We start from the raw sequence: 56,060 nt of genomic DNA, 5'->3' as shown, positions 1-56,060 counted from the left end.
CGATGATCGCGATGTCATGCATGTTCGTCCTCTCGTGTGGCGCGCGTCGTCGCGCGCCGCTTGCTCGTGGGGCGGCAGCGCTCAGGCGCCGCCGCCGATCGGGTCGATCGCGTCGGCAGTGCCGAACCGGTCGGCGAGGAACTGCCGGGTCGACTGCCACGCGCGCTCGGAGGCGCGCGCGCTGTAGGCGACGCCCGGCGGCATCCCGGGCAGGTCCGATCTCGGGTTGGTGAACGCGTGCTGGACGCCGCCGTAGAGGTCGAGCTCCCAGTGGATGCCTGCGGCGGTCAGGTCCGCCTCGAGCGCGGCGCGCTGCTGCGCGGTCGCCATGGGGTCGTCGGCGCCGGTGCAGACCAGCACGCCGATGCCGCTCGTGGGTGCCGACCAGTCCCGGTCGAGCAGGTCGAGGCCGCCGTGGATGCTCACGGCACCGACCACGTCGCCGCCGGTGCGCACGTGCTCGAGCGCGCCGGCTCCGCCGAAGCAGTAGCCGAGCGAGACGAGCCGCGAGCCGTCGACCTCCGGCTGCTCGGCGGCGGCGCGGTGCGCGGCTGCGACCCGGCCCATCCACTCGCCGCGGTCGCGCACCATGGCGCCGATGTCCGGGCCGCCCGCCGGCGTGTGCCGACCGCCCCAGACGTCGGCCGCGAACACCGCGACTCCGAGCTCCGCGTGACGGCGCGCCTGCGCGACGGTGTCGGCGCCGAGGCCGAACGCGTCGTGCAGCAGCACGACCGTCGGCAGCGACGCGGCGCCCTCCGGGGCGATGAGCATGCCGAGCATCTCGGTGCCGCCGTGCGTGTAGGCGACGTCTCGAGCGATCAGTGGTCGCATCGGGCACCTCCCGCGGGGCAGGAGGTGCCAGGACGGCTCACGCGGAGTGGGCCTGCTTGAACCAGTCCGTCACGAAGTTCAGGAAGATCTTGACCCGCTCCGGGGTGCTGTCGCCCGGGGCGTGCACCGCGTACAGCGAGCGCGACGGGGGCGGCCGCTCCGGCAGCACTTCGACCACCTCGGCCGCGCGCGGCGACGAGGTCACGAGCGTGCGCGGCACGTGGCCGATCCCGCAACCCAGCTCGATCATCTGCTCGATGATCGAGTACGCGTTCGCGGTGACCGCGGGATCCTGCACCCGCAGCCTCGTCGCATCCGCGCCCTGGCCCAGGTGCCACACCGGGTCGCCCGTGTGGGTCAGCAGGTCGTGGTCGCTCAGGTCGACCGGCGCCGCCGGCGAGCCGCGCCGCGCGAGGTACGCCTGCGAGGCCGCGAGCATGAACGGCAGCTCGGTGATGCGCCGCACCTTGACGCGGGAGTCGGCCGGGTGCCGCGCGTGGAACGCGATGTCGAACCCCTGGTCCAGGAAGTCGTGCAGCCGGTCCGAGACCCCGCCCAGCTGCAGCTTCACCCGGATGCCGGGGTGCTCGTGCCGGAAGGCGCCGATCGCGAGCCCCAGCTCCTGCAGGCCGATCCACTTCGGGCTGATGATCGACAGCCGGCCCTCGGCCGAGCGCTTCGTCTGCGACAGGCCGGCGTCCTGCTCCTCGATCTCGGCAAGGATCCGCTCGGCGAACTCCGCGTACTGCGCCCCGTCGCTGGTCAGCGTCACCGAGCGTGCGGTGCGGTTCACGAGCCGCACTCCCAGCTGCTGCTCGAGATCGGCCACGTGCCGCGAGACGAGCGACGGCGAGATGTTGAGCTCCGCTGCCGCTGCGCTGAACGACGGCGCGTGCGCCACCGAGACGAGCGTGCGCATGACGGCGAACCGATCCACGATCACACCCCTTCGAGTCGGTGGCGGCCGGCCGGGCCGAGGCGGCGTCGACGCACCGCTTCGAAGCGTACCCGCGCATGCTGCCCCTCCCTCGTCGAGCGTGACCGGAGCCGAGATGGCGGCCGGATGCCTTGGCAGGCTAACCGCGAGGGGGTCGCCGGGAGCCCTCGATCGGTGCAACCTCACCGTGCACGCACCGCACCGACATCCGCTCATCTCCGGCCCTACTGTGACGAGCATGACGGTCGTCGACATCAACATCCACCACCTGCCGGAGGACCTCTTCTCGAACGAGAAGATCCTGAACGGGTTCCTCAACAGCGCTCCGCGCGGCTTCGGCGAGATCGCCACCGTGAAGACGATGGAGTCCGGCAAGCGGCAGCTCATCCTCGAGAAGCCCAAGGGGTTCCAGAACCTCAACTACGTCGAGGGCGACTACTCCGCCGAGGCGAAGCTCGCGGCGATGGACGAGGCCGGCGTCGACTACGGCATCATGCGCGTGCCGGTGTGGCAGGAGTGGCTCGACCTCGAGACCTGCAGGGCCGTGAACGACAACGCGGCGGAGATCGTCGAGCGGTCCGGCGGCCGGCTCTTCTCGACCGCGTGCGTGCCGCCGTGGGGCGGCAAGGAGAACATCGACGAGCTCAAGCGCACCCTCGACAACGGCGCGGTCGGCGTGCAGCTCGCGTGCCACTACGGGCAGCTCTACCTCGACGACGAGGCGTTCCAGCCCTACCTCGAGGTGCTGAACGAGCTCAACGTGCCGGTCATCGTGCACCACACCCCGCTGCCCGTCGAGTGGAAGTCGGTGGTCGACTACACCAACCTGCGTCGCGAGTACGGCCGCATCGTCGACCAGGCGACCGCGGTGGGCCGCGAGCTCTTCTCGGGCATGTTCGACCGGTTCCCGAACCTCCGCTTCATCCACACGATGCTCGGCGGCAACTGGTTCGCGAACACCGCGCTGCTGACGCCGCATGCCCCCAGCAAGCCGGAGGCGATGCAGCGCCTCGACGCGACCGGCGGCGACAAGATCCAGCAGTACCTGCGCGAGAACATCTTCTTCGACCTCACGCATCCGCACTCGTGGGGCAAGACGCAGATCGAGGCGGCGCTGAAGATCAACGGCGCCGACCACTACATGTTCGGCTCGTCGTTCCCGGTCTTCTACAGCTGGATGAGCCAGGGCGTCGAGTTCATGAACCACGAGGTCGAGATCTCGGATGCTGACCGCGAGGCCGTCATGTCGGGGAACGCGAAGCGCATGTTCAACCTCCCCATCTGACCCGGCGGCGGGCGTCGGCGAGATCGCGGTGTTGCCGACTGCCCATTTCGCTGTACAGTGTGCCAACTGAACTGACGAGGCGAATACCTTTCCCCGCCTCACCATTCATCCGCGGCTCCCGCCGCACCCGCACGGTCGCGCAACGACGCGCAGACAGGAGCAAGGCCCATGGCCGACACCTCGACGACGACGGCTCCCGCCGTGCCGCAGCCCGCGGCGCAGCGCAGGCCAGTGCGCTTCCGCGAGCTCTCATCGCGGCTCTCGGTGATCGGCGTGTGGATCCTCATGGCGGCCCTGTTCGCCGCGCTCATCCCGCAGACGTTCCTCACCGCTGGCTCGTTCCGCACGATCTTCGGCGGCCAGACGGCCCTCGTCTTCCTCGCGGCCGCGCTGCTCGTGACGCTCATCGTCGGCGAGTTCGTCGACATGTCGATCGCCGCGAACTTCGGCCTCGCCGCGATCCTCGTGCCGGTGCTGCACGTCACCCATCACTGGGACGTCTGGCTCGCGGCGCTCGCGGCGATCGTGGTCGCGACCCTCGTCGGGCTCGTCAACGGCCTGCTGGTGGTCAAGGTGGGGGTCAACACCATCGTCGTGACGCTCGGCATGGGCACGTTCCTGCTCGGCATCGCACTCCTCGCGAGCAACCTCCAGCCCGTCAGCGGCCTGCCCGCCTGGTTCGGCCAGCTCGTGCTCGTCAACGTCCTCGGCCTGCCGGTGAGCTTCTACCTCGGACTGCTCCTCATGCTCGGGTTCGCCTACGTGCTCGCGTTCACGCCGCTGGGCCGCAACATGCGGTTCGTCGGCGAGAACCGCGAGGTGAGCCGGCTCGCGGGCGTGCGCGTGACGCGCATCCGCCTGGGGGCGTTCATCACCGCCGGGCTCATCGCAGGGCTGGGCGGGGTCATCACGTCGGCCGCGACCGGCGGCTTCGACCCGAACGTCGCGAACGTGTACCTGCTGCCCATGTTCGCCGCGGCGTTCCTCGGCACCGCGATCCTGCAGCCGGGCCGGTTCAATCCGCTCGGCACGCTCGTCGCGGTCTACTTCCTCGCCACCGGCGTGCTCGGCCTGCAGCTGCTGGGCGCGGCCTCGTGGGTCTCGAGCGTCTTCTACGGCGGTGTCCTCGTCATCGCGGTCACCATCTCCACTGTCCTCAACCGGGCCCGCTGAGCCTCCCCAGGGCTCATCCATCGCGGGTCTTCCTCTCCACGCAACGACGCCAAGGAGTCAACCGATGCACACCACCACCCGAGCGCGCCGAGCGCGTGCCCTCACCGCGGTCGGCGCAGCCGCCGTGCTCGCGCTGAGCGCGTGCTCTGCCGCGGCGCCCGCCGAGACGACCGAGCCGACCGCCGCCGAGACCGGGGCACCGGAGGCTCCCGAGACGGAGGCGCCCGGAGCCGACCTCGACGCCGCGCTCGCCGAGCTGCTCGAGCCGCGCGACGAGTACCCCGTGCCGGATTCGCCCGCCGGTGACGTCGCGTCGCTCGCCGGCTCGACGGTCTACTACGTGCCGCTCACGCAGCAGGCGCCGCAGTTCGCCGTCACCGGCGTGGCCGTCACCGAGGCGTTCGCCGCGGTCGACGTCGAGGTGCAGATCTGCAACGGCAACGCGACGCCGACCGACGTGAGCGCGTGCATCACGCAGGCGACGCAGGCCGGCGCGAGCGCGATCATCACCGACGCGGTGCCCTACGGCATGGCGGCGAACGCGCTCGACGCGGCCCAGGCCGCGGGCATCCCGGTCGTGCAGAACAACAACGCCGCGACGCCCGAGCACCCGGCCTCCGACACGCTGCTGTACTCGCCGGACGGCTCGGCCGAGCAGGTCATCGCGCAGATGCAGTGGGTCGCCTCGGACTCCGACGGCGCCGGCACGGTGCTCATCAACAAGGCGGCCGACGGTGCGTCGGTGCCGGTCACGACCGCGGCGCTCGCCGAGGCCGAGGCCGAGTGCCCCGAGTGCACGGTGGTCGTGAACGAGGTGACGAGCGCGAACTTCGGGCTCATCGCGCCGTCGACGAGCTCAGCGCTGCTGCGCGAGCCGGACGTCGAGTACGTCCTCGCCCAGTACGCGATCCACCTGCAGCCCACGCAGGGCGGTGTCGAGCAGGCCGGCCGCGCTGCCGACACGAAGGGCATCACGGGCGCGTCGCAGCTCGGCGCGCTCCAGCAGCTCGCGTCCGAGAACTTCCTCTACGCCGCGACCGGACAGGCCTCGGTCTTCCAGGGCTGGGTCTCTGCCGACCTCGCGATGCGCGCGGTGCTCGGCTCCGAAGTGCCGGAGTACGAGATCCCGATCCGCCTCTTCACGCGCGAGACGATCGGCGACGTGAACCTCTCGCCCGAGGCCGAGGCGTCGGGCGAGTGGTTCGGCCCGGCGACGTTCCGCGAGGCGTTCCTCGCCAACTGGGGCGCCGAGTGACCATTGCCCACTGGCCGGAGCCGCGGGCGGTCTCGCCCGCGGCTCCGGTCCCGCGCCTCGCCGTCGACTCGCTGTCGATGACGTTCGGCAGCACCCGCGTGCTGCACGATGTGCACCTGCAGGTGCAGCCGGGCGAGATCCACGGCCTCGTCGGGCAGAACGGCTCCGGCAAGTCGACGCTCGCGAAGGTGCTCACGGGCCTGAACCGGCCCGACCCGGGCACGACCGTCGCGATCGACGGCGTCGAGCTGCCGCTGCCCATCCGCCCGCATCAGGCGCGCGACTACGGCATGTCGGTCGTGCACCAGAACCTCGGGCTCATCCCCGGCATGACGGTCATCGAGAACATGCGGATGGGCCGGCTCGAGGGGTCGCGCGTGCTGCGGCGCATCGACTGGGAGAAGGAGCGCGCCGAGGCGACGGCGGCGTTCGAGCGCATCGGACGGCTCGTGCCGCTCGACTCGCGGGTCGGCTCGCTCGGCGAGGAGGATCGCACCGCCGTCGCGATCGCGCGCGTGCTGCAGGATGCGACCCCGGGCTCGGGCCTCATCATCTTCGACGAGTCGACACGGGCGCTCGGCCGCCGCGCGCTCGAGAGCTTCTATCGCGACCTCGACGACATCGTGGCGACCGGCACCTCCGTGCTGCTCATCACCCACCGCCTCGAGGAGGTCGTCGACGGCGCAGACAGCGTGACGGTGCTGCGCGACGGCCGCATCGTCGAGTCGGGTCGCCGGGTGGAGGGCATGACGGAGCAGGAGCTCACCGCGCTCATCCTCGGCCGCGACATCATCGACCTGGGGGAGCGGCTCGTGCACGCGCGCGACCCGCGCACGCCCGTCATGCAAGTCGAGGGCCTCACCGGCCTGCGCATCCACGACCTGACGATCGACGTGCACCAGGGCGAGATCCTCGGCCTCACGGGACTCGGCGGCTCCGCCTACGACGACGTGCCGTACCTGCTGAGCGGCGTCGCGCCGGCGCTGCAGGGCACGATCGAGCTGCCCGACGAGACGATCGAGCTCGCCGGCCTCAGCCCCGCCGACGCGATCGAGCACCGCATCGCGATCGTCCCGGAGGGCCGCGAGCACGCGGGACTCGCCATGGGCATGACGGTGAGCGAGAACACCGCCTTCCCGCACAGCGCCCGCCGCCGCGGCGGGCTGCGGCCGCTGCGCCGCGCTGCCGAGCGCGCGCTCGCCGAGGAGTGGATCGAGCGGCTCGACGTGCGCCCACCGCGCGCCGACGCCGTCGTGGGCACGTTCAGCGGCGGCAACGCGCAGAAGGTGTTCATCGCCAAGTGGCTCGCGACCGACCCGAAGGTGCTGCTGCTGCACGAGCCGACCCAGGCGGTCGACGTCGGTGCGCGGCAGACGATCGTCGAGGCCGTCCGCGAGTCGGCCAAGGAGCGCTTCGTCATCGTCGCGGGCAGCGACGAGAACGAGCTCGCGCTGCTGTGCGACCGGGTGCTCGTGTTCGTCGACGGCCGGCTCGACCAGGAGCTCACCGGCGAGCTCACACCCGACCGGATCGTGCAGGCGATCTACTCGGGGAGCGCGCGGGCGAAGCTCCGCCAGCGGACCGAGACCGGCACGCTCATCATGAACACCCCGGAGCTCGAGGCCGCGCTCGCGGCCGAGCCAGCCCCCAGGACGCCGGAGGACGGATGACCGACCGCGCCGAGGACCGGCTCGACGACTTCTTCTCGACCGCCCGCGTGACGGCGAGCGACGAGGCGATCGAGCTCGGCGACGACTACCGGGCGCACCTCTACCCGCTCGACGACCCGACGCTCGCGCCATGGCGCGGCATGGGCTACCAGCAGTTCGCTGACGCGCGCCGCGACGACCGCTTCCTGCAGCAGCTGCTCGCCGACTGGAACGCGCTGCTCGACGAGCCGTTCCGGGGCGTCACGTCCGACGGGACGGTGCGCGAGGGACTGTACGTCCTGCCCGAGCACGCCGCTGACGACGGCGAGCTCGTCGCGGCGGCCGAGGACGCGTTAGCGGCGCTGTCGGAGGCCGAGCGCGCGACGTTCCGCCTGCCGCTCGACGCCGCCCAGTGGCGCGCGTGGAGCAACCCGGAGTTCGTCTTCCACCGGGTGGGCCTCCGGCTCGAGGACCTCGACGATCCGCAGGTCGATGCGATCATGCGCCTCGTCGAGGCCTCGCTCAGCAGCGGGGGCTTCGCCCGGGTGCGCGAGGCGATGGAGCTCAACGGGCTGCTCGGCGAGATCACCGACCTGCCCTCGATCCTGAACGATCGCTCCTACTGGGTCGCGCTCTACGGCGACCCGGCCGTCGGTGGAGCGTGGGGCTGGCAGCTCTTCGGCCATCACGTCGCCGTCAACTTCGTGACGGTCGCCGGCCGCCACGTGGCCGCGCCCGTCTTCATCGGCGCCGAGCCGGCGCTCGCCCCCGACCAGGGCGTGCAGCTGTTCGCGGCGCGCGAGGAGGTGGCGCTCGGGCTCGCCGGCTCCCTGACCGAGGAGCAGCGCGCATCCGCCGTCGTCTACGAGTCGGTGCTCGACCCCAGGATGCCCGCCGACCGGCTGCATCCGGCCGACGAGCGGCACCTCGCCGGCGCCTTCCGCGACAACCGGCTCATCCCCTACGAGGGCATCTCCGCGTTCGATCTCGACGACGACCAGTGGGCGCTCGTGCGCGAGATCCTCGAGGACTTCCTGCTGCTGCTGCGCGACGACCAGCGCGCGATGACGCTCGCCGACATCGACGAGCATCGCGACGAGACGTGGTTCGCCTGGTACGGCGCGACCGACGGCACGCAGCCGTTCTACATCCGCATCCAGAGCCCGGTGATCGTCGCCGAGCTCGACCATCACGCGGGCGTCTGGCTCAGCAACCGGGTGCCGCAGCGCTTCCACGTGCACACCATCCTGCGGCTGCCGAACGGCAACGACTACGGCCGCGCGTACATCGAGCAGTGGCGCGCGCGGGGCTGAGGCCTGCGGGGAGCGGCCTACGACCAGCCCGGCGTCTCGGCCGGCGCCGGAGCGAGCCAGCGCTGGCGCCTCTCGGGCGGCTCCCACCCCTCGCCCATGTAGATCCGCTCGCGGGAGATGCGATCGCCGGTGAACTCCAGCAGGCCCACACCGAACATCGTCGGGCCGCCGTCGTAGCTCGCTGACAGCTCGACGACCGCCAGGTCTTCGCGCACGGTCACTCGCAGCACTTCGAACGCGACCTCCGCTGGGTAGGCGGCGCGCCACCGAGTGAACGTCTCCCGCCCCTCGAACCGTTCCCCGGACTGCGGGAACTCCAGGACGGCGTCGTCACGGTAGAGCTCGGCCGCGTGGTCGACGTCTCCGCCGGGGGTGTCGAAGTAGAGCCGGAGCTTCGCGAGCATCGCCGCTGGATCGCTCTAGAGGCACCTCCTCGTGCCTGAGAGGCTACGTCCGCGCCGGCGACGCGACAAGGGCAACAGGGGCCGCGACCCGCGCGAGCAGCCGCGCGATGGTCGCGTCCGCCGCGGCGCCGGCCCGCACGAGCACGAGCGCGCGGAGCCCGCGCGGCTGAGGCTCGAGCCGCCGCACCGTCACGTCGAACCGCGCGAGGCTCGACCGGTCCGGGTCGGGCATGATCGAGCGGGCGACGCCCGCCTCGATGAGCGGCACCGCGGTCTGAATCGTCTCCACCGTGCGGATGCCGCTGGGCACGACGCCGTGGAGCGCGAGGGCCGCGTCGACCGCCTCCGGCAGGCTCGGCACGCCGGCCGTCCGTCGGGGGAGCACGAGCTGGGCGCCGGCGAAGGCGCCGAGCGGGAGGGGATCAGGCGCGTCGTGCTCCTCGGGCGGCAGCACTCCGACGAGCGGGATCTCGCCCCAGTCGACGATGTCGAGCTCGCCGCGATGCCGCTCCGCGAACCGCGCGGGATCGGCGACCATGACGGCGGCGACGTCGACCGCGCCCTGCTGCAGCAGGTCGATGGCCGTCCATGGCGGCGGGTCGACGAGCCGCAGCTCGACTTCGGGCGCCTCGCGCGCGTGCTCGCGGACGAGCCCGGGGATGCGGTGCCACATGAGCACCGGCACGGCCGCGATCGTGAGCGTGCCCGTCGTGCCGGCACCGAACCGCCCGAGCTCGCGCACGACGTCGTCGAGGTCGCCAAGGATGCGGGTCGACGCGTCGAGCAGGTAGCGGCCTGCGCTCGTCGGTCGCACGCCGCGCGGCGTGCGCACGAGCAGCTCGACGCCGACGGCGGTCTCGAGCTGGCGGACCGCGACGCTCAGCGTCGGCTGCGACAGCCGCAGCTGCGCCGCGGCGGCCGAGAGCGAACCCGCCTCGACGACGGCGGCGAAGTACCGCAGCAGTCGCAGCTCCATGTGTATGAGCGTATCGGCGCGCATCCGATATAGACAGTCTCTATCGCAGGGCCAGCGGATCGCGGCGTTCCGCTCGCTCGAGAGCACTGCGAGCCTGGACGCATCGAGCGCTCGAGGAGGAGCCCCCATGCTGCCCGTCACGAACTTCGACCCGCCGTTCACCATCACGCGAGCGAGCCACGTCTCGCTCGCCGTCACCGATCTCGAGGCGAGCCGCGACTTCTACCGCGACGTCATCGGGCTCGTCGTGACGGAGGAGTCCGACGACGCCGTCCACCTGCGTGGGCTCGAGGAGGCCGCGCACCACTCGCTCGTGCTCGAGCGCGGCGAGCAGGCGAAGGCGCTGCGAGTCGGTCTGCGCGTGCGCGGCGACGAGGACATCGTCGCCGCCGAGCGCTGGTGCCGCGAGCACGGCGTCGAGCACGAGCGCGTCGAGCGGCCGCACCAGGGCCCGACGCTGCACCTCACCGACGCCGTGGGCACGCGCATGGAGCTGACCTCGTCGATGGAGACGGTGCCGCGCAAGATGCAGGAGTTCCACGAGTTCGTGGCGGGTGCCCCGCAGCGGCTCGATCACTTCCAGGTCGTCACGCACGACGTGCAGTCCGCGACCGACTTCTGGACGAGCCTCGGCATGCGCATGGCCGAGTACACGGCGACCGACGGCACGGATGAGCTGTGGGGCACGTGGATGGAGGTGAAGGGCAACACGCATGACCTCGTGTTCACGAACGGCCGGGGCCCGCGCCTGCACCACTTCGCCTACACGGTGCCGGACGCCACGGCGCTGCTGCACGCGGCCGACGTCGCGGGCAGCCTCGGCTTCGGCGACGAGATCGACCGCGGACCCGGTCGCCACGGGATCTCGAACGCGCTGTTCCTCTATCTGCGCGACCCGGATCAGCACCGCATCGAGCTGTTCACGACCCACTACCAGTTCATCGATCTCGAGGAGGAGCCGATCCGCTGGGACATCAGCAACCCGCGTCGCTCGCAGCTGTGGGGCATGCCCGCTTCGCGCCGCTGGTTCTTCGAGGCGAGCGAGTTCCCCAGCCAGCCGGTGCACGAGCCGCTGCTGCAGGCGACGCCCGCGACGCTGGAGGACGTGCTGAGCCTGCATTGAGCAGGATGCGTGCGCGCAGGGCCCTCGGCGGGTAGCGTTCCGCTCGACGCCAGGAGGACGACGATGACCGAGCTCACCGAGACCAGCGCGGGCGACCGCATCGGATTCGACCGGTACGGTCCGGCGTCGAGCCTGGTGCCCGGCGTCGTCTTCATCGCGGGAGCCGGACCGTCGCGGGCGACGGATGCGACGACCACCGAGACGGCGCGGCTCGTGGGGGAGCGAGGCGTGCGGGCGGTCGTCTACGACCGCTTGGGGCGCGGCGACAGTCAGGCGGAGGGCGACCTCACGCTCGAGCGCGAGCTCGCCGCTGTCGCGGCGGCGATCGATGCGGTCGGCGGCAGCGCGATGCTCGTCGGCCACTCGTCGGGCTGCTCCATCGCGCTCGCAGCCGTCGATGCCGGCCTGCCCGTCACGGCACTCGCGCTGTGGGAGGCGCCGTTCTGGCAGTTCGAGGGCGGCGCCGCCGCGTTCGAGCGCGACTTCCTGCGCCACCTCGACGCCGGCGACCTCGAGGCGGCGCAGGTCGAGTACATGCGCGACATGCCGCCCGAGTTCCTCGAGCAGGCGCGCGCGATGCCGGAGTGGCCGCAGATCGCGGCAGGCAGCCGCACCTACCGGGCCGACGCGCGATCGCTCGCGTGGATGGAGGAGGTCGAGCCTGCTGCCCGCTGCGGCGGCATCACGATGCCGGTGCTCACGATGGTGGGTGCCCAGACCTTCCCGGGCATGACGGAGACGGCCGAGCGGCTCGCGGCGGCGATCCCGGGTGCGACGTTCCGCGTCATGCCCGGCGCTTGGCACGACTGGGAGCCCGCGCCGATGGCCGACGCCCTCGTGACGCTCGCGGCCACCGCCTAGCGTCGCTTCGCCCGCCCGCGCGGCAGCAGCTCGACGGTCGGCAGCCGCGGGCTCGGCAGCGTCGTACCCGAGCCGTCGTCGACGAAGCCGAACCGGGGGCGGGCGTCCTCCGACGCATCCCGCTCCGCCATCCACGCGTCGCGGGCGCGCTCGACCGCGGCGTGGTCGCGCCCGACGAAGTTCCAGAACATGACGAACTGCTCGGGGTGCGGCACGCCGCCCAGCAGGATCGCGATGCCGTCGGCGCGCTCCGCCGAGACGATCGCGGATGCGCGGCCGGGCTCGAGCACGCCGATCTCGCCGACGCCGATGGGCACGTCGTCCAGCGCGATGCCGGGTCCGAGCGCGAGCACGCCGTGCTCGAAGGCCGGCTCGAGCTCCAGCTCCATCTCGGAGCCGCCGGGGATGCGGAGCTCGGCGCCGAGCAGCGGCGAGAAGGTCGGTGCGGCGCTCGCGGCGCCCGCGTATGAGCCGACGAACACGCGCACGACGCCGCCGCCGGGCAGCGCGACGGAGGGAACCGCGTCGATGCCGGCGAACGACGGCTCGATGTCGTGACGGTCGAGCGGCAGGGCCGTCCACAGCTGCACGCCGTGCAGCACGGCGGTGTCGGGCGTCGAGTACTCGCTGTGCGAGATGCCGCGCCCGGCGGTCATGACGTTGACGCCGCCGGGCCGCACGGTGTGCCGCGCGCCGGTCGAGTCGGTGTGCGCCACGGCGCCCTCGACGAGCCACGAGACCGTCTGCAGTCCCGTGTGCGGGTGCGGCGGCACATCCATGCCGGGTCCGCCCTGCATCGGCGTCGGGCCGAACGAGTCGGCGAAGCACCACGCACCGATCATGTGGCGGTGCTTGTTGGGCAGGCTGCGCAGCACCGGCATCGCCCGCGGGCCGCCGAGCGGCACCTCGCGCGGCAGCAGCAGCTCGACGCCGGCCGCGTGCGCCGCGTCGATGCAGGACCGCTCAGCGCCCTCGACCAGCAGCGCCTCGTCATTGCTCATGCCCCCACGGTACGCCGGGCGCGCCGCGACCGGGCCTGTGCACGAGCCGCGCCGGATGCCACGATGGGGCCCGTCATCGGAGCGGGGAGGCTGCCATGGACTGGCGCGTGAAATCGGTCGAGGCATCGATCGCGGATGCTGGTGACGAGGAGCGCAGCCTCAAGCGCAGCCTCGGCACCTGGGATCTCGCGCTCATGGGCGTCGCGGTCGCGGTCGGAGCCGGCATCTTCTCGGTCGGCGCGCAAGCCGCGGCGAACTTCGCGGGTCCGAGCGTCATCCTCTCGTTCGTGCTCGCCGCCATCACGTGCGGCCTCGCCATCATGTGCTACGCCGAGTTCGCGTCGACGGTGCCGGTCGCGGGCAGCGCCTATACGTTCACGTACGCGACGCTCGGCGAGGTGCTCGCGTGGATCATCGCGTGGGACCTGATCCTCGAGATGTTCACGGCCTCGGCGGTGATCGCGAAGTACTGGGGCGTCTACCTCGGCGAGGCGCTGCTGGCGTTCGGGCTGCCGTTCGCGCCGACGATCACCGTCGCGGGGATCGAGGTCAGCTGGCCGGCCTTCCTCATCGTCGCCATCTTCACCGCACTGCTCGTCGCAGGCACGAAGCTCACGGCGCGGGTCGGTGCCGTGTTCACGCTCATCAAGGTCGCGATCGTGCTGTTCGTGATCGTGGTCGGCTTCTTCTTCGTGCGCGTCGCGAACTTCACGCCGTTCATCCCGGAATCGCGTCCCGTCGAGGGCGGCGGGGACGCGTGGACGCAGTCGCTCTTCTCGTGGATGACCGGCGCGCCCCCCGCCCAGTACGGCGTCTTCGGCATGCTGGCGGCGGCCGCGCTCGTGTTCTTCGCGTTCATCGGCTTCGACGTCGTGGCCACGAGCGCCGAGGAGGTGAAGGACCCGCAGCGCACGCTGCCGAAGGGCATCTTCCTCGGGCTCGGCGTCGTCACCGTGCTCTACGTCCTCGTCTCCGTCGTCATGACCGGCATGGTCTCGTACGAGCAGCTCGCGCAGGAGGAGGAGCCGTCGCTCGCGACCGCCTTCCGACTGGTCGGCCAGGACTGGGCGTCGGCGATCATCTCGGTCGGCGCGCTCGCCGGGCTCACGACCGTCATCATGGTGCTGCTGCTGGGGCAGGCGCGCATCGTCTTCGCGCTCAGCCGCGACGGGCTGCTGCCGCGCTGGTTGTCGAAGACGGGCTCGCGCAAGACGCCCGTGCGCATCCAGATCATCGGCGGCGCGGTCGTCGCGCTCGTCGCCGCCTTCTTCGAGGTCGGCCTGCTCGAGGAGATGATCAACATCGGCACCCTGTCGGCGTTCGTGCTCGTCAGCATCGCCGTCGTGGTGCTGCGGCGCACCCGCCCCGACCTGCCGCGCGGCTTCAGCGTGCCGCTGTCGCCGTGGCTGCCGATCCTGTCGGCTGCGCTGTGCCTGTGGCTCATGTTCAACCTGACGACCCTCACCTGGGTGCGGTTCCTGGTCTGGCTCGCGATCGGCATGCTGATCTACCTGCTCTACGGCCGCCGCCACTCGCGTCTGCGTCAGCAGGGCGCGAGCGAGCTGCCCCTCGTCACGCCGCAGGGCGCGTAGGCGATGCTCGTCGAGCATGATCGAGGGATGCTGCGCCTCACGACCGTCATCGGTCGCGCCCTCGGAGCCGGCTTCGCGACGCTCGCGGCCGTGCGTCGCCCGCATCCGATCCACCCGCACGGGGTGCTGCTGCGCGGCACCCTGCGGCGTACGGGCAGCGGGCTGCGCACCGGCATCCGCTGGATCGACGAGCCTGACCCGAAGCCGGTGACCGTGCTGGCTCGCGCCTCGCGCTCGGCCGGTGTGCCGCCGCCGCTGCCCGACGTCATCGGGCTCGCCGTGCGCTTCGAGACCGACGCCGGCACTGCCGATCTGGAGCTCGCCTCGACGGGCGCCGGCTGGCCGTCGCGCTTCTGCCTGCTCGTGCATCGCTCGCCATCGCGTGCGCACCTCAGCTCGATGCTGCCGTATCGGTCGCCGAGCGGGCCGGTGCTCATCGCGGCCCGCACCGTCACGCCCGACGACCTCCCGACGACTCCCGAGGCGCTCGCGGAGCGCCTCGGATCCGAGCCGTGGCGGCTGGTGCTGCTCGTCGCGCGCCCCCGCGGGCGGTGGCATCCGTTCGCCGAGCTCGAGCTGCAGCGCCAGCCGGGACCCCTCGACCCGCTGCTGCGCTTCGACGCCGGGCGGCATCCGCTGCCAGGCGCTCAGCACTACGCGTGGGTGCAGCGGCTGCGGCAGCCGTCGTACGACCGGGTGCAGCGCCGCAGCTGAGGCGGGTTCTCCACAGGCCGTGGATCGTTCGAACACACGTTCGATCCGCCGGGTAGAATCGGAGCCATCGAAGGCCGCCGGTGGGGGTGGCGCTGAGGGGGTTCCGATGGGGGAGCTGGTGCGGGGCAGGTCGCCGGATGCGGCGGCGCTGCGGGCGGCGCTCGATGGCGTGCAGGACGGGATCGAGGCGCTGCTGGCGGGCTTCGAGGGGCTCGGGGATGCGCAGCGCTGGGATGCGCTCGCGGCCGTGGGCGAGCTCGCGAAGTGCGCCGATGGTGCGGCGGTGCGGCTGGCGGGGCTGCTGGAGCAGGCGGCGCCGGCGCTGGACGCGCCGTCGCTGGCGCGCTCGTTCGGGTACCGGAGCACGCCGGACGCGCTGCGCCACGAGCTGGGCGTCACGGCCGGGCGGGCGAAGGCGATCGTGCGGGTGGCGCTGGCGGCGACGCCGCGCTGGTCGCCGTCGGGGCTGCCGTTCGAGCCGCGCTACCCGCACGTCGCCGCGGCGCTCGCCGCGGGGGCGATCGGCCTCGATCAGGCGCGGGTGATCGTCGAGCGGCTCGAGGAGGGCTACCTGCGGGTCGCCGACGACGACCTGCTCGCGGCCGAGGCGTCGCTGGTCGCCGACGCGACCGCGACCCGCCCCGCCGACGACGAGGCGCATGACGACGGCGAGGAGCGTCTGGATGAGCGGCGGGGCTATGACGACACGCCGCCGTCGCCGCCGGAGCTGCTGGCGACGGTCGCGCGGGCGTGGCTGCAGGCGTTCGACCCGGACGGGGCGGAGCCGCGCGAGGAGCAGCAGCTCGCGTCCCGGTCGTTCACGCTCAAGCAGAGCGCCGACGGCATGTTCCGCGGCCGGATCGTCCTGCCGCCCATCGACGGGGCGGCGGTGCACGCGGTGGTGGCCGCGTACCGGTCGCCGCGCACGAGGATCGACGTCGAGGGCGCCCGACCGGTCGACGACGACGACCGCACCGACGAGCAGCGCGCCGCGGACGTGCTCACCGGCCTGTTCGGCGCGCACGCCCGCTCCGGCGACGCGCCGCGGCCGGGGAAGGCGTCGCCGACGCTGCTGGTGGCGGTCACGCTCGCCGACCTCGCCGCGCACGCCGCCGGCCAGCCGGGGGTGTGCGAGATCGTCGAGACGGGCGAGATCGTGCCGGTGCAGCTGGCCGCCCGGATGACGTGCGACGCGTTCATCCAGCCCGCGCTGATCGACGACGACGGCCACGTCCTCAAGCTCGGCCGCCGCAAGCGGCTGTTCAACAGGGCGCAGCGGCTGGCGATCATCCTGCGCGACCAGCACTGCCTCGGTTGCGGCGCACCGGCGTCCTGGAACGACGTGCACCACGTGCGCACCTGGGCCGACGGCGGCGCCACCGACATCGACAACGGCGTGCTCGTCTGCTCCCGCTGCCACCACGAGGTCCACTGCGGCCGCCTGCAGCTCGAACGCGCCGGCACCCGCTGGCGCATCCGACGCGCCCTCTTGCCACCCGTCCGACGCCCCCGCGGCACCCGCCGCACGGACGCCACCGTCAGGATCGGCGCGCTGCAGCGCTGAACCGCGGGATGCGCCGCGGGTCCGATCAGATGCCGAAGAGCTGCTTGCCGAAGACGATGACGATGATGCCCGCGAGCGCGAGCAGCGTGCACAGCGACAGCAGCGCGATCGCCAGGGCGGTCGAGCCGGGGCGCCGGCTCTCGAGCGAGCGGATCGCGAGCCCGTAGACCAGCGGGATGCCTGCGCCGAGCAGCAGCCCGACGCCGAGCACCGAGACGATCGAGACGGCGAGCGCGCCGAGGTCGAAGCCCATCAGTTGTCCTCTCGCGGGGGCTTGGGTCGCTTCTTGCGCTTCCGCGGCTTCGACACGGGCGCGATGCCTGACGCGACAGCGCTGAGCTCCCGGTCGATCTCGCGCTTGCGCTCCGCCTTCGGCTGCTCCCACTCGTCGCCGACGTTGTGGTGGCCGACGTGGCTCGCGCGGGAGCGCAGCCACATGACGGCGCACGCGGCGATCAGCAGCGCCGTCACCACGATCGAGCCGCCGAGGTGCCCGAACAGGTTGGCGATGCCGAAGCAGACGGCGCCGACCGTTCCGGCGGCGGGCAGAGTGATGAGCCACGCGATGAGCATGCGGCGAGCGACCGACCAGCGCACCTTCGCGTCGGTGCGCGCCATGCCGGAGCCGATCACCGATCCCGACGCCACGTGGGTCGTCGACAGCGGCAGGCCGAGGTGGCTGGAGGTGAGGATGATGGATGCGCTCGAGAAGTCCGCCGACATGCCCTGCCGGGGCGAGATGTCGACGATGCCCTTGCCGAGCGTGCGGATGACGCGCCAGCCGCCCATGTACGTGCCGGCGGCGATCGCGACGGCGCAGACGACCCGAACCCACAGCGGCATCTCGGCCTCGGGATCGAGCGTCCCGTGCGCGACGAGGGCGAGGAAGATGACGCCCATCGTCTTCTGCGCGTCGTTCGTGCCATGGGCGAGCGACATGAGCGATGCGGCGCCGATCTGTCCCCAGCGGAAGTCGGTGCGCTCCCGGCGCTCGCTCAGGCTCGCCGTCACGCGCTGCACGAGCCAGGTGCCGCAGAACGCCACGAATCCCGCGATGACCGGCGCGAGGAGCGCGGGGATCAGGATCTTCTGCGTGACGCCGCCCCACAGCACACCCGTCACGCCGAGCGCGGCGATCGTCGCCCCGATGAGGCCACCGAAGAGCGCGTGGCTCGACGACGACGGCAGCCCGAACAGCCAGGTGAGCACGTTCCAGACGATGGCCCCGGTGAGCCCGCAGAGCACGATGAGCATGAGGCTCTCGCCGTCGACGCCCGTCAGGTCGACGATCCCGGAGCCCACGGTGCGCGCCACCTCGATCGAGAGGAACGCGCCGACGAGGTTGAGGATCGCCGAGAGCGCGACCGCCGGTTTCGGCTTGAGCGCGCCGGTGGCGACCGAGGGAGCCATCGCATTCGCGGTGTCGTGGAAGCCGTTCGTGAAGTCGAACGCGAGCGCGACGATCACGACGATCGCGAGGATGGCGGTCTCCTGCATCGCGCCAGTCTCCACTACGCGGGGCCAGCGTCCAAACGGCGCTCTAGCATCGAAGCATGACCTCGCCGCAGCCGCCGTCCTCGCAGCCGCCGGGCTGGTATCCCGACCCGTACTCGGCGACCGACGGCGTCGAGCGCTGGTGGAACGGCATCCAGTGGCTCGCCGAGACGCGTGACCCCGCCGCGCCGCCCGCGTGGGCCCCGTCCCAGGCGCAGGCTCCCGAGCGGACCGAGCCTGAGCTCGCGAGCTGGGGAGCGCGCGTCGCCGCCTACCTGCTCGACGTCATCCCGTTCGTCGTGCTCGTCATGCTCGTGCTCGGTACGTTCGGCTGGTTCGACCTCGTCGGGCGCGCCGCCGAGGGCGACGAGTCGGCGCTCACGGCGCTCGAGGCGATGAGCGCGCCCGGCAGCCCCGCGTCGATCGCGAGCGTGCTGGTCGGCGCGATCGCCTACTTCCTCTACAACGTCGGCTTCCACATGGCGAAGGGCCAGACCCCCGGCAAGATGCTCATGGGCATCCGCGTGCGGATGCGCGACGTCGATCGGCGGCCCGACGCCCGTGCCGCCGTGCTGCGCTGGGTGGTCCAGCAAGGCGGTCCGCAGCTGCTGAGCAGCATCGCGGGGCTGGGCTTCTTCGCCGGCGTCTTCAGCATCGTCGATCACCTCTGGCCGCTGTGGGACCCGCGCAAGCAGTCGCTGCACGACAAGGCGGCACGCACGATCGTCGTCCGCGCGCCCCGTCGTCAGCGCCTCAGCTGAGGCTCAGCCAGTAGAACGACTGCGTGCCGAACGTGAGCGAGAACCGCCCGTCCTCGGCGACGGTCGGGAAGGCGCCGCCGCCGAACAGGTCGTGCAGCCGCGCGCCGGCGAACTGCGGCGCGTCGATCGTCACGTGCACGGGGTTGTGGCTGAACGAGAACACGCACAGCACCCGCTCCGCGCGCGGCCCCGCGTAGCTGCCGTCGCCCTCGTAGGAGCGCACGAACGCCAGCACGGCGTCGTTGTCGCTGTCGAGCACCGTGATGTCGCCGAGCCCGAACACCGGGTGGGCGCGCCGCACGTGCAGCACCGATCGCATCCAGTGCAGCAGGCTCGACGCCTGCGCCATCTGCGACTCCACGTTGACGGCGGCGTAGTGGTAGACGAGCGACTGCACGACGGGCAGGAAGAGCTTGCCGGGGTCGGCGTCCGAGAAGCCCGCGTTGCGGTCGGGCGTCCACTGCATGGGCGTGCGGGATGCGTCGCGGTCGTCGAGCCAGATGTTGTCGCCCATGCCGATCTCGTCGCCGTAGTACAGGAAGGGCGAGCCGGGCAGCGACAGCAGCAGTGCATTGGCGAGCTCGAGCTCCGCACGGGAGTTGTCGAGCAGCGACGCGAGCCGACGACGCACGCCGATGTTGGAGCGCATCCGCGGGTCGTAGGCGTACCAGCCGTACATCGCCTGCCGGTACTCCTCGCTCACCATCTCGAGCGTGAGCTCGTCGTGGTTGCGCAGGAACACGCCCCACGCCGAGCCCGGCGGCACGTCGACCTGCTCGGCCAGGATGCGCTTGAGCTCGACGGCGCTCTGCGCGCGCAGGGAGTAGAAGATGCGCGGCATCGTCGGGAAGTCGAAGGCCATGTGGCACTCGGGCTCCTCGGCGGTGCCGAAGTAGGCGGCGGTCTCGGCCGGCCACTGGTTCGCCTCGGCGATCAGCACCCTGCCGGGGTACTCGTCGTCGACGAGCCGTCGCAGCTGCTTGAGGTACTCGTGCGTGGCGGGCTCCGACTCGCCGTTGCCGCCCTCCGACTCGTAGAGGTAGGGGATCGCGTCGAGCCGGATCGCATCGACGCCGAGGTCAAGCCAGAAGCGCAGCACGCCTTCGATCGCCGCGTGCACAGCCGGGTTCTCGAAGTTGAGGTCGGGCTGGTGCGAGAAGAAGCGGTGCCAGTAGAACTGCCGTCGCACGGCGTCGAAGGCCCAGTTCGACACCTCCGTGTCGACGAAGATGATGCGAGCGTTGGGATAGCCCTCGTCCGTGTCGCGCCACACGTAGAAGTCGCCGAACGGGCCGTCCGGATCCTGCCGCGACGCCAGGAACCACGGGTGCTGATCCGAGGTGTGGTTGATCGGGAGATCGATCATCACGCGCATGTTCCGCGCGTGCGCCTCGGCGACGACGTGGCGGAAGTCGTCGATCGTGCCGTACTCGGCCAGCACCCCCGTGAAGTCCGAGACGTCGTAGCCGCCGTCGCGCAGCGGCGAGCTGTAGAAGGGCGGCACCCAGATGGCGTCGACGCCGAGCCACTGCAGGTAGTCGAGCTTCGAGGTCAGCCCCTGGAGATCGCCGAACCCGTCGCCGTTCGAGTCGAAGAACGAGCGCACCATCACCTCGTAGAACACGCTCTTGCGGTGCCAGTCGCGATCGAGCGCGAGCCCTGGCACGTTCGCGCCGATGATCGGGATGGGCGAGGTGAAGCTGGAGGTGAAGCTCACGGCCGCTCCCGGTCGGGTGGTGCGGTGGACGAGCGGATGACGAGCACCGGCGCGTAGCTCGTGTGGCTCCGGTCGGGCTCGGTATCGGGCTGCCCGTGCGGATGGAGCGCGAGCGCCGACATGATCCACGCGATCACGTCCTCGCCGTGCTGGGCCGGGTCCTGCCGGATCGTGGTGAGGCCGAACGCGGCCGCCATCGGCACGTCGTCGACGCCCACGACGCTGAGCTCCTCGGGCACGCGGATGCCGAGCTGGTGCGCCGCGAGCAGCACGCCGAGCGCGACCTCATCCGTGCCGGCGACGATGCCGGTGGGGCGGTCCGCCCGCGCGAGGATGTCGCGCGCCGCGAGGTGCGCGCCCTCGAGCGTCGTCGGCACCGTCACGACCGGACGCTTCCGCAGGTCGTGCCTGGCAGAGACCCGCTCGAACGCGCGCCTGCGCCGGTCCGACGATGACGCGTCGTACGGCTGCACCTCGGTCTCGCTCGAGATGTGCAGCAGATCGCGATGGCCGAGCCGCACGAGGTGCTCGGCCGCCTGCTCGCCCGCGGCGTCGTCGTCGAGGCAGAACGAGCGCGAGTGCGGCGTCGGCTCGCCCACCGTCGCGACCGGGATGCCGAGCTCCGCGAGCCTCGACAGGTCGCCGCCCACGAGGCTCCAGGTGATGGTGACGAGCCCGTCGACCTCCCCGCGGCTCATGAACCGCTCGAACTTCTCATGGCCGCCGCGCCCGAACGCCCCGAGGTCGTACAGCAGTACATCGTGCTCGTGCGCATCGGCAGCGTGCGCGATGCCGTGCAGCACCGAGCCGAAGTACCAGCGGTCGACGGATGGGGTGAGCACGCCGATCGTGCGGGTCAGGCCCGTCGCGAGGCGTCGCGCGGCGCCTGAGGCGCGGAAGCCGAGATCGCCCGCGGTGCGCTGCACCCTGGCCCTCGTGGCGGGGGAGACACCGTCCGCGCCGGAGAGGGCTCGCGAGGCGGTCGCCTTCGAGACACCGGCGGCGCGCGCGACGTCGTCGAGCCTGGGCATCGCGCCTCCTTGCGCCTCGGCGGGCTTCGACGCCCGGCCATCGATGGAACCGGTTCCGACACTAGCGCCCCGACCGACGGGCGGACCAAGGGTCGCCGCGGTGATCGTGATCGAATCGAAACATTGTCATGTGGGTGGGACCCACGCGCGGTGCGCTAGGTTCGCTCGCAGTGGAACCGGTTCCGGCTCCCAGCACGACGCCGTGCTCCGTCGCGGCTCGTGTCCCCAGGCACTGAGCGTACGAAGGAGTTCACGTGAAGCACGCACGCAGGATCGCGGTGCCGCTCGGCATCGCCGGCGTCACCGCACTCGCCCTCACGGGCTGCGTCGGCGGCGGCAGCACCGCCGATCCGTCCGCCGCACCCGGCGCTTCCGGCGCCGCCTCCGCGGCCGAGGGCTGCGAGGCCTACGCCGACTACGGCACCTTCGAGGGCGCTGAGGTCAACGTCTACGGCACCATCCTCAACGAGGAGCAAGAGCGCCTCAACGAGTCGTGGCTCGAGTTCGAGGACTGCACCGGCATCGACGTCGTCTACGAGGGCTCCGCGGAGTTCGAGGCGCAGATCAACGTGCGCATCCAGGGCGGCAACCCGCCCGACCTCGCGTTCTTCCCGCAGCCGGGCCTGCTCGCGTCGGTGGTCGGCACGGGCGCCGTGCTCGAGGCTCCCGAGTCCGTGGCAGCGAACGCGCAGGAGTACTGGAACGAGACGTTCCAGGGGTTCGGCACCGTGGACGGCACGTTCTACGGCGCCCCCCTCATGTCGTCCGTCAAGGGCTTCGTCTGGTACTCGCCGACGGTCTTCGAGGAGAACGGCTGGGAGATCCCAACCACCCTCGACGAGCTCGACGAGCTGACCGCCACCATCGCCGAGTCGGACGTCACCCCGTGGTGCGTCGGCTTCGGCTCGGGTGAGGCGACCGGCTGGCCCGGCACCGACTGGCTCGAGGACTACGTCCTGCGCCTGCACGGCCCGGAGGTCTACGAGCAGTGGGTCGCGCACGAGATCCCGTTCGACGACCCGCGCATCGTCGAGGCGCTCGACCGGGTCGGCGACCTCATCAAGAACCCGGACTACGTCAACGGCGGCATCGGCGACGTGTCGACGATCGCGACGACGGACTTCGGCGAGGCGGGTCTGCCCGTGCTCGACGGCGAGTGCGCCATGCACCACCAGGCGTCCTTCTACGAGGGCTTCTGGAGCGATGACAACTCGGTCGCGGTGGCCGAGGACGGCGACGTCTGGGCCTTCATCCTGCCCGGCACCGAGCCGGACGCAGCCGCAGTGACCGGCGGCGCCGAGATCGTGGCGGCGTTCAACGACTCCGAGGAGGTCGTCGCGACGCAGACCTACCTGTCGAGCCCCGAGTGGGCCAACAGCCGCGTCTCCCTCGGCGGCGTGCTCTCGGCGAACTCCGAGCTCGACCCGGCGAACGCCTCGAGCGACCTGCTCCGTCAGGCGTACGACATCCTGCAGGACCCGAACACCACGTTCCGGTTCGACGGATCCGACTCCATGCCTGGCGCGGTGGGCTCGGGCACGCTGTGGACGGGCATGGTCGACTGGATCTCCGGTGCCGACTCGCAGTCCGTGCTGTCCGCGGTCGAGCAGAGCTGGCCGCAGTAGTTGGATGACGCGGGTGCGGGGGCCGCTCGCGGCCCCCGCACCCGCATACCCGCCACGCTCGGCGAACGGATGAGGTGACGCATGGACGCGATTGATGTCTTGGGCAAGGTGCTGCAGGTCGTCGTCGGATTGGCCGCTTTCGGGGTCGTGATGGCCCTGCTGCTGGCCTTCCTCGACCGACCGGAGGACAAGCCGCGGCTGACCAGCTGGCGCGAGGCGATCCGATTGGGCCTGCGGCCCCGCGTGATCCTCATCGCGGCCTTCGTCCTCATCGCCGTGCTGGCACGGGTGCTCTACGGCACGGTCTCCTGGATGACGGAGGGCCTGACCAACGCCGCCATCATCCTCGGCGTGGCCGGTGTCGTCGGCGTCGTCCTGCAGTGGCTGCTGGATCGGCTGGTGCTGCAGCGCGCACGGCCCGCCGTGCGAAGCGCGGTCATGCGCATCATCGGCGCGGTGCTCACCGCCGCGGTCGTGCTCATCGCGCAGGCGTCACCGAGCATCCCCGCGCTCGAGTGGGTCACGCCCGCCCTCGTGCTCGCATCGACCATCGTCGGGTGGCCGCTCGTCGGCGCACTCCTCGTGACCGCCGCGATCGCGTTCCTCCCGGACCGCATCCGCCGCAGTGCACGGCTCGTCGCGTGGCTCGTCGCAGCGGCGGCCGTCGTGGTGATCTCCCTGGTCACCGAATCGGTGGAGGGGCAGCAAGTCGCCGTCTGGCCGTGGGCCGCGGCAGCGGGGCTCAGCATCATCGGGCTGCTCGGCTACTTCGCCGATGAGCACGACGACTCGAAGCCCATGCTCGTCTTCCTCATGCCGGCGGCGCTGCTGCTCTCGATCGGCCTCGTCTACCCGGCGATCCGCACGACCCTCCTGGCCTTCACCGACAAGACCGGCTCCTTCAACGGCGTCGACAACTTCGTGTGGATGTTCACGCAGCCAGAGGCGCTCATCACGCTCGCCAACACGGTCGTGTGGGTGATCCTCGTACCGCTGGTGTCGACCGCGATCGGCCTCGCGTACGCCGTCTTCATCGACAAGAGCCGCGGCGAGCGCATCTACAAGGCGCTGCTGTTCATGCCGTTCGCGCTCTCGATGGTGGGCGCGAGCATCATCTGGAAGTTCATGTACACCTACCGCGGCGCCGAGCAGGACCAGATCGGCCTGATCAACCAGATCATCGTCTGGTTCGGCGGGGAGCCGCAGCAGATCCTGCAGAACAGCCCGTGGAACACGCTCGCGCTCATCGTCGTCATGATCTGGATCCAGACCGGATTTGCGATGGTGGTGCTCTCCGCCGCGATCAAGGGCGTGCCGACGGAGCAGCTCGAGGCGGCAGAGATCGACGGGGCCAACCCGTGGCAGCGCTTCACCAACGTCACCGTGCCCGGCATCCGCACCTCGCTCGTGGTGGTCATCACGACCATCTCGATCGCCACCCTCAAGGTCTTCGACATCGTCCGCACCATGACGGCGGGCAACTTCAACACGTCCGTCGTGGCCAACGAGATGTACACGCAGGCGTTCCGCTCGGGCGAGCCCGGGCGAGGCGCGGCGCTCGCGCTCATCCTGTTCATCATGGTGATGCCGATCGTCATCTACAACGTCCGCGTCCTGAACCAGCAGAAGGCGATCCGATGAGCTCTGTGGCATTCACCCCGAACCCCGAGGTCACCCCCGACCGGGTCGCGCCGGCCGTGCAGACGCGAGCCGATCGCGTGAAGCGCCGTCTCACGAGCCCGTGGGCGACGATCGCAGCCCTCCTCATCGCGGTCCTGTGGACGATCCCGACCTTCGGCCTGTTCCTGTCGTCGTTCCGTCCCGCCGACCAGATCCGGACGAGCGGCTGGTGGACCTTCTTCTCCGACCCGCAGCTCACGCTCGACAACTACACCGAAGTGCTCTTCTCCGAGTCGAGCTCGTCTCCGGGGCTCGGCGAGTACTTCATCAACTCGCTCGCGATCGCGATCCCCGGCACGCTCATCCCGCTGGTGCTCGCGTGCCTCGCGGCGTACGCGTTCGCGTGGGTGAAGTTCAAGGGCGCGTCGACCCTCTTCGTGATCGTGTTCGCGCTCCAGATCGTGCCGCTGCAGATGGCGCTCATCCCGCTCCTGCAGCTCTTCGTCACGTTCCTGCAGCCGTTCCAGGACGCGCTGCACGAGGCGGTGCCGTTCATCAGCGACCGGCAGTTCCTGCCCGTCTGGATCGCACACGCGATCTTCGGGCTGCCGCTCGCGATCTTCCTGCTCTACAACTTCATCGCAGCGATCCCCGGTGACGTCGTCGAGGCGGCGCGCGTCGACGGCGCGGGCCACGGCCAGATCTTCTTCCGCATCATCCTGCCGCTCGCGACGCCGGCCATCGCGTCGTTCGCGATCTTCCAGTTCCTCTGGGTGTGGAACGACCTGCTGGTAGCGCTCGTGTTCTCCTCCGGCACGCCGGATACCGCGCCCATCATGCAGCGATTGGCGGAGCTCTCGGGGTCGCGAGGCGAGAACTGGGAGCGGCTCACGGCGGGCGCGTTCATCTCGCTCATCGTGCCGCTGATCGTGTTCTTCGGCCTGCAGCGCTACTTCGTCCGAGGTCTGCTGGCCGGGTCTGCGAAGGGCTGAGCCCCCAGCACTCAGGGTCGAACAGCAAGAGGGAGGGGCGCCGCCCCTCCCTCTTGCTGTTCCGAAATCGTTCGCCTTGGCGTCGCCACGGACCCGTGGCTCTTCGACGTCTACTCGTCCACCGGCTCCACGAGCCGCAGCTGCGCCCGCTGCCGTGGCATCGTCGCGCTCGTCCCCGAGATGGCTGCTTTGACGATCCGCACCGGCTCGCGGACACCGATCGGCTCGACAGCCGCCAGGTGACGCTCGGCTCGCTCGACGTGTGCGCTCCGCGGCCGGATGTCGAGCGCGCGGTGCGCGACGACGGCGCTCGCGGCGCTCGCCGCGTGCGGGCTGCAGGCTCCGGGGAGCGGGATGGGCGCTGCGACGTCCTCGATGCCGTAGCCCGCGTACGCGGCCGGCAACCGCCCGTCGAACGCCTCGGCCGCGGCGAGCAGCTGCTCGGCGAGCGATCGGGCCTCGTCCTCGTAGCCCGCGCGGAGCAGGCCCTCGATCGCGACGGCCGTCTCGTGCGGATGGATGGCACCGCCGCGGTCGAGCATCGGCCAGTAGCAGGCGTCGTCGGCCGCGAGGGAGCGGAGCCCGAAGCCCGAGGCGATCCGCTCGTCGAGCAGCAGCTCGACGACGAGCGCCTCCTCCTCCTCGTCGAGGATCCTGGTGCCGAGCAGGTGCGCGAGGTCGGCGCCGATCCGGTCGAGCGGTGCGCCGTGGCGGTCGAGCGCCGTGCCGGGCTGCCGCGATGCGCCCTCGCCGCTCCAGAAGGCGGCGCGGAAGCGGGTGCGCAGTCGAGCTGCCCACGCGCGCCACTCGTCGCCGTCGTCGCCGAGCGCGTCCAGCAGGTCCGCGGCTCCGACGGCGGCCCGGCACGCGGTCGCCTGCACCGCGGCGCTCACGTCGCCCGCGTCGGGGTCGACGAGGAATCCGTCACCGGTGTGCTCGGCCAGCCAGCCGAGCGCCGCGTGCAGCGCCATGCGCAGCTCCCGAGCGGTCTCCGTCGGCATGCCAGCGACCCACGTGTCGTGCAGCAGCACGATCCAGAGCGGCGTGGCGTCGATGGATGCGTGGAAGAAGGCGGCCGGCGCCTCCCCGTCTTGGCGGAGCTCGTGCGGGATGCGCCCGGGCTCCTCGCCCGTGACGGGGTCGTGGAGCACTCCCTGCCGGGTCGCGAGGGTGCGGAGCGTGCCCTCGGCGATCGCTGCGCCGAGCGGCAGCGTGAGCCGTGCGGCGACGAGCGCCTCGCGAGCGAGCAGCGACATCTGCCACGGAGCCGCCGCGGCGGGGAAGGGTCCATGCCCCACGTCGAGCGAGAGGGCCTCGAGATCGGCGACCGCGCGCACGGCCCACCGGTCGAGCGCGGGCCGACCGGTGGTGCGGAGCTCGGGGAAGGATGCGGTGAGCGGGCTGTGCGCAGCCAGTTGTGGGTCGTCGATCTCGACGTCGAGCGCGAGCGTCGCCCAGTCGCCCGGCGGCACCACGACGCTGCGGGACGCGATGACGCGATGCCCGTCGATGTCGATCGCGCCGCGCGTGGTCGAGCAGCGCAGCGTCCTGTGACCGTCGGTCGCGACCGCCGCGCCGTCCTGGATGCGCACCTCGATCGGCATCGCCGCGGGGCGTCCGGCGCGGACCGACGCGATGGGCGCGAGCTCGAGCTCGATTCGCAGCTCGATGGTGGCGGTGATCTCGACGTCGCGGCCGTTGACGATCGTCACGCGCTCGACGAGCTCGCCCGGCTCGACACCGCGCATCCGCTCGACCAGCACGCGCGGCGCGGTCGCGTCGCCGTCGAGGCCGCGGGCGACGCCGCGCAGCACCGTCCAGCCGCGCTCCTCGGCGGTCGCGAGGTGCTCGACGGGCTGGCCGTCGACGAGCAGCTCGAGGCCTCGGATCCAGCGCCACTCGCCGTGGAAGAGGCCGTCGGCCGGGCCTCGCATCGTGCCGTCGCGGTGCGACCACGCCTGAGTCGGCGCCGACAGCGCGACGAGCTCTTCGTGGAGGAGCAGTGGCGGCCTGCCGCCCTGCGCCTCGAGCTCCTGCTGCATGAGGGTTCCTAACGTCGCCGGAGTGCGGCAGTCGTCACGCTAGCCCGGGGGACGAACGGCGGTGCCCAAGGCGTCCTCAGTCTTGGCGCACGACAGCCTCAACCCGGCAGGAGCCGCCGCGGCGCTCGAGGGGCGCCCCGATACGGGCGGTCAGGGCGTGGGTGTACGGGCGTCGTACGCGAGGAAGGAGCGCTGGACGCGCGTCACGACCGCGATGAGCACGATGATGAGGAAGCCGCCGATGAGCGGTGGGCACCACAGCGCGACGAGGCTCGCGGCGGCACCGGCGTAGAGGTCGCCGATGCGCGGACCGCCGGCGACCACGACCGTGAACAGGCCCTGCGTGCGCCCGCGCATCTCGTCGGGCGCCGCCGTCAGCATCATCGTCGAGCGGAAGATCGCGCTGATCTCGTCGCTCGCACCCATCCCCGCGAGTGCCAGCGCGGCGACCGCGAGCGCCGGCCACGCGACCTGCGTCCACTCTGTGCCGACCGGGCCGCCCCAACCGAGCGCCATCGCGAGCAGCACGGCGCCGAAGAGCGCGACGAAGCCGCCGTAGATCGAGATCGCGCGCGCCACCGCCAGGCCGTGCCGGTGCACGTGGGCGACCGGCCCCGAGAAGAGGCTCGCGAGCAGCGTGCCGACGGCCGCCGCGGCGGTCAGTACCCCGACCGTGATGGGCCCGCCGCCGATCGCGATCGCGCCGACCGCCGGCAGCAGCGCGAACGGCCGCCCGAACGACATCGCGATGATGTCGACCAGGAACGACATGCGGATGTTCGGCGCCTGCCGCAGGAAGCGCCAGCCGTCGCGCAGCGACTCGAGGCCGGGCTTCGCGACGACCCCGAGCGGCGGCAGTCGCGGGAGCCCCAGGATGCCGACGAAGCCGGCCGTGAAGAGCACGGCATCGATCGCGAAGGTGATCGGCAGGCCGACGGCGGCGACGAGCACGCCCGCGAGCGCCGGCCCGAGCGTCAGCATGATGCCGATCGCGATGCCGTTGAGCGCGGTCGCACGAGAGATGAGGTGGGCGGGCAGGATCCGCGGGGTGACGGCGGAGCGCGTCGCGCCCGACACGGTGGCCGCGACGGTGTTGACGGTCGTGAGCACGTAGAACGGCCATACCTCGGCGCGCTGGCCGTCGGCGATGAGCGCTGCGTCCCAGCTCGAGAGCGCCACGAGCCCGAGCACCGCGACCCAGCCGGTGAGGCTCGAGACGATCAGCACCCGGCGGCGGTCGAAGGCGTCGGCGATCATGCCGCCCCACAGCCCGGCGATCACCATCGGCAGGAGCGCGATGCCGCCCACGAGGGCCACGGCCATCGTGCTGGCGGTCATGTCGAAGATCTGCAGGCCGACCGCCACGATCGTCATCTGCGCGCCGATGCCGCTGATGGCGTTGCCGATCCAGAGCCGCGCGAAGACGGGGGATGCCTTGAGCGGCGCGAGGTCGACGAGCCTGCGGCGCTTCACGGGGGCGGGTGCACCGCCCGACTCGAGCGGGTCGGTCTCGACGCCCGCGGGCGGCAGGATCGCGTGATCGCCTGTGGAGGTGCTCTCGGTCACCGGGCGTCAGGCGACGTCGTCGATGCCGTACAGCGCGTCGATCGCCGACAGGAAGTCGTCGTGGCGCCCCTCCGCGGCGAGCTCCCGCGCACGCACGGTGGGCTTGTGCAGCAGCACGCCGGCGAAGTGGCGCAGCGCCTGCTCGGCTGCGCGCCGCTCCTCCTCGCTGCCGCGCTTCGCGATGCGGGCGAGCTCCGCCTCCATCGCGTCCTCGACGTGCTGGCGCAGTGCCGCGATCGCGGGGCCGATGCGCCGCTCCTCGGTGCCGCGCTCGAAGCGGCGCGCTGCCTTGCGCACGAGGTCGCGCGCATCGGCCGCTGCAGTCAGGTGCTCGAGCGGCGCGTGCAGGCGGATGGTCTCGAGGTCGAGCACCTCGACGCCGTGCACGGTGGCCACGTCGGGATCGACGTTGCGCGGCATGCCCATGTCGATGACGAGCTGCGCACGGCGACCGTGCTGCACGGGGCAGCCGGCCTTCGCGTCGTCGCCGGAGTGCATCGGGCATCCCGCCGGTCCCTCGCCGAGCGCGACGGGGCAGGTGGCGGGGTCGTGCGCGGAGCCGGGGAAGTCGTGCGTCGCGAGCCGCGCGCGACCGGCGTGCAGGAGCGCGGCGTCGACGACGTGGTGATCGGCGCTCGTGCAGGTGACGATGACGTCGGCGGATGCGGCGGCGAGCGCGGCGTCGCGCGCGTCGACGTAGCCGATGGCGTGGCTGCGCGCGAAGCCCTCGCCCCGGTCCGAGGGGCTCCAGACCTCGATGTGCTTCGCACCGCGGCGCCGCAGCTCGGCGAGCGAGACGCCCGCGAAGCGGCCGGTGCCGACGAGCAGCACGCGGGCGTCGGCGAAGTCGACGCGCGCGCTCGCGAGGTCGAGTGCGAGGCGGACGATCGACCGGCCGGCCTCGCCGAGGCCCGTGCGGTTCTTGATGCCGCGCTGCGTCTCGGAGGCGCGCTGGAAGAGGCGCTCGAGGTGCGGCGACGTCGTGCCCGCCGCCTGCGCCGACTGCAGCGCGCGACGCACCTGTCCGGCGATCTCGCCCTCGCCGACGACGACCGACTCGAGGCCAGCGGCGACGGCGAAGAGGTGCTCGGCCGCCTCGACGTCGGCGAGCGGCGCGAGCGTCTCGGGCTGGTGGAGGCCGAGCGCGTCGGCGGCCGCGGCCTGCGCGATCGCGGCGGCGGCATCCGCTTCGGCATCGACGTCGAGGTAGACCTCGAAGCGGTTGCACGTCGACACGACGACCGCGCCGTCGACGGCGGGGTGCGCCGCGAACGAGCTGGGCAGCTGGGAGGCGTCAGCCGTCGACAATGCCTCGAGGGCAGTGAAGTCGGCGTTCTTGTGACTCGCCGTCAGGCAGATGAGCACCAGACCATCCTACCGCGTACCCCGACCGTGCGCCGCCTCCGGGGATGGTGGGATGATAGGTGGGATGCCTGCTCTGCGCGAACACCACCCGCTCAACACCCGCACCGCACAGTCCCGACTGGTGCGGGCGTACCGCGGCGATCGCCCCGACGTGACGCCGGTGTGGTTCATGCGGCAAGCCGGCCGATCGCTGCCGGAGTACCGCGAGCTGCGTGCGCGCACCGACGGCCCCGACCGCGACATGCTCGACACGTGCCTCGTGCCGGAGCTCGCGAGCGAGATCACGCTCCAGCCCGTGCGCCGCCACGGCGTCGACGCCGCCATCTTCTTCAGCGACATCATGGTGCCGCTGCGGCTCGCGGGCGTCGATGTCAAGATCGAGCCGGGCGTCGGCCCGGTCGTGGCGCAGCCCATCCGCACCCCGGACGACGTCGACCGCCTGGTCGCGCTCGATCCGGCGGGCCTCGACACGGCGCTCGAGCCCGTGCGCGAGGGCGTCCGCCAGACGATCGCCGGCCTCGCCGAGATCGGCGACGGGTCGACGCCGCTGATCGGCTTCGCGGGCGCGCCGTTCACGCTCGCCGCCTACCTCGTGGCCGGCCGACCGTCGAAGGACCACCTCGAGGCGCGCACGCTCATGCGCGCCTTCCCCGACGCGTGGGATCGGCTCGCCCGCTGGACCGCCGACGTCACGGGCCGCTTCCTGCGCGCGCAGGTGCAGGAGGGCGCCTCCGCCGCGCAGCTGTTCGACTCGTGGGCGGGCTCGCTGCCGCTCGAGCAGTACCGCGAGCACGTCGCGCCCGCATCGCGGATCGCGCTCGACGCCGTGCGCGACCTGACCGACGCGACGGGCCGCCGCGTGCCGCTCGTGCACTTCGGCGTCGGCGCTGGCGAACTCTACGGCGCGATGGACCTCGATGTCGACTGCGTCGGCGTCGACTGGCGGGTGCCGCTCGACGTCGCGCTCGAGCGCATCGACTCCGAGGTGACCGTGCAGGGCAACCTCGATCCGGCCGTGCTGGGCGCGCCCTGGGAGATCGTCGAGGCCGCCATCGACCACGTCATGATGGCCGGCTCGGTCGCCCGCGCACACGTGTTCAACCTCGGCCACGGGGTGCCGCCGTCGACCGACCCGACGGTGCTCACGCGCATCGTGGAGGCGGTGCACGCTCGGTGACCGATCAGGCTGGGCAGACGGATGCGTCGCCGCTGCCCGAGGGCCGGCGCTGGGACACGATCGTGGCCGGCGCCGGAGTCGCCGGGCTGACGGTCGCGCACGAGCTGGCCGGTCGCGGCTACCGGGTGCTCGTGCTGGACGCATCCGACCGGCTCGGGGGCGTCGCCTCGCGCATCGACGTCGACGGCCTCGCGCTCGACGCGGGCGCGGAGTCGTTCGCCACTCGCGGCGGCGCCGTCGCCGAGCTGGCCCGAGCGCTCGGCCTCGGCGACGAGATCGTCGGCCCGAATCCCGCCGGCGCGTGGCTGCAGCTCGCGGACCGCGCGGTGCCGCTGCCGAAGGCGACGCTGCTCGGCATCCCCTCGTCGCCGCTCGCGCGCGACGTCATCGACGCGCTCGGCTGGGGCGGCGCGCTGCGCGCCTACCTCGACCGGCTCATGCCCGTGCTCCGCATCGGCAAGGACGACGCGCTCGGCCCGCTCGTGCGGCGACGGATGGGCCGCAAGGTGCTCGACCGGCTGGTCGCGCCGCTCGCCGGCGGGGTCTACTCCGCCGACCCCGACCGGCTCGACGTCGCGACGGTCGCGCCCGGCCTCAACAACGCGCTCACGCAGGCCGGCTCGCTCTCCGGCGGGGTCGCGGTCGTGCTCGAGGAGCGCGCCGTCGCCGTCGCTCGCGGTGACGCCGCGCCGAGCAACGCGAGCAGGCCCGGCTCGGCCGTGCAGGGCATCCGCGGGGGCATCCATCGCCTGACCGCCGCGCTCGCCGGCAGCGCCCGAGAGCACCGCGCCGAGCTGCGCACCGGCACCCGCGTGCGGTCGGCGGCGCCGACCCCGACCGGCTGGCGGGTCGAGACGGATGCCGGCGCGCTCGACGCGTCGTCGCTCGTCGTCGCGCTCCCCGAGGCACAGGCGCTGCGCGTGCTCGGCGAGCTGGGCGGCTTCGCGCCGCTGCGGACCGATGCGGCGGGCGTCACGGTCGAGCTCGTCACGCTCGTGTTCGCCCCCGGCGCGATCGAGGGCGACCCGCGCGGCACCGGTGTGCTCGTCGCGGCCGACGCGCACGGCATCCGCGCGAAGGCCATGACGCACGCGACGGCGAAGTGGCCGTGGCTGCGCGAGGCCGCGCAGGGCCGCGAGATCGTGCGGCTCTCGTACGGCGCGGGCGATGCCGCCCCGGCGACGGAGGGCCTCGACGACGCCGCTGCCGCGGCGCTTGCACTGCAGGACGCCCGCGCCATCTTCGGCCGCGACCTGCCCGCGCCCGTGGCGAGCGCGCGCGTGCGCTGGGAGCAGGGCCAGCCGACGAGCGTCGTCGGTGCGCGCGCCCGGCAGCTCGCGCTGCGCGCCGCCGCCGACGCGCACCCCAACCTGACCGTCGTCGGCGCAGCGGTCGCCGGCACCGGCCTGGCGCAGGTCGTGCCCGACGCCCGCGCGGCAGCGCTCGGCGTCCGCCGCGAGCGCTTCGCGGTGCCCGGCACGCCGTGGACGGACGATGTGACGGCCGACGAGCTGGAGACATCAGCGGACGGCGACGCGCGCAGCGCGACCGCCGTCGGAGCACGAGACGAAGACGAGCGAGGAGAGGCATGAGCGAGCACACGCAGCAGCAGCAGCAGACGCAGGGCGACGGCTACACGATCTGGAGCGTCCACCGCAGGGCCCAGGGGTCGGCGACACAGAGCGCGACCGCGGGGACCGGCGGGACGCCGCTCGCCGACGAGGTCGCCGCGCTCGAGGCCGAGGGCGTCGTGGTGCGCGGCATCTACGACGTCTCGGGCCTCCGTCACGACGCCGACATCATGGTGTGGATGCACGGCAGCGACCCGCAGGCGCTGCAGGCGGCCGTGCGCCGCGTGCGCCGCAGCCGAGAGCTCGCGGGGACGACCCAGTCATGGGGCGCGATGGGTGTGCACCGCGACGCCGAGTTCAACAAGAGCCACGTGCCCGGCTTCCTGCGCGGCATTGAGCCGAAGGGGTGGCTGACCGTCTACCCGTTCAACCGCTCCTACGACTGGTACCTGCTGCCGCCCGAGGACCGCAGCCGGATGCTCGCCGAGCACGGTCGCGCCGGGGCCGCCTACCGGGGCGTCGTCGCCAACACCGTTTCGGCGTTCGCGCTCGGGGACTACGAGTGGCTGCTGCCGCTCGAGGCCGACGAGCTCACCGATCTGGTGGACATGATGCGCGAGCTGCGCAACACCGAGGCGCGACTGCACGTGCGCGAGGAGATTCCGTTCTACACCGGCCGCCGGATCGCGGTCGACGAGATCGAGGAGGTGCTCGCGTGAGCGACACGACGACCAGCGGGTGCTGCGGCGGTGGGTGCTGCGGCGGCACGCAGCAGCAGACCCAGCAGCAGCAGGCGCAGGAGCAGCAGGCGGAGCAGCAGCGGCGCGAGACGAAGGCCGCGGCCGCGACGGGCGTGCACCTCGAGCCCGGCGCGGCCGTGCCGAGCGCGACCCCGGCTGCGCAGGCCGGGCCCGAGCACGTCGAGGAGCCGGTCGCGTACGACGGCATCCTGCTCTCGGGCTTCGGCGGTCCGGAGGGGCAGGACGACGTCATCCCCTTCCTCCGCAACGTCACGCGCGGCCGAGGCATCCCCGACGAGCGCCTCGAGGAGGTGGCCGGTCACTACCGCCACTTCGGCGGCGTGAGCCCCATCAACGACCAGAACCGCGAGCTGAAGGCCGCGCTCGAGGGCGCGCTTGCCGCCGCGGGCCTCGACCTGCCCGTCTACTGGGGCAACCGCAACTGGGCGCCCTACCTCGACGAGGCCCTGCGCGAGGCGGCGGACGCCGGCGCGACCCGCCTGATCGCCATCCCCACGTCGGCGTACTCGTCGTACTCGTCGTGCCGCCAGTACCGCGAGGACTGGGCGGATGCGCTCGAGGCGACGGGGCTGCAGGCATCGATGCAGATCGACAAGGTGCGGCAGTTCTTCAACCACCCGGGCTTCCTCGCCCCGTTCGTCGACGGCGTGCGCGCCACGGTCGCCGAGGCGCGCGACGCGGGCTTCGCCGACGCCGACATCGAGGTGCTCTTCGCGACCCACTCCATCCCCACCGCCGACGCGGAGCGCTCGGGCGCCCCCGACCTCCACGAGTGGGGACCGGGCGGCGGCTACGAGGGCCAGCACCTCGCGGCGGCCGAGTACGTCATGGCGGAGGCCGCGCCCGGCGTCGCCTGGCAGCTCCTCTACCAGTCGCGCTCCGGTCCGCCCTCGCAGCCGTGGCTCGAGCCCGACATCAACGACGCGATCGAGGCCCTCGCAGGCGATGAGCAGCGCGGCGCGAAGGCCATCGTCATCGTGCCGCTCGGCTTCGTGAGCGACCACATGGAGGTCATGTGGGACCTCGACGAGGAGGCCATCGAGACGGCCACCGAGGCAGGCCTCTGGGTGCGTCGCGCGCCGACGCCGGGCGTCGACCCGCAGTACGTGGGCGCGCTCGTCGACCTCGTGCAGGAGCGGCTCGAGGGCCGGCCCGCTGCCGAGCGCAAGGCCGTCACGTCGATCCACCCCTGGTACGACGTCTGCCGCCCCGGCTGCTGCGAGAACCCCCGCCTGGGCTTCCGGCCCGCGATCGCCGGGCTGCAGCCGTGAGCGCGCTCAAGGTCGGCACGCGCGGCTCGGAGCTCGCGATGGCCCAGTGCGGGGCCCTCGCCGCGCGCTTCGACGCCGAGGTCGAGCTCGTGCCGATCACGACGCAGGGCGACACCGACCGCTCGTCGCTGCTGCAGATCGGCGGCACGGGCGTCTTCGTCTCCGCGCTGCGGGATGCGCTGCTCGACGGCCGCGTCGACGTCGCGGTGCACTCGATGAAGGACCTGCCGACGGCACCGGCCGACGGGATCGAGCTCGCCGCCGTCTCGAAGCGCGAGGACGCCCGTGACGCCCTGTGCGCGCGCGACGGGCTCACGCTCGCCGAGCTGCCGGAGGGCGCGCGAGTCGGCACCGGCTCGCCGCGCCGCATGGCGCAGCTGCGGGTCGCTCGGCCCGACCTCGAGGTCGTCGACATCCGCGGCAACGTGCCGACGCGCCTCTCGCGCGCGCAGGGCGACGCGCCCGACCTCGACGCGGTGGTGCTCGCGCTCGCGGGCCTCAAGCGCCTCGGGCTCGAGGATCGGGCGACCGACATCCTCGACCTGATCGACTTCCCGACGGCGCCCGCGCAGGGTGCGCTCGCGGTCGAGATCCGCGCGGGTGACGCGGCCAGCCGCGCCGCGGTGGCGAGGACCGACCACGCGTCGACCCGCGCGGCCGTCGACGCGGAGCGCCGCGTGCTCGCGGGGCTCGAGGCCGGCTGCTCCGCGCCGCTCGCCGCGCACGCGGAGGTCGCCGACGGGATGCTCTTCCTCTCGGCGATCGCGTACGCGACCGACGGGTCGAGCAAGGTCGGCGCATCCCACGCCTTCACGCTCGACTCGACGAAGGCGCCGGAGCTCGCGGAGGCGGCGCGCGACGTCGCCGATCGCGCCGTGGCCGAGCTGCTCGAGGGCGGCGCGGCCGACCTCGTGCACGAGGCGCGCGCCTAGGACGAGCACTCGGGAGCGTCTGCGAGGATGCCCACCACCGATCACCGATTGCGAGGCAGCCATGCGCGTCCTGATCCCTCGCGGCGGCAGCTGCGGCGACGAGGTCGCGCGGCTCGTCACCGAGGCGGGCTTCGAGCCGCTGATCCTGCCGCTCGTGCGCATCGATCCGGCCGAGGACCAGGCGCGCCTGCAGCTGATCCTCGGCCAGCTGTCGGAGGGCCGCTACGACTGGCTCGTCGTCACGAGCCAGTCGACCGTGCGGGTGCTGCCGCCGGTGCCGTCATCGGTGCAGGTCGCGGCGGTCGGCTCGGTCACGGCCGCATCCCTGCGGGAGCGCGGCGTGCCGGTCGCGTTCATCCCCACGAAGCAGTCGGCGGCCGGACTGGTCGACGAGTGGCCGATCCGCGAGGGCAGGGTGCTCTGGCCGCACGCGCTCGACGCGCGTCCGACGATCGCCGACGGCCTCCGCCAGCACGGCATGCAGGTGACAGAGGTGGTCGCCTACCGCACGGTGCCCGTGTTCGAGTCGGGGGAGCAGCTCGTCGAGGCGGCCGTGCAGAGCGGCTCGCTGCCCGCGATCGATGAGATCTCCGCCCGGCGGCAGCAGGAGCTGCAGCCCGCCGGCCGGGACGGCCAGGACGCCGTGCTCACCGCGGTCGAGCCGGCCGAGACGCCCATCGATGCGGTGCTCGTCACCTCCGGCTCGGTGGCGAAGCAGGTCGCCCGGCTCGGGCTCGCCGCCGACACGCTCGTCGTGGCGATCGGCGAGCAGACGGCCGAGGACTGCCGCAAGCACGGCCTGCAGGTCGCGGGCGTCGCCGAGCGACCGAACGCCGAGTCGCTCGTCGCCGCCCTCGCGGCATCCGCGCACTGATCCCTCGACGTCGCGGGTGGTCGCTCGCCGGTCATTTCGCCGCCACCACCCGCGACGTCGAGGAAGAGGGCGGCGTAGCCTGGCCGCATGGCCGACTCGAACCCCGCACTCAACGCGCTCGCCGCATCCGGCCTCGAGCACGAGATCACCAGGCACGGTCGCATGGGATCGCTCGCCGAGGCGGCCGCCGCCCGCGGCGTCGAGCCGGCGGACATCATCAAGACGATGGTGGTGCGCCGCGCCGAGGACGACCACCTGCTCGTGCTCGTGCCCGGCGACCGCACCATCGCGTGGCCGAAGCTGCGCGAGCTGCTGGGCGTCAGCCGGCTCTCGATGCCCGACGCCGATGCCGCGTTCACCGTCACGGGCTTCCGTCGTGGCACGATCACGCCGTTCGGCACCGCGCGTCCGCTGCCGGTCATCGCCGACGAGCGCGTGCGGGGCCGCCGCGTCTCGATCGGCGCGGGCGAGCACGGCGTGGCCGCCACGGTCGACGGCGACGCGCTCGTCGCGCACCTGCAGGCGCAGGTCGCCGACGTCACCGATCCCGAGGGCTGAGCGCCTCGGGGGAGCCGTCGGGCAGTGCCCGCAGCACCTCGAGCACCTGCTCGGCGGGCATCTCGCACGGACGCAGCAGCGTGCCGGACTCGGTGCGCCACACGTTCGCGCTCATTCGGCGGGCACCCCCGAGCTCCTCGCCGTCGATCGTGCTCGAGCGACCGCCCGCACGGTCGACCCGCGTGATCCCCCACGCGCGCTCGCCGATGAGCACCCTGGTCCAGCCGAGCGGCACGCGGGCCACCAGCGCATCCAGCTCGTCATCGCCCGTCATGCGGCAACGCTAGCCGCCGTGTGCTTCCGCTGCCGCTCGAGCTCCGCTAGCCTGTTCCGGCAATCGTCGGCGGTGTCAGCGCCGACGCCCTACGCCAGGAGGCAGCCGAGATGATCGAGATCCGCGGAGCCGCGACACCGCGCTGACCCGACGACCACGCATCGTCGACGCATCCGTCAGCGCTCATCCGCTCTCGGAGGATCTCTCTTGGCACACCCGCTCATCGCGCTCTCGCGCGTCACGTTCCACTGGCCCGACGGCACCCCGGTCTTCGGCGGTCCCGACGGCGTCTCCGGCGCGCTCGGCCACGGCCGCACGGGCCTCGTCGGCCGCAACGGGGCCGGCAAGTCCACACTGCTGCGGCTCATCGCCGGCGCGCTCACCCCCGCGACCGGCGACCTGACCGTCCACGGCACGGTCGCGACGCTGCCGCAGCAGCTCGCGCTCGGGCCCGGCACGGTGGCGGATGCGCTCGGCATCGCGGCCGCGCTCGACGCCATCGAGGCGATCGAGGCCGGCGACGTCGCACCGCACCGGTTCGACGCGGTCGGCGACCGCTGGGGGATCGAGGCGGAGGCGCTCGCCGAGCTCGCCGCGCTGGGCCTGCGCGGCGATGCCGGCCTGCTCCGTCGGCCCATCGCATCGCTCTCCGGCGGAGAGGCCGTGCTGGTCGGGCTCGCGGCCATCCGGCTGCAGCGCGCCGACATCGCGTTGCTCGACGAGCCGACGAACAACCTCGACGCCGAGGCGCGCGGCCGGCTGCACGACGCCGTCTCGGGCTGGCGCGGCTCGCTCGTGGTCGTGAGCCACGACATCGAGCTGCTCGAGCGCGTCGACCGCATCGCAGAGCTGCACGCCGGGACGGCGAGCGGTCGCGGCGCCGGGCTCCGCACCTTCGACGGCCCGTACTCCGTCTACCGCGAGGCCGTCGAGGCCGAGCAGGCGGTCGCGGAGCGCGACGTGCGCGATGCCGAGCAGCAGCTGCGCCGCCAGCGGCGCGACCGGATCGAGGCGGCCGCGCAGCGCTCGCGGGCCGAGGCGGCCGGGCGTCGTGCGGCCAGCGCGGGCGGCATCCCGAAGATCTACGCCGGGAACCTGCAGAACCGATCAGAGGTCACCTCGGCGAGGTCCCGGACGCTGCACGCGGGGCGCGAGGCGGTGGCCGCGGCGGCGCTCGAGGCGGCCGTGGAGCAGCTGCGAGAGGACCGCGCCATCCGCATCACGCTGCCCGACACCCGCGTGCATGCCGGTCGCGATGTGCTCCTCCTGCGCGCGGCGACCGGACCGGTGCTCGTCCGCGGGCCAGAGCGCATCGCGCTCACGGGACCGAACGGCGCGGGCAAGACGACCCTGCTCGAGGCGATCGCCGGTGCCTCGGCGCCTGACGCGAGGCCGGCGCCCGTCGCCGCGGTGACGCACCGCATCCGTGAGACGGCGCTGCTGCCGCAGCGCATCCGCTTCGGCGACGAGGACGCCACGCTCGTCGACGCGGTGCGCGAGACGGCGCCCGCTCGGCCGCCGCAGGAGGCGCGGGCGCAGCTGGCCCGGTTCCTGTTCCGGGGCTCGCGCGCCGAGCATCGCGTGCACGAGCTCTCCGGCGGGGAGCGGTTCCGGCTCGCCCTCGCGCGACTGCTGCTCGCGGACCCGGCGCCGCAGCTGCTGCTGCTCGACGAGCCCACGAACTCGCTCGACCTCGACAGCGTCGACCGGCTCGTCGAGGCGCTCGCCGCCCACGAGGGCGCGCTCATCGTGGTGAGCCACGACGAGGCCTTCCTCGACCGGCTCGCACTCACGCGCCGGTGGGCGATCGAGGAGGGCTCGCTCGTCGACCGTCCCGCGTGAGCGGCGTAGCATCCGACCATCACCCGTCCGCGCAGCGTCCATCCTTGAAGGGGCAGCCATGCACGTCGATCCCGCGACGCTCGACGCGGCCGTGGAGAAGAGCGCGTTCACCGGCGTCGCGACGGTCGACGTCGGCGACCGGCGCACGCTCGAGCGCTGCGAGGGCTTCCTGCACCGGGCGCTGCGCGTGCCGATGACGCCGGACGCGCGCATCGCGATCGCGAGCGGCAGCAAGGGGTTCACGGCGCTCGCGGTCATGCGCCTCGTCGAGGACGGTGGACTGCGGCTCGACCAGCGCGTGCGCGAGCTGCTCGGCGACGACCTGCCGCTCATCGACGACGCCGTGACGGTCGAGCACCTGCTCACCCACACGTCGGGCATCGGCGACTACCTCGACGAGGAGGCCGACTGGGAGCCGTCGGACCACGTGCTGACGCTGCCCGTGCACACGCTCACGACCGCCGAGGCGTTCCTGCCGATGCTCGACGGCCACGAGGCGAAGTCCTCGCCGGGCGAGCGGTTCGCGTACTGCAACGGCGGCTACATGGTGCTCGCGGTGCTGCTCGAGCGGGTGACGGGCGAGTCGTACCACGAGGCCGTGCGCCGCCTCGTGCTGCGCCCCGCCGGTCTCGAGCGCACCGGCTTCCTGCCGCTCAACGCGCTGCCGGCGGATGCGGCGCCCGGGTACGTGCTCGACGAGGGCGACCTCGTCAACACGCTCCACCTTCCCGTGCTCGGCAACGGCGATGGCGGGGCGTTCACGACCGCCGGCGACCTGCACCGGTTCTGGCTCGCGCTGCAGGCCGGCCGCATCGTCTCGCGCGAGACGCTCGCCACGATGGTCGAGCCGCGGCACGACGTGCCCGATGAGCGCAAGCGCTACGGCATGGGCTTCTGGCTGCACCCGACGCACGACGCGCTCATCCTCGAGGGCTACGACGCCGGCGCATCCTTTCGCTCCACCCACATCGTCGCGTCGCAGACCACCGTGAGCGTGCTCGGCAACAGCTCGGAGGGCGGCTGGCCGCTCATCTACGCCCTGCAGGACGCGATCGACGCCGAGCTGGGCGCATGAGCGACGCCGGCATGGATGATCCTCGTGTGCTCGGCCCCGACCTCGCGGCGACGCCGTTCACCGCCGACGACATCCGCGAGGCGAATCCCGACGGCCGCCGGCTGCTCGTGCGCACGCGGCTCGGCGGCCTCGTGACGTTCCACTGCGACAGCTTCGCAACGGGCGACGCCGACGGCTGCGCGCTCACGCAGGTCGTGACGGATGCGTCGGGCACGCCCGTCGACGAGCCGCGCACCGCGAGGGTCACCTGGCGCGAGCTGCAGGAGCACGCCGCCTTCCCGGCGGCGGCCACGACGATCGCGAGGGAGCGCATCGCCTCGCCGCTCGGCGAGCTCGAGTGCCTGCGGTACGAGGTGCGGCGCGAGGCGGGCATCGCGACGTTCTGGTTCGCGCCCGAGCATCCCGGCATGCCGGTGCGCTACGAGACGGCCGACGGCGCGCTCGTCGAGGTGGTCGCGGTCGACTGACCGGGGGTCCGGTCCGTCGAACTTCCCCGAACTCCGAGCTTTCGCCGCGAAGCCCCGGACTTCGGGGAAGTTCGACGCGATCCGTCTCCTACGCGCCCGGCACCACGACCGCGCGGCCGCGCACGGGCTTCTCGACCTCGACCAGCTCGGGTCGCTGCCCGAACGCCGTGTACTGCACTGCCTGCATGATGCGCTCCTTCGATCGTGGTCGAGGCGCCGTCGTCGAGCGACGCCGGCGCCTCGCTGCACCTCCACCCTAGGCACGGCGCATGCTCGACGGCATGGCACCTCCGGGTGCATCGTTGGGCAGACGACAGGGCGGGAGGCTCCGATGGTCGAGCGAGTGGATGTGGTGGTGCTGGGGATGGGTCCCGGCGGCGAGGTGCTGGCGTCGCGCCTGCTCGACGCCGGCAAGCGCGTGGCGGTCGTCGAGCGCGAGCTCATCGGCGGGGAGTGCGCCTACTGGGCATGCGTGCCGTCGAAGACGCTCCTGCGGCCCGCCGAGGCGGCGTCGGCGGTGGATGCGACGGCCGGCGCGACCGGCGCCAGGCTCGACTGGCCGAGGGCGAGCGACTACCGCGACACGATGATCCGCCACCTCGACGACGGCAAGCAGGCAGCGGAGTACGCAGAGCGAGGCGCCCTCGTCCGGCGCGGCGAGGGGCGGATCACGGCGCCGGGGCGCGTGCGCGTCGGCGATGAGGAGCTCGCCGCCGACCACATCGTGATCGCGACCGGCACCGTGCCCGTCGTGCCGCAGCTCGAGGGCCTCGACGACGTGACGGCGTGGACGAACCGCGAGACGTACACGGCGACCGACCTGCCGGCTCGCGCTGTCGTGCTGGGCGGCAGCGCCGTCGGCATCGAGACCGCCACCTTCCTCGCGCGGTTCGGCGTCGCGGTCGTGCTCGTGCAGCGAGGGGAGCGCCTGCTCAAGCGCGAGGAGCCGCGGGTCAGCGAGCTCGCGCTCGCGCAGCTGCGCGCGATCGGCGTCGACGTGCGGCTCGGCGCCGCGCCCACCCGCGCTCGCCGCGACGAGGACGAGACCGTGCTCGAGCTCGACGACGGCACCGAGGCGCGCGGCGACGTGCTCATCCTGAGCACGGGCCGCCGCGCGCGCACCGACGACCTGGGCCTCGACGCGGTCGGCATCGAGCCCGGAGAGCGCGGAGAGGTGCGGGTCGACGAGCACTGCCGCGCGGCCGAGGGCGTGTGGGCCATCGGCGACGTCACGGGCGCGATGCCCTTCACGCACGTCGCGAAGTACCAGGGGAGGATCGCCGCGGACGCGATCCTCGGCCGGCCGCGGCCCGCCACGTACGACGGGATCCCGCGCGTCGTGTTCGGCGATCCCGAGATCGCCGCGGTGGGGCTGACGGCGGCACAGGCCGACGAGCGCGGCATCCGCTCGGCCGCGACCGAGCTCGACCTCGCGGCGTCGCTCGCGAAGCCCTGGACGTGGGAGGAGGAGCCCGGCGGGCACCTGGGCCTGCTCGCCGACGCGGACGCCCAGGTGCTCGTCGGTGCCTGGGCCGTCGGCCCCATGGCGGGCGAGTGGATCCACCATGCGGCGCTCGCGGTGCGCACGCGCATCCCCCTCGACGTGCTGCGCGACCAGGTCGCGCAGTTCCCGACGTTCCACGAGGCGTACCTCGCCGCTCTGGAGCGCCTCGAGGCGTAGCGGCGGGGCCCCCGGCTGAGGCGACCGGGAGAGTACCCTTGAGGGGATGCCTCCCACCCTCCGCCCCCGCAGGCTGCGGCAGAGCGCTCCCATGCGCCGCCTCGTGGCCGAGACCCGCATCCACCCCGCGCAGCTCGTGCTGCCGATGTTCGTGGCTGAGGGGCTCGACGAGCCCCGCCCCATCTCGTCGATGCCCGGTCAGGTGCAGCACACGCTCGACTCGGCCGCGAGCGAGGTCGAGCGCGCGATCGCGGCCGGCGTCGGCGGCATCATGCTGTTCGGCGTGCCGACCGAGAAGGATGCGGTGGGCTCCGGCGCGACCGACCCCGACGGCATCCTCAACCGGGCGACGCGCTTCCTCGCGGAGCGCTTCGGCGACGCGACGGTCGTGCAGACCGACCTGTGCCTCGACGAGTTCACCGATCACGGCCACTGCGGCGTGCTCGCGAGCGACGGCTCGGTCGACAACGACGCGACGCTCGCGCGCTACGCCGGGATGGCGCTCGCGCAGGCCGAGGCCGGCTCCCGCATCCTCGGGCTCAGCGGCATGATGGACGGCCAGGTCGAGCACGTGCGCGCCGCGCTCGACGCCGCCGGCCACCTCGACACGGCCATCCTCGGGTACTCGGCGAAGTACGCGTCCGCGCTGTACGGCCCGTTCCGCGAGGCCGTCGACTCGAGCCTGCAGGGCGACCGCAAGACCTACCAGCAGGACCCGGCCAACCGCCGTGAGGGCCTGCGCGAGGCACTGCTCGACATCGCCGAGGGCGCCGACATCGTGATGGTGAAGCCGGCCAGCCTCTACCTCGACGTGCTCGCCGACGTCGCCGCCGCATCCGACGTTCCCGTGTGGGCCTACCAGGTCTCCGGGGAGTACGCGATGGTCGAGGCCGCCGCCGCGAACGGCTGGATCGACCGCGACCGGATGATCGCCGAGAGCCTCACGAGCATCGTGCGCGCCGGCGCCGACGTCGTGCTGACCTACTGGGCCATCGAGCAGGCGCAGCTGCTGGGCACACAGGGACTGGGGGCACGATCATGAGCACGAACGCCGAGCTGTTCGAGCGGGCGAAGCTCGCCATCCCCGGGGGCGTCAACAGCCCCGTGCGCGCCTTCGGCTCGGTGGGCGGCACACCCGCGTTCCTCGTGCGCGCCAAGGGCGCCCACGTGACGGATGCGGAGGGCCGCGACCTCGTCGACCTCGTCGCCAGCTGGGGTCCCGCGATCCTCGGCCACGCGCATCCCGAGGTCGTCGAGGCGGTGCAGGACGCCGCAGCGCACGGGCTGTCGTTCGGCGCGTCGACGCCCGCGGAGGCGCTGCTCGCCGAGGAGGTGGAGCGCCGCGTCGGTCCGGTCGAGCGGCTGCGGCTCGTCTCGACCGGCACCGAGGCGACGATGACGGCGATCCGGCTCGCGCGCGGGGCGACCGGCCGCGACCTGCTCGTGAAGTTCGACGGGCACTACCACGGCCACTCCGACGGCCTGCTCGTCGCCGCCGGCTCGGGCCTCGCGACGCTCGCGATGCCCGGCTCCGCCGGCATCCCCGCTTCCGTCGCCGCGACCACGGTCGTCGTGCCGTACAACGACCGTGACGCCATCGAGCGGCTCTTCGCCGAGCGCGGCGATCAGATCGCGGCCATCATCGTCGAGGCGGCGGCGGCCAACATGGGCGTCGTCGAGCCGGATGGCGACTTCAACGGCTTCCTCGCCCGCACCGCGCACGCGCACGGCGCGCTGCTCATCAGCGACGAGGTGCTCACCGGCTTCCGCGTCCACCGCTCCGGCATGTGGGGGCTCGAGGAGTGGACGGGCGACGAGGCCCCCGACCTCATGACGTTCGGCAAGGTGATCGGCGGCGGCATGCCGCTCGCGGCCCTCGGCGGCCGACGCGACCTCATGGAGCTGCTCGCCCCGATGGGCCCGGTCTACCAGGCGGGCACGCTGTCGGGGAACCCGGTCGCGGTCGCGGCCGGGCTCACGACGCTGCGGCTCGCGACCGACGAGGTCTACCGGCGGCTCGACCACGCCGCCGACGTCATCACCGGCGCGCTGACGGATGCGCTGCGCGCGGAGGGCGTCGCGCACGCCATCACGCGCGTCGGCAGCCTCTTCTCCGTCGCGTTCCGCGAGGGCGCCCCGCGCGACTTCGACGAGGTGCGGGCGCAGGACGCGTTCCGCTACCCGCCGTTCTTCCACGCGATGCTCGATGCGGGCGTGAGCCTGCCGCCGAGCGTGTTCGAGGCCTGGTTCGTCACCGCCGCGCACGACGAGGCGGCGCTCGGGCGCATCCTCGAGGCCCTGCCGGCTGCAGCGCGCGCGGCTGCGGGGGCTCGCGCCGCCTGACCGTACCCCTGGTCCGCACGGCGCTCGCGGACTACCGTGGCGGCATGGCGAGCGTGCCGATCTGCCCGAACTGCGGCTCCGCCCTGCGCGAGATCGTGTGGGGGTACGGGACGATCGCCGACGTCGAGGACGCGGGCGACGTCGTGATCGGCGGATGCGTCATCGACGTCGACGACGTCGGTCGCGTGGCGGCGATGCAGTGCCCGATCTGTGGCACGCGCACCGATGCGGAGGGCGTCGCGCTCGAGGCTCCGCAGCCGCCGGCGACGACCGAGCATCCCTTCGACGTGAGCTTCAGCAGCCCGCCGCGCGAGAGATGGGAGGTCACCATGACGGATCCAGGCCCAAGCGGCCACGGTGGACAGGAGACGCCGGACGCGGAGAGCGCGCCCGGTGCGCCGGACGGCGGCGGTCTCGGCTTCGTCGACGAGGACTTCGGCGGCTCGCGCCCGGGCGGCGACGGCTGGCGCGAGCGGGTCGAGCCGTACGCCTCGCGTGACGACCCGCTGCCGCCACCCTCGGCCCCGGCGCCCGAGCGGGTCGAGCCGTACGCGTCGCGGGAGGACGCCGTGCCCGGCGCTGGGCAGGCGACGCCCGACCGCGTCGAGCCCTACGCGGCGCGCAGCGGCGACCTGCCGCCCGCCTCCGCCCCGTCCCGCGAGCACGTCGACCCGTACGCGTCGCGCGACGACGTGGTGCCGCAGGCGACCGGTGCGTGGCAGGAGCGGATCGAGCCCTACGCCGGTGCACCCGGCGAGGAGCCCGCGCCTGCCGCCGAGGCGGCGGCGGAGCCGCCGGCACCCGGCGAGGCGATCGATGCGCGGTCGCTGTTCACGAGCGACTTCACCGACGCCGAGGAGGAGGGCTGGCCGCCGGGCAGCCGCGACGACTGACGCGCCTCGACCCGATCGATCGTCAGAAAAGCCGCGCGCGCCCCGAGTCGATGCCGCGCATCTCGTCGTAGTCCAGCACGACGCAGCGGATGCCGCGGTCCTCGGCGAGCGTGCGCGCCTGCGGCTTGATCTCCTGCGCCGCGAACACCCCCGTGACGGGGGCGATGCGCGGGTCGCGGTTCAGCAGCTCGAGGTAGCGGGTGAGCTGCTCGACGCCGTCGATCTCGCCGCGGCGCTTGATCTCCACGGCGACGGTCGCGCCGCCCTCGTCCTTCGCCAGGATGTCGACCGGTCCGATGGGCGTCATGTACTCGCGCCGCCACAGCGCGAAGCCGTCGCCGAGGCGCTCGATCTGCTCCGCCAGCAGCACCTGCAGGTGCGCCTCCACGCCGTCCTTCACGAGCCCCGGGTCGACGCCGAGCTCGTGGCTCGAGTCGGCGAGCACCTCGTGCACCGAGACGATGAGCGAGTCGCCGGTCTTCTTGTGCGTGACCGTCCAGATCTCGGTGACGCCCGCATCCCGCTGATCCTCGTCGGGCTCGGTCGCGTTGAAGACGGCGGGCGGGCTCATCCAGTTGAGCGGCTTGTACGAGCCGCCGTCCGAGTGCACGAGGATCGAGCCGTCGGCCTTGAGCATGAGCACGCGGGGAGCGAGCGGCAGGTGCGCCGAGAGGCGGCCCGCGTAGTCGACGGAGCAGTGGGCGACGACGATCCTCACGACCGCACCTCCTTGATGTGGTCGCGCTCGCGCGCGACGTGACTGGTGAGCAGCGAGAGCAGCACGAAGGCGAGCACCGCGAGCAGCGCGAGCCGCAGCCCGACCGCCTCGCCGAGCAGCCCGAGCAGCGGCGGGCCCGCGAGGAAGGCGAGGTAGCCGATCGCCGAGACGGTGCCGACGCGCGCCGCCGCCAGGCGAGGCTCGTCGGATGCGGCACTCATGCCGACCGGGAAGCCGAGGCTCGCGCCCAGGCCCCAGAGCAGCACGCCCGCGACGACGAGCACGGGATGCTCGGCGAAGATGACGAGCAGCAGTCCCACGACCGCGGCCGCTGCGGTCGCGCGCAGCATCGGCACTCGGCCGAACCGCGCGAGCAGCGGCACGCCCAGCAGGCGTCCGGCCGTCATGGCGGTGAGGAACAAGGCGAGCATGAAGGCGCCGCCGCTGTTCGAGAAGCCGTGCCCGTCGACCATCGTGAGCGCGAGCCAGTCGTTGGCACTGCCCTCCGTGAGCGCCATGCCGAGCACGAGCAGCCCGAGCAGCAGGGTGCGCGGGTCCTTCCAGACCGCGAGCCGCTCCCGCAGCGTCACTGGGGCCTCGTGCTCGTCGACGACGTCGTTCGGCAGGAACCGGTGGACGGTGAGGCCGAGGACGACGATGACGCCCGCGACGATCGTCGCCTGCCACCCGAGCCCGATGCCCAGCACCTCGCACAGCCCGCCGACCCCCGCGCCCGCGACGGTGCCGAGCGAGTAGAACGCGTGGAAGATCGGCATGATGGGCTTGCCCACGGCCCGCTCGTTCGCGGCGCCCGAGATGTTCATCGCGACGTCGGCGATGCCGGTGAGGCTGCCGCCCGCGAGGAAGCCGACGAGGAGCAGCGGCACGTCGCCCGCGTCCGCCGCCCAGCCGGCGAAGGCGAGGCCGATCGAGACGGCGATCATGCCGTACGACGCGGCGACCCGCGTGCCGACGGCGTGCACGACGTGGCTCGCGGCCAGCAGGCCGACGAGCGAGCCGATCGCGATGCCGAGCAGGATGAGCCCCATCTCGCCCGTCGAGACGTCGAGCACGTCGCGCACGTAGGGGATGCGCGCCAGCCAGCTCGCGAAGCCGAAGCCCATCGCGAAGAAGATCGCGAAGACGGCGTTGCGCCAGGCGGTCACGGAGTGCACCGAGCCATTCTGCCGTGCCGCACGGAGCGCCGCGGCCATCGCTTGCGAACTTGCGCAAGAGTGCAAGACCGTCGAGCATGGTGCCATGCGCCGAGCCCTCGCCCATCCCGCCTATCGCCGTCTCTTCCTGGCACAGGTGATCGCGCTGGCTGGCACGGGCCTCGCGACGGTCGCGCTCGGGCTCCTCGCATTCCAGCTCGAGCCCGCGGGCGCCGCCGGCGTGCTGGGCACCGCGTTCACCATCAAGATGGTCGCGTACGTCTTCGTCGCCCCGCTCGCCGCAGCCCTGCTCGCGCGTCTCCCGCGACGCGCGGTCATGGTGGGTGCCGACATCGTTCGCCTGCTGGTCGCCGCCTCACTGCCATTCGTCACCGACGTCTGGCAGATCTACGTGCTCATCTTCGTGATGCAGGCGGCATCGGCGACGTTCACCCCCACCTTCCAGTCCGTCATCCCCGACGTGCTCGAGCATGAGGAGGACTACACCGCCGCGCTCTCGCTCTCTCGCCTGGCCTACGACCTCGAGGCCGTGCTCTCGCCGGTGCTCGCCGCCGTGCTGCTGCTGCTGGTACCCGCGAACGCCCTCTTCTTCGGCACGGCGCTCGGCTTCGCCGCCTCGGCGCTCCTGGTGCTCGCGACCGCCGTGCCGGCGCGGCACGTCGAGCCGGACGCACCCGAGCTGCCGTTCGGTGACCGGGCGCGCCACGGCATCCGCCTGTTCGTGCGGACTCCGACGCTGCGGCCGATCCTCGCCCTGAATCTCACGGTCGCCGCCGCTGGCGCGTTCGTGCTCGTGCAGACGGTCGTGATCGCGAAGAGCTCGCTCGGGCTCGGCGACGAGGCGGTGGCGCTGCTCCTGGCGGCGAACGGCGCCGGCTCGATGGCGGCGGCGTTCGCCCTCCCGCGGATGCTGGAGCGCGTGAGCGAGCGGCGAGTGATGCTGGGCGGTGCCGTGCTGCTGTCGATCGCCACCGCGCTCGCGGCGGCCGCCGTGACGGTGCCCACGCTGCAGGGCGCCGTGCTCGTCGGGGCACTGTGGTTCGCCGTCGGCATCGGTTGGGGAGCCGTCGAGACGCCGGTCGGCAGGCTCATCCGTCGCGACGTCGACCCCGCGGACCGCGGCGCCGCGTTCGCCGCGCAGTTCTCGCTCTCACATGCCTGCTGGCTCGTCACCTACCCGATCGCCGGCTGGCTGGGGGTCATCGGCCTGCCCGGCACGGCTCTCGTGCTCGCCGGTGTCGCCGTCTTCGCGACGGTCGTCGCGTGGCGGCTGTGGCCCGCGAATGCCACGGCACGGGCGTCGTCTGGCACCATGCACGCATGACCGCGCCCAGCGCCCCGAGCACCGCCCGAGCGGCTGCGGCGTCCTCAGCGCCGAGCGCGGAGGAGATCGCCACCGCGGCTGCGGTGCTCAAGCTGCTCGCCGACCCGACGCGCCTGGCCATCCTCGCGATGCTCGACGGTCGGGAGCTGCCGGTCGGCGCGATCGCCGCGGCGTTGCAGCGCCCGCTGCCCGCCGTCTCGCAGCACCTCGCGAAGCTGCGTGCGCACGGGCTCGTGGTCGCTCGACGTGACGGCAGCTCGGTGCACTACGGCCAGCCCGACGCCCACGTCGCGCGGCTCGTGACGAACGCCCTGCACCACGCCGAGCACCTGCTGCACGCGACGCCGCCGCACCACGCGCGGTGAGGCACCCGCGCTGCCGCGACAGGAGTAGCGTCAGCGCCGTGGTGGACACGGTCATCGAGACCCCTGTCATCCAGACCACGGGTCTCGACAAGCGGTTCGGGCACGTGCAGGCGCTCGACGGGCTCGACCTCGTCGTGCAGCGGGGCGATGTGCACGGCTTCCTCGGCCCGAACGGCGCGGGCAAGTCGACCGCGATCCGGGTGCTGCTCGGGATGCTCCGCCCGTCGGGCGGCGAGGCGAGCGTGCTCGGCATGGACCCATGGCACGACGCGGTCGCGATCCACCGCCGCGTCGCGTACGTGCCGGGCGACGTGACGCTGTGGCCGAGCCTGACGGGCGGCGAGGCGATCGACACGATCACGCGGCTGCGCGGTCACCGGGCACCCGCAGCCGACCGCGCCAGGCTCATCCGCGCCTTCGACTTCGATCCGCGGCGCAAGTCGAAGACCTACTCGAAGGGCAACCGGCAGAAGGTCGCCCTCATCGCGGCGTTCGCGAGCGAGGCCGACCTCTACATCCTCGACGAGCCGACCAGCGGGCTCGACCCGCTGATGGAGAGCGTCTTCCAGGCGGAGGTGCGCCGGGTCGCCGATCGCGGCGCGACCGTGCTGCTCTCGAGCCACATCCTCAGCGAGGTGGAGCGGCTGTGCTCGCGGGTGTCGATCATCCGCGACGGCGCGATCGTCGAGGCCGGCACCCTCGACGAGCTGCGGCACCTGCAGCACACGGTGGTCGCCTACCGGGGTCCGGCTCCGATCGGCGTGCCGATAGCCGATGTCGCGGTCGACGGCGATCGCGTGCGCGGATCGATCGCGGGGGAGGACGTGCCTGCCGTGCTGCGCTGGCTCGGCGAGCACGGGGCGCGCAGCGTCACGCTCTCGCCGCCGAGCCTCGAGGAGCTGTTCCTGCGCCACTACGGCGATCAGCCGCGGGTCGATCGGGCGCGCGCCGAGCGCGCCATCGGCGAGCGGCATGCGGATGCGTCGTCCGCTCCGGCGGCGGGTGCCGAGTCCGCGCGGCCCGCGGGCCACGGCCGCCACTCGAGGTGAGCATGCAGGGCGTCGGCATCCTGCTCGCGGCAGCGCTGCGGCGCGACCGCCTGACCCTGCTGCTGTGGGTGGTCGGCGTCGCCGGCCTGTGGGCCGCCGGCGTCGGCGGCGTCGGTGCCGCCTTCGACGAGGAGGCGCGCGGCGGGATCGTGGCGCTGCTGTCGGCGCAGCCCGCGCTCCTGATGTTCCGCGGTGCTCCGGCCGGCACGACGCTCGGCGCCGTGATGTTCGTCTCGACGTACAGCTACCTCGCCGTCATGGTGGCGTTCATGATGACGTTCTTCGCCGTGCGGCACTCCCGCGGCGACGAGGACGCGGGACGCGCGGAGCTCGTGCGGGGCACCGCGGTCGGCCGCTGGGCGCCGCTCGTCTCGACGGTGCTCGCAGGCGCGATCGAGCTGCTCGTGGTCTGCGGCGCCACGTTCGCTGCGTCCGTCGCGCTCGGGCTGCCAGCACAGGGCTCGGCCATGCTGGCAGCGGCGCTGTTCGGCGTCGGGATCGCGGCGATGCTGGTGGGCCTGCTCGCCGGCCAGGTGTTCCCCACGTCGCGCGCCGCGAGCGGCGCCGCGTCGATCGTCGTCGGCGTCTGGTTCTTCACGCGCGGCATCGGGGATGCCCTGGGGGAGCCGAGCGCCGACCTCACTCGGGTGGAGTCGGCGTGGCCCAGCTGGGCATCGCCGATCGGCTGGGGCGCCCTCGCGCATCCGTTCGCCGACGAGCCCTGGGCTCCCGACGGCACCCCGCTGCTGCTGTTCCTCGCGGCCGCCGCGGTGCTGGGCGCGGTCGTGGTCGCCCTCGAGTCCCGGCGCGAGCTGGGCCGGTCGCTGCTGGCGGAGCGACCGGGGCGCGGTGCCGGCAGCGCGCTGCTCGGCTGGCGTCCCGCCGGTGCGCCCGTCGGGCTCACCGGGCGCCTGCTGCTGGGCGCGTCGGTCGGCTGGGCCGTCGTGGGGCTCGTCATGGGCCTGCTCGCGGGCCGGATGGCGCCGATCGTCGCCGACGCGCTCGAGAGCAACCCCGCGCTGGGAGCCATCGTGACCCAGCTCGGCGAGGAGGGCGGCGGCGACACCGAGGGCACGTTCATCACGGCGCTCGCCGGCATCCTCAGCGTCGTCGCGAGCGCGGCGGCGATGCAGGCGGTGCTGCGGCTGCGGCACGAGGAGCAGGCGCACGGCGAGCTGGTGCTCGCGACGCCGGTGCGGCGCTCCGGCTGGCTCGGCAGCCACCTGCTGCTCGGTGCGCTGACGGCGCTCGCGATCCTCGCCGTCTTCACGGTCGTCACCGGCGCGTCGCTCGCCGCGAACGACGACGACCGCTGGGGCCAGCTGGTCGACATCGCCGTCACGCACCTGCCGCTCGTCGCGATCTACCTCGCGGTCGGGGCGGCGCTCGTCGCGTTCCTGCCGTCGACCGTCGCCTGGCTCGGCTGGGTGCTGCTGATCGGGCTCATGCTCGTCGGCGAGTTCGCGCCGCTGTTCGGCGACGCGTGGGAGTGGATCGAGAACCTCAGCCCCTTCCACTGGGTGGCGAACCCGCTGGCGGCCCAGCCCGACTGGACGGGCAGCTGGTGGCTCCTGGGCATCGCGGCCGCGCTGCTGACGGCGTCGGCGCTGCGCTTCCGCCGGCGCGACGCGCTGGTCTGAGCCGCGCCGGTGCGGCCGTCCGTCACCCCTGGCGCAGGAGTGCCGCCGCCATCGTCCGGGTCATGATGGCGACGTACGCGTCGGCGTCCCATCCGCCGCGGTGCACGAGCCGGTCGTAGAACTCCCCGGAGAAGACGAGGAGCAGATCGCGGGCCTGCGTCACGCTCAGATCGGGTCGCAGGTGCTGACCGGCCTCGAGCGCGCGTGCATTGTGCAGCATCCGCTCGGCGCGACCGCGTTCGATCTCGTCGAGCAGCTCGGCCGCCTCGGGATCCACCTCCGCGGCCGAACGCACGAGCGCCAGCACAGCGGTGGCCCGCGGCGCGACCTCGAGCGCCAGCCGCAGCCAGCCCTCGACGATCTGCCTCCCGGTCGCGGCGGACGCGGCGAGCGCGTCGGCCCGCCGCTCGGCGTGGTCCTGCCCGACCCCGGCGATCGCGTCCTGCCAGATGGAGCGGACGAGACCCGCCTTGCCGCCGAACGACTTGTAGATCGTCTCAGGCGACACCCCGGCCTCGCTCGCGACCGCCGCGACGGTGGTGCGCGAGAAGCCTCGCTCGGCGAAGAGGGATCGAGCGGCTTCGACGATCCCCGCCCGGCGCTCGGCCGCGCGACGGCGCCGCTGCTCCGCGTCATAGCGCCTCTTGACAGGGCGAGCTTCCACGAGGATCCTCCGTATCGAGTACATAGCACTGTATCGAAAACGGGCAGCGCGTGGGAGCCGAGGGACGGTGACGTGATGGTGCAGCAGTCGGAAGGCCCATCGGGGCAGGCGGCAGACGTGGTGCGGAGCCTGCATCGCGCCACTGCGGCGCACGACCTCGACGGCATCGTGTCCCACTTCGCCGCCGACTACACGCTCGAGGACCCCGTCCATCCGGATCGCAGCTTCCGCGGCGCCGATCAGGTGCGACGGAACTGGACTCGCCTGCTCGCCGCCATGCCGGCCCTCGTCCTCGAGGAGCGCGGGCTCGTGGCCGACGGCTCGACGGTGTGGACCGAGATCGCCCTCCGCGCCGGTCCGGGGGACGGCGAGGAGCAGGGCCTGCGCGGCGTCATGATCTTCACCGTCGAGGACGGTGCGATCACGGCCGGCAGGTTCTACCTCGCGCCGATCGTCCGCGACGGGCTCGACGCCGACGCCGCGGTGCACGCCATCGCCGCCCGGAGCCTGCGATGATCCTCGTCGCCGGCGGCAGCGGGCGCCTGGGTCGGCTGGTCGTCGGGGAGCTCGCCCAGCAGCACGACGTGCGGGTGCTCGCGCGACGCGCCACGACGGCGGCGCTCCCGATGGGCGTCCGAGTGTCGTCGCTGGACGCCGACGTGCGCGATGCGTCGGCGGTCGCCACCGCTGCTCGTGGCGTCGCATGCATCGTGATCGCGTCGCACGGGGTCGAGAGCCGCGAGCGCGACGGACTGGCGTCGGTCGACATCGATGGTGCTCGCGCCGTCGTCGCCGCCGCGAGGCAGGTCGGATGCGCGGTGGTCCTCACGTCGATCGTGGGTGCCGCCTCCGACGCGACGCTGCCCATCGCCCGCTCGAAGTGGGCCGCGGAGCGGATCGTGAGCGAGTCGGGGGTGCCGTGGACGATCGTCCGCTCGGCCGCCTTCGCGCAGACCTGGGCGATGATCCTGACTATGTCGGCCGGTCGCTCCGGTCGGCCCAGCATGATCGGTCGAGGACGGGCCGGACACCGATTCGTCGACGTCCGGGACGTCGCTGCCGTCGTCGCGCGAGCCGCGACCGACGAGGGGCTGCGCGGTCGGACGCTCCAGGTGTCCGGGCCGGACGTGCTCACGCCGTCGCAGCTGGCGGCGATGGTGCAGCAGGCGAACGCCTGGTCGGGGCAGCCGCGCCACCTGCCGCTGCCGGTCGCCCGGGCCATCGGCGCCGGCCTGGCGCCCTTCCGCCCCGATCTCGCCCGCCGCGTGGCACTCGGGATCGCCATGGAGGAGCCCCAGCCGCCGGACGGCCCGGAGGTGGAGGTCCCGGAGTGGCTCTCGATGCGTCGCATCACCCCCGAGACGATGCGCTGGTCACCGGAGGTCGAGGCCGCGCCCGCACGCTGAGCCGGCGGTGCTCAGCGCGCCGCGCCCGTGCGCACCCACGCGTCCGAGCGCGCTCGCAGGCCGAGCGTCACCGCCCGCGCGCCGAGGTAGCCGAACGAGAACGCCGCCCAGATGACAGCGAGCGCGTCCCAGCCGGGCACGAGCGCGAGCAGCAGCAGCGGCAGGTAGACGGCGAGGTTGATGAGGCCCGTCCAGGCGAGGTAGCGCACGTCGCCCGCGCCGATGAGCACGCCGTCGAGCACGAACACATACCCGGCGATCGGCTGTGCGAGCGCGAGCAGCACGAGCGCCACGGGCAGCGACGCGAGCACGCCCGGGTCGCTCGTGAAGACGCCGCCGAGCACCCACGCGAGCGACAGCAGCAGCGCACCGACGACGCAGCCGAAACCCACGCCCCATCGCTGCAGTCGCCGGGTGACGGCGTGGGCGTGAGCGGCGTCGCCGGCGCCGAGCGCCTTGCCGACCATCGCCTGACCCGCGATGGCGAGCGCGTCGAGCGCGAACGCGAGCGTCGAGAAGAGCGTGAACGCGATCTGCGTCGAGGCGAGGGTGGTCGTGCCGGCCTGCGTCGCGATCGCCGTCGTGGCGAGCAGCGCGGCCCGCAGCGACAGCGTGCGCACGAACAGCCAGCCGCCCGTCGAGGCGGTGCGGCCGAGGTCGGCCCAGTGGATGCCGAGCGGCACGCGGGCGCGCCTCGCCTCGCGCACGGCGAACCAGAGGAAGAACGCCGCCATGCCCCACTGGGCGATGACGGTGCCGAGGGCGCTGCCCGCGACGCCGAGCCCCGCGCCGTAGATGAGCACGACGTTGAGCAGCGCGTTCGCCGCGAAGCCCAGCGTCGCGACGACGAGCGGCGTGCGGGTGTCCTGCAGGCCCCGCAGCAGGCCGGTCGCGGCCAGCACGATGAGCATCGCGGGCAGCCCGAGGATCGAGATGCCGAGATAGACGGCCGCGTGCTCCGTGACGGCCGATGCGGCGCCGAAGAGCGCGACGACGGGTTGCGCGAGCGGGGTCGTCAGCAGCAGCACGGCGCCCGCCACGACGGCGAGCCAGATGCCGTCGACGCCCGCGCGGATGGCGCCGGGGCGGTCGCCCGCCCCCAGCAG

52 protein-coding genes (2 of these 52 only partly in view) are annotated in these 56,060 nt (G+C 72.9%); 34 read left to right on the top strand and 18 right to left on the bottom strand.

Annotated elements, in window-relative coordinates; translation table 11 throughout:
* The 3 genes in view from ACLQ21_RS04875 to ACLQ21_RS04865 are tightly spaced (at most 59 nt apart) and all read right to left on the bottom strand, a layout consistent with a single transcriptional unit that may run on beyond the window.
* Window positions 1-22, bottom strand: partial view of an FAD-dependent monooxygenase gene (locus ACLQ21_RS04875; RefSeq protein ID WP_425662040.1) — the 5' portion only. Its footprint begins 1,259 nt before the window's first position; the window shows 22 of its 1,281 coding nt (coding positions 1-22); the start codon lies at window positions 20-22; the stop codon falls past the left edge of the window.
* Between the two features lie 59 nt (window positions 23-81).
* Entirely contained in the window at window positions 82-834 is a 753-nt protein-coding gene (locus tag ACLQ21_RS04870) for a dienelactone hydrolase family protein (protein WP_425662038.1), read from the bottom strand.
* Between the two features lie 37 nt (window positions 835-871).
* Window positions 872-1,771, bottom strand: a complete 900-nt coding sequence (locus ACLQ21_RS04865) for a LysR family transcriptional regulator (protein ID WP_425662036.1) — start codon at window positions 1,769-1,771, stop codon at window positions 872-874.
* A gap of 238 nt (window positions 1,772-2,009) precedes the next feature.
* On the opposite strand from ACLQ21_RS04865, the gene ACLQ21_RS04860 reads away from it, so the two are divergent.
* The 5 genes from ACLQ21_RS04860 (at window position 2,010) to ACLQ21_RS04840 (ending at window position 8,446) form a co-directional block, all read left to right on the top strand.
* On the top strand, window positions 2,010-3,056 hold the full coding sequence (locus tag ACLQ21_RS04860) for an amidohydrolase family protein (protein ID WP_425662034.1): 1,047 nt from the start codon (window positions 2,010-2,012) through the stop codon (window positions 3,054-3,056).
* A 168-nt stretch (window positions 3,057-3,224) separates the two neighbouring features.
* Complete coding sequence (locus tag ACLQ21_RS04855; protein WP_425662032.1) at window positions 3,225-4,229, top strand: ABC transporter permease; 1,005 nt, start codon at window positions 3,225-3,227, stop codon at window positions 4,227-4,229.
* Between the two features lie 64 nt (window positions 4,230-4,293).
* Complete coding sequence (locus ACLQ21_RS04850) at window positions 4,294-5,484, top strand: sugar ABC transporter substrate-binding protein (RefSeq protein WP_425662030.1); 1,191 nt, start codon at window positions 4,294-4,296, stop codon at window positions 5,482-5,484.
* Window positions 5,481-7,154, top strand: coding sequence for a sugar ABC transporter ATP-binding protein (locus tag ACLQ21_RS04845; protein ID WP_425662028.1), 1,674 nt, complete (start codon window positions 5,481-5,483; stop codon window positions 7,152-7,154). The genes ACLQ21_RS04850 and ACLQ21_RS04845 overlap by 4 nt, the downstream gene beginning before the upstream one ends.
* The gene (locus ACLQ21_RS04840) at window positions 7,151-8,446 is read left to right on the top strand and encodes a DUF3500 domain-containing protein (protein ID WP_425662026.1); all 1,296 of its coding nucleotides are present in this window, start codon (window positions 7,151-7,153) and stop codon (window positions 8,444-8,446) included. Before ACLQ21_RS04845 ends, ACLQ21_RS04840 begins: the two co-directional genes overlap by 4 nt.
* A gap of 17 nt (window positions 8,447-8,463) precedes the next feature.
* Here ACLQ21_RS04840 and ACLQ21_RS04835 read toward each other — a convergent pair whose 3' ends face one another.
* Window positions 8,464-8,850, bottom strand: a complete 387-nt coding sequence (locus tag ACLQ21_RS04835) for a nuclear transport factor 2 family protein (protein WP_425662024.1) — start codon at window positions 8,848-8,850, stop codon at window positions 8,464-8,466.
* Window positions 8,851-8,893: 43 nt separating this feature from the next.
* A complete protein-coding gene (locus ACLQ21_RS04830) occupies window positions 8,894-9,826 on the bottom strand; it encodes a LysR family transcriptional regulator (protein WP_425662022.1) in 933 nt (310 codons plus the stop codon).
* A 127-nt stretch (window positions 9,827-9,953) separates the two neighbouring features.
* On the opposite strand from ACLQ21_RS04830, the gene hpaD reads away from it, so the two are divergent.
* Entirely contained in the window at window positions 9,954-10,949 is a 996-nt protein-coding gene (hpaD, locus tag ACLQ21_RS04825; RefSeq protein ID WP_425662020.1) for a 3,4-dihydroxyphenylacetate 2,3-dioxygenase, read from the top strand.
* A gap of 63 nt (window positions 10,950-11,012) precedes the next feature.
* Window positions 11,013-11,810, top strand: coding sequence for an alpha/beta fold hydrolase (locus ACLQ21_RS04820; protein ID WP_425662018.1), 798 nt, complete (start codon window positions 11,013-11,015; stop codon window positions 11,808-11,810).
* Here the strand turns inward: ACLQ21_RS04820 and ACLQ21_RS04815 are convergent.
* Entirely contained in the window at window positions 11,807-12,811 is a 1,005-nt protein-coding gene (locus tag ACLQ21_RS04815) for a pirin family protein (RefSeq protein ID WP_425662016.1), read from the bottom strand. The two genes, ACLQ21_RS04820 and ACLQ21_RS04815, sit on opposite strands and share 4 nt — an antisense overlap.
* 95 nt (window positions 12,812-12,906) lie before the next feature.
* On the opposite strand from ACLQ21_RS04815, the gene ACLQ21_RS04810 reads away from it, so the two are divergent.
* From ACLQ21_RS04810 to ACLQ21_RS04800, 3 genes are all read left to right on the top strand, one after another.
* Complete coding sequence (locus tag ACLQ21_RS04810; RefSeq protein WP_425662014.1) at window positions 12,907-14,403, top strand: APC family permease; 1,497 nt, start codon at window positions 12,907-12,909, stop codon at window positions 14,401-14,403.
* A 27-nt stretch (window positions 14,404-14,430) separates the two neighbouring features.
* Window positions 14,431-15,117 (top strand): hypothetical protein, encoded by a 687-nt coding sequence (locus tag ACLQ21_RS04805; protein ID WP_425662012.1) that lies wholly within the window; start codon window positions 14,431-14,433, stop codon window positions 15,115-15,117.
* A gap of 106 nt (window positions 15,118-15,223) precedes the next feature.
* Entirely contained in the window at window positions 15,224-16,681 is a 1,458-nt protein-coding gene (locus tag ACLQ21_RS04800; protein ID WP_425662010.1) for a DUF222 domain-containing protein, read from the top strand.
* Between the two features lie 25 nt (window positions 16,682-16,706).
* Here the strand turns inward: ACLQ21_RS04800 and ACLQ21_RS04795 are convergent, their stop codons facing one another.
* Both ACLQ21_RS04795 and ACLQ21_RS04790 read right to left on the bottom strand, forming a co-directional pair.
* Window positions 16,707-16,934: a hypothetical protein gene (locus tag ACLQ21_RS04795; RefSeq protein ID WP_425662009.1), complete on the bottom strand. Its 228-nt coding sequence runs from the start codon at window positions 16,932-16,934 to the stop codon at window positions 16,707-16,709.
* Window positions 16,934-18,178, bottom strand: coding sequence for an anion permease (locus ACLQ21_RS04790; RefSeq protein WP_425662007.1), 1,245 nt, complete (start codon window positions 18,176-18,178; stop codon window positions 16,934-16,936). The genes ACLQ21_RS04795 and ACLQ21_RS04790 overlap by 1 nt, the downstream gene beginning before the upstream one ends.
* A gap of 56 nt (window positions 18,179-18,234) precedes the next feature.
* Between ACLQ21_RS04790 and ACLQ21_RS04785 the strand changes: the two genes are divergently transcribed.
* Window positions 18,235-18,936, top strand: coding sequence for an RDD family protein (locus tag ACLQ21_RS04785; RefSeq protein WP_425662005.1), 702 nt, complete (start codon window positions 18,235-18,237; stop codon window positions 18,934-18,936).
* Here the strand turns inward: ACLQ21_RS04785 and treS are convergent.
* Window positions 18,929-20,653 carry a maltose alpha-D-glucosyltransferase gene (treS, locus tag ACLQ21_RS04780; RefSeq protein ID WP_425662003.1) on the bottom strand — a complete coding sequence of 575 codons (1,725 nt, stop codon included), beginning with the start codon at window positions 20,651-20,653 and terminating at the stop codon, window positions 18,929-18,931. The genes ACLQ21_RS04785 and treS overlap by 8 nt on opposite strands.
* Window positions 20,650-21,684: a LacI family DNA-binding transcriptional regulator gene (locus tag ACLQ21_RS04775; RefSeq protein WP_425662001.1), complete on the bottom strand. Its 1,035-nt coding sequence runs from the start codon at window positions 21,682-21,684 to the stop codon at window positions 20,650-20,652. The genes treS and ACLQ21_RS04775 overlap by 4 nt, the downstream gene beginning before the upstream one ends.
* Before the next feature lie 254 nt (window positions 21,685-21,938).
* On the opposite strand from ACLQ21_RS04775, the gene ACLQ21_RS04770 reads away from it, so the two are divergent.
* The 3 genes from ACLQ21_RS04770 (at window position 21,939) to ACLQ21_RS04760 (ending at window position 25,921) form a co-directional block, all read left to right on the top strand.
* Window positions 21,939-23,309, top strand: coding sequence for an ABC transporter substrate-binding protein (locus tag ACLQ21_RS04770; protein WP_425661999.1), 1,371 nt, complete (start codon window positions 21,939-21,941; stop codon window positions 23,307-23,309).
* Window positions 23,310-24,056: 747 nt separating this feature from the next.
* The gene (locus tag ACLQ21_RS04765) at window positions 24,057-24,950 is read left to right on the top strand and encodes a carbohydrate ABC transporter permease (RefSeq protein ID WP_425662410.1); all 894 of its coding nucleotides are present in this window, start codon (window positions 24,057-24,059) and stop codon (window positions 24,948-24,950) included.
* Window positions 24,947-25,921 (top strand): carbohydrate ABC transporter permease, encoded by a 975-nt coding sequence (locus ACLQ21_RS04760; RefSeq protein WP_425661997.1) that lies wholly within the window; start codon window positions 24,947-24,949, stop codon window positions 25,919-25,921. The genes ACLQ21_RS04765 and ACLQ21_RS04760 overlap by 4 nt, the downstream gene beginning before the upstream one ends.
* 110 nt (window positions 25,922-26,031) lie before the next feature.
* On the opposite strand, the gene ACLQ21_RS04755 is transcribed toward ACLQ21_RS04760, so the two are convergent.
* The 3 genes from ACLQ21_RS04755 to ACLQ21_RS04745 all read right to left on the bottom strand — a co-directional run bounded on the left by ACLQ21_RS04755 (window position 26,032) and on the right by ACLQ21_RS04745 (window position 30,894).
* On the bottom strand, window positions 26,032-27,963 hold the full coding sequence (locus ACLQ21_RS04755; protein WP_425661995.1) for a glycogen debranching N-terminal domain-containing protein: 1,932 nt from the start codon (window positions 27,961-27,963) through the stop codon (window positions 26,032-26,034).
* Between the two features lie 150 nt (window positions 27,964-28,113).
* Entirely contained in the window at window positions 28,114-29,529 is a 1,416-nt protein-coding gene (locus tag ACLQ21_RS04750) for an MFS transporter (protein WP_425661993.1), read from the bottom strand.
* Window positions 29,530-29,535: 6 nt separating this feature from the next.
* On the bottom strand, window positions 29,536-30,894 hold the full coding sequence (locus ACLQ21_RS04745) for a glutamyl-tRNA reductase (protein WP_425661991.1): 1,359 nt from the start codon (window positions 30,892-30,894) through the stop codon (window positions 29,536-29,538).
* A 64-nt stretch (window positions 30,895-30,958) separates the two neighbouring features.
* Here ACLQ21_RS04745 and hemE point away from each other — a divergent pair, with 64 nt between their 5' ends.
* From hemE to ACLQ21_RS04710, 7 genes are all read left to right on the top strand, one after another.
* On the top strand, window positions 30,959-32,071 hold the full coding sequence (hemE, locus tag ACLQ21_RS04740) for a uroporphyrinogen decarboxylase (RefSeq protein WP_425661989.1): 1,113 nt from the start codon (window positions 30,959-30,961) through the stop codon (window positions 32,069-32,071).
* On the top strand, window positions 32,068-33,663 hold the full coding sequence (gene hemG, locus ACLQ21_RS04735; RefSeq protein ID WP_425661987.1) for a protoporphyrinogen oxidase: 1,596 nt from the start codon (window positions 32,068-32,070) through the stop codon (window positions 33,661-33,663). The genes hemE and hemG overlap by 4 nt, the downstream gene beginning before the upstream one ends.
* Window positions 33,660-34,361 carry a hydrogen peroxide-dependent heme synthase gene (hemQ, locus tag ACLQ21_RS04730; RefSeq protein WP_425661985.1) on the top strand — a complete coding sequence of 234 codons (702 nt, stop codon included), beginning with the start codon at window positions 33,660-33,662 and terminating at the stop codon, window positions 34,359-34,361. Before hemG ends, hemQ begins: the two co-directional genes overlap by 4 nt.
* Before the next feature lie 134 nt (window positions 34,362-34,495).
* On the top strand, window positions 34,496-35,674 hold the full coding sequence (locus ACLQ21_RS04725; RefSeq protein WP_425662409.1) for a ferrochelatase: 1,179 nt from the start codon (window positions 34,496-34,498) through the stop codon (window positions 35,672-35,674).
* Entirely contained in the window at window positions 35,671-36,606 is a 936-nt protein-coding gene (hemC, locus tag ACLQ21_RS04720) for a hydroxymethylbilane synthase (protein ID WP_425661983.1), read from the top strand. Before ACLQ21_RS04725 ends, hemC begins: the two co-directional genes overlap by 4 nt.
* Before the next feature lie 61 nt (window positions 36,607-36,667).
* The gene (locus ACLQ21_RS04715) at window positions 36,668-37,480 is read left to right on the top strand and encodes a uroporphyrinogen-III synthase (RefSeq protein WP_425661981.1); all 813 of its coding nucleotides are present in this window, start codon (window positions 36,668-36,670) and stop codon (window positions 37,478-37,480) included.
* A gap of 87 nt (window positions 37,481-37,567) precedes the next feature.
* Window positions 37,568-38,038, top strand: a complete 471-nt coding sequence (locus ACLQ21_RS04710) for an aminoacyl-tRNA deacylase (protein WP_425661979.1) — start codon at window positions 37,568-37,570, stop codon at window positions 38,036-38,038.
* Here the strand turns inward: ACLQ21_RS04710 and ACLQ21_RS04705 are convergent.
* A complete protein-coding gene (locus tag ACLQ21_RS04705) occupies window positions 38,019-38,312 on the bottom strand; it encodes a hypothetical protein (protein ID WP_425661977.1) in 294 nt (97 codons plus the stop codon). The genes ACLQ21_RS04710 and ACLQ21_RS04705 overlap by 20 nt on opposite strands.
* Window positions 38,313-38,519: 207 nt before the next feature.
* On the opposite strand from ACLQ21_RS04705, the gene ACLQ21_RS04700 reads away from it, so the two are divergent.
* From ACLQ21_RS04700 to ACLQ21_RS04670, 7 genes are all read left to right on the top strand, one after another.
* Window positions 38,520-40,154, top strand: coding sequence for an ATP-binding cassette domain-containing protein (locus ACLQ21_RS04700; protein WP_425661975.1), 1,635 nt, complete (start codon window positions 38,520-38,522; stop codon window positions 40,152-40,154).
* Window positions 40,155-40,212: 58 nt separating this feature from the next.
* The gene (locus ACLQ21_RS04695) at window positions 40,213-41,229 is read left to right on the top strand and encodes a serine hydrolase domain-containing protein (protein WP_425661973.1); all 1,017 of its coding nucleotides are present in this window, start codon (window positions 40,213-40,215) and stop codon (window positions 41,227-41,229) included.
* Between the two features lie 11 nt (window positions 41,230-41,240).
* Window positions 41,241-41,696: a hypothetical protein gene (locus ACLQ21_RS04690; protein WP_425661971.1), complete on the top strand. Its 456-nt coding sequence runs from the start codon at window positions 41,241-41,243 to the stop codon at window positions 41,694-41,696.
* A gap of 331 nt (window positions 41,697-42,027) precedes the next feature.
* Complete coding sequence (locus tag ACLQ21_RS04685; RefSeq protein ID WP_425661969.1) at window positions 42,028-43,377, top strand: dihydrolipoyl dehydrogenase family protein; 1,350 nt, start codon at window positions 42,028-42,030, stop codon at window positions 43,375-43,377.
* A gap of 46 nt (window positions 43,378-43,423) precedes the next feature.
* Entirely contained in the window at window positions 43,424-44,419 is a 996-nt protein-coding gene (hemB, locus tag ACLQ21_RS04680; protein ID WP_425661967.1) for a porphobilinogen synthase, read from the top strand.
* Window positions 44,416-45,720, top strand: coding sequence for a glutamate-1-semialdehyde 2,1-aminomutase (hemL, locus tag ACLQ21_RS04675; RefSeq protein WP_425661965.1), 1,305 nt, complete (start codon window positions 44,416-44,418; stop codon window positions 45,718-45,720). The genes hemB and hemL overlap by 4 nt, the downstream gene beginning before the upstream one ends.
* A 44-nt stretch (window positions 45,721-45,764) precedes the next feature.
* The gene (locus ACLQ21_RS04670; RefSeq protein ID WP_425661963.1) at window positions 45,765-46,613 is read left to right on the top strand and encodes a hypothetical protein; all 849 of its coding nucleotides are present in this window, start codon (window positions 45,765-45,767) and stop codon (window positions 46,611-46,613) included.
* A gap of 22 nt (window positions 46,614-46,635) precedes the next feature.
* Here the strand turns inward: ACLQ21_RS04670 and nucS are convergent, their stop codons facing one another.
* Window positions 46,636-47,331: an endonuclease NucS gene (gene nucS / locus ACLQ21_RS04665; RefSeq protein ID WP_425661961.1), complete on the bottom strand. Its 696-nt coding sequence runs from the start codon at window positions 47,329-47,331 to the stop codon at window positions 46,636-46,638.
* On the bottom strand, window positions 47,328-48,506 hold the full coding sequence (locus tag ACLQ21_RS04660) for an MFS transporter (RefSeq protein WP_425661960.1): 1,179 nt from the start codon (window positions 48,504-48,506) through the stop codon (window positions 47,328-47,330). The genes nucS and ACLQ21_RS04660 overlap by 4 nt, the downstream gene beginning before the upstream one ends.
* Before the next feature lie 85 nt (window positions 48,507-48,591).
* Here ACLQ21_RS04660 and ACLQ21_RS04655 point away from each other — a divergent pair, with 85 nt between their 5' ends.
* Genes ACLQ21_RS04655 through ACLQ21_RS04640 form a run of 4 tightly spaced genes read left to right on the top strand, consistent with a single transcriptional unit; the run spans window position 48,592 to window position 52,884 of the window.
* Window positions 48,592-49,830 carry an MFS transporter gene (locus ACLQ21_RS04655; protein ID WP_425661958.1) on the top strand — a complete coding sequence of 413 codons (1,239 nt, stop codon included), beginning with the start codon at window positions 48,592-48,594 and terminating at the stop codon, window positions 49,828-49,830.
* Window positions 49,827-50,195, top strand: coding sequence for an ArsR/SmtB family transcription factor (locus ACLQ21_RS04650; RefSeq protein WP_425661956.1), 369 nt, complete (start codon window positions 49,827-49,829; stop codon window positions 50,193-50,195). Before ACLQ21_RS04655 ends, ACLQ21_RS04650 begins: the two co-directional genes overlap by 4 nt.
* 38 nt (window positions 50,196-50,233) lie before the next feature.
* A complete protein-coding gene (locus tag ACLQ21_RS04645; protein WP_425661954.1) occupies window positions 50,234-51,244 on the top strand; it encodes an ATP-binding cassette domain-containing protein in 1,011 nt (336 codons plus the stop codon).
* Entirely contained in the window at window positions 51,241-52,884 is a 1,644-nt protein-coding gene (locus tag ACLQ21_RS04640; protein WP_425661952.1) for a hypothetical protein, read from the top strand. Before ACLQ21_RS04645 ends, ACLQ21_RS04640 begins: the two co-directional genes overlap by 4 nt.
* Before the next feature lie 22 nt (window positions 52,885-52,906).
* Here the strand turns inward: ACLQ21_RS04640 and ACLQ21_RS04635 are convergent, their stop codons facing one another.
* On the bottom strand, window positions 52,907-53,548 hold the full coding sequence (locus ACLQ21_RS04635; protein WP_425661950.1) for a TetR/AcrR family transcriptional regulator: 642 nt from the start codon (window positions 53,546-53,548) through the stop codon (window positions 52,907-52,909).
* Window positions 53,549-53,623: 75 nt separating this feature from the next.
* Here ACLQ21_RS04635 and ACLQ21_RS04630 point away from each other — a divergent pair, with 75 nt between their 5' ends.
* Both ACLQ21_RS04630 and ACLQ21_RS04625 read left to right on the top strand, forming a co-directional pair.
* Window positions 53,624-54,064, top strand: a complete 441-nt coding sequence (locus ACLQ21_RS04630) for a nuclear transport factor 2 family protein (protein ID WP_425661948.1) — start codon at window positions 53,624-53,626, stop codon at window positions 54,062-54,064.
* Window positions 54,061-54,954, top strand: a complete 894-nt coding sequence (locus ACLQ21_RS04625) for an SDR family oxidoreductase (protein WP_425661946.1) — start codon at window positions 54,061-54,063, stop codon at window positions 54,952-54,954. The genes ACLQ21_RS04630 and ACLQ21_RS04625 overlap by 4 nt, the downstream gene beginning before the upstream one ends.
* Before the next feature lie 11 nt (window positions 54,955-54,965).
* Here ACLQ21_RS04625 and ACLQ21_RS04620 read toward each other — a convergent pair whose 3' ends face one another.
* Window positions 54,966-56,060 carry the 3' portion of an MATE family efflux transporter gene (locus ACLQ21_RS04620; RefSeq protein ID WP_425661944.1) on the bottom strand. The gene runs 225 nt beyond the window's last position, so 1,095 of the gene's 1,320 nt are visible here — the last part of the coding sequence; its start codon lies beyond the right edge, outside the window — the gene reads right to left on this strand; it ends in the stop codon at window positions 54,966-54,968.

Origin of the sequence: Agrococcus sp. DT81.2 (genome assembly GCF_049844935.1) — a bacterium.
GTDB lineage: Bacteria > Actinomycetota > Actinomycetes > Actinomycetales > Microbacteriaceae > Agrococcus.
This window is presented reverse-complemented; position numbering and strand designations above follow the sequence as displayed.

What these genes read in the sequence shown, in the direction of transcription:
- ACLQ21_RS04870 (WP_425662038.1), bottom strand. Translation starts at nt 834, where the DNA reads ATGCGACCACTGATCGCTCGAGACGTCGCCTACACGCACGGCGGCACC.
- ACLQ21_RS04860 (WP_425662034.1), top strand. Translation starts at nt 2,010, where the DNA reads ATGACGGTCGTCGACATCAACATCCACCACCTGCCGGAGGACCTCTTC.
- ACLQ21_RS04855 (WP_425662032.1), top strand. Translation starts at nt 3,225, where the DNA reads ATGGCCGACACCTCGACGACGACGGCTCCCGCCGTGCCGCAGCCCGCG.
- ACLQ21_RS04850 (WP_425662030.1), top strand. Translation starts at nt 4,294, where the DNA reads ATGCACACCACCACCCGAGCGCGCCGAGCGCGTGCCCTCACCGCGGTC.
- ACLQ21_RS04840 (WP_425662026.1), top strand. Translation starts at nt 7,151, where the DNA reads ATGACCGACCGCGCCGAGGACCGGCTCGACGACTTCTTCTCGACCGCC.
- ACLQ21_RS04835 (WP_425662024.1), bottom strand. Translation starts at nt 8,850, where the DNA reads ATGCTCGCGAAGCTCCGGCTCTACTTCGACACCCCCGGCGGAGACGTC.
- ACLQ21_RS04830 (WP_425662022.1), bottom strand. Translation starts at nt 9,826, where the DNA reads ATGGAGCTGCGACTGCTGCGGTACTTCGCCGCCGTCGTCGAGGCGGGT.
- hpaD (WP_425662020.1), top strand. Translation starts at nt 9,954, where the DNA reads ATGCTGCCCGTCACGAACTTCGACCCGCCGTTCACCATCACGCGAGCG.
- ACLQ21_RS04820 (WP_425662018.1), top strand. Translation starts at nt 11,013, where the DNA reads ATGACCGAGCTCACCGAGACCAGCGCGGGCGACCGCATCGGATTCGAC.
- ACLQ21_RS04815 (WP_425662016.1), bottom strand. Translation starts at nt 12,811, where the DNA reads ATGAGCAATGACGAGGCGCTGCTGGTCGAGGGCGCTGAGCGGTCCTGC.
- ACLQ21_RS04810 (WP_425662014.1), top strand. Translation starts at nt 12,907, where the DNA reads ATGGACTGGCGCGTGAAATCGGTCGAGGCATCGATCGCGGATGCTGGT.
- ACLQ21_RS04805 (WP_425662012.1), top strand. Translation starts at nt 14,431, where the DNA reads ATGCTGCGCCTCACGACCGTCATCGGTCGCGCCCTCGGAGCCGGCTTC.
- ACLQ21_RS04800 (WP_425662010.1), top strand. Translation starts at nt 15,224, where the DNA reads ATGGGGGAGCTGGTGCGGGGCAGGTCGCCGGATGCGGCGGCGCTGCGG.
- ACLQ21_RS04795 (WP_425662009.1), bottom strand. Translation starts at nt 16,934, where the DNA reads ATGGGCTTCGACCTCGGCGCGCTCGCCGTCTCGATCGTCTCGGTGCTC.
- ACLQ21_RS04790 (WP_425662007.1), bottom strand. Translation starts at nt 18,178, where the DNA reads ATGCAGGAGACCGCCATCCTCGCGATCGTCGTGATCGTCGCGCTCGCG.
- ACLQ21_RS04785 (WP_425662005.1), top strand. Translation starts at nt 18,235, where the DNA reads ATGACCTCGCCGCAGCCGCCGTCCTCGCAGCCGCCGGGCTGGTATCCC.
- ACLQ21_RS04775 (WP_425662001.1), bottom strand. Translation starts at nt 21,684, where the DNA reads ATGCCCAGGCTCGACGACGTCGCGCGCGCCGCCGGTGTCTCGAAGGCG.
- ACLQ21_RS04760 (WP_425661997.1), top strand. Translation starts at nt 24,947, where the DNA reads ATGAGCTCTGTGGCATTCACCCCGAACCCCGAGGTCACCCCCGACCGG.
- ACLQ21_RS04755 (WP_425661995.1), bottom strand. Translation starts at nt 27,963, where the DNA reads ATGCAGCAGGAGCTCGAGGCGCAGGGCGGCAGGCCGCCACTGCTCCTC.
- hemE (WP_425661989.1), top strand. Translation starts at nt 30,959, where the DNA reads ATGCCTGCTCTGCGCGAACACCACCCGCTCAACACCCGCACCGCACAG.
- hemQ (WP_425661985.1), top strand. Translation starts at nt 33,660, where the DNA reads ATGAGCGAGCACACGCAGCAGCAGCAGCAGACGCAGGGCGACGGCTAC.
- ACLQ21_RS04715 (WP_425661981.1), top strand. Translation starts at nt 36,668, where the DNA reads ATGCGCGTCCTGATCCCTCGCGGCGGCAGCTGCGGCGACGAGGTCGCG.
- ACLQ21_RS04710 (WP_425661979.1), top strand. Translation starts at nt 37,568, where the DNA reads ATGGCCGACTCGAACCCCGCACTCAACGCGCTCGCCGCATCCGGCCTC.
- ACLQ21_RS04705 (WP_425661977.1), bottom strand. Translation starts at nt 38,312, where the DNA reads ATGACGGGCGATGACGAGCTGGATGCGCTGGTGGCCCGCGTGCCGCTC.
- ACLQ21_RS04695 (WP_425661973.1), top strand. Translation starts at nt 40,213, where the DNA reads ATGCACGTCGATCCCGCGACGCTCGACGCGGCCGTGGAGAAGAGCGCG.
- ACLQ21_RS04690 (WP_425661971.1), top strand. Translation starts at nt 41,241, where the DNA reads ATGGATGATCCTCGTGTGCTCGGCCCCGACCTCGCGGCGACGCCGTTC.
- ACLQ21_RS04685 (WP_425661969.1), top strand. Translation starts at nt 42,028, where the DNA reads ATGGTCGAGCGAGTGGATGTGGTGGTGCTGGGGATGGGTCCCGGCGGC.
- hemB (WP_425661967.1), top strand. Translation starts at nt 43,424, where the DNA reads ATGCCTCCCACCCTCCGCCCCCGCAGGCTGCGGCAGAGCGCTCCCATG.
- hemL (WP_425661965.1), top strand. Translation starts at nt 44,416, where the DNA reads ATGAGCACGAACGCCGAGCTGTTCGAGCGGGCGAAGCTCGCCATCCCC.
- ACLQ21_RS04670 (WP_425661963.1), top strand. Translation starts at nt 45,765, where the DNA reads ATGGCGAGCGTGCCGATCTGCCCGAACTGCGGCTCCGCCCTGCGCGAG.
- ACLQ21_RS04655 (WP_425661958.1), top strand. Translation starts at nt 48,592, where the DNA reads ATGCGCCGAGCCCTCGCCCATCCCGCCTATCGCCGTCTCTTCCTGGCA.
- ACLQ21_RS04650 (WP_425661956.1), top strand. Translation starts at nt 49,827, where the DNA reads ATGACCGCGCCCAGCGCCCCGAGCACCGCCCGAGCGGCTGCGGCGTCC.
- ACLQ21_RS04630 (WP_425661948.1), top strand. Translation starts at nt 53,624, where the DNA reads ATGGTGCAGCAGTCGGAAGGCCCATCGGGGCAGGCGGCAGACGTGGTG.
- ACLQ21_RS04625 (WP_425661946.1), top strand. Translation starts at nt 54,061, where the DNA reads ATGATCCTCGTCGCCGGCGGCAGCGGGCGCCTGGGTCGGCTGGTCGTC.